This window comes from Microbacterium aurum, from assembly GCF_016907815.1.
In the GTDB taxonomy this organism is placed as follows: Bacteria; Actinomycetota; Actinomycetes; order Actinomycetales; family Microbacteriaceae; genus Microbacterium; species Microbacterium aurum.
In genome coordinates this window covers 1,686,677-1,743,521 of record NZ_JAFBCQ010000001.1, presented here as the reverse complement: position 1 = coordinate 1,743,521, position 56,845 = coordinate 1,686,677, and the positions used below count along the sequence as shown (strand labels likewise).

The following is a 56,845-nucleotide window of genomic DNA, read 5'->3' as shown; positions in this document are numbered from 1 at the left end:
CCGCGGCGGTCGGCCCACAGCTCCGCGGGAATGGTCGCGTAGGGTACGACCGCCGAGATGAGCGCCGCCGCGGTCGGTCCGGCCTTCCAGCGATTGTTGAGCGCGACGAGGATGACCGTCGCCCCGTACGACAGGAAGACGAAGCCGTGGATGCCGCCGCCGATCGTCACCGCCGGCGCCCACCCGGTCGTGGCCCGCACGATGATTCCGGCGATGAGCAGCGTCCATGACACGACTTCGGCGAGGGCGAGTGTGCGGAAGAGGGTTCTGGGGGTCGAGAACATAGCTTCAGCCTATCTGAAGCTTTGCCTGCGGGCTGGGAGAAGATCGCGAGCCGACGCACGTCGGCCGGTGTCGCTCGATCGCCGGGACGAACGTCTGCGGGGCGAAGCGGTCGAGCACGGTCACCTGGGCGCCCGCGACCACCGGGGCGAGGAAGCTGACGCACAGCGAGTTGACGTGGAACAGCGGCAGCACGAGCAGGGCGTGGTCGGGCGGAGTGAGCTGGAAGTGGGATGCCATCTGGGTCGCCATCGCCTCGAGGTTCGCGTGATCGAGCATGACGCCCCTTGGGCCTGCCCGTCCATCCGCTCGTGTACACGAGGAGCGCGAGGCGGGAGGAGTCGACGACGGGGTCGACGACCGGCTGGGCCGGTACGCGCCGCATGTGCGCCGCCCGATCGTGGGGATCCGCACCCCGTCGATCGGACCGCCGACGAGCACCGCGGCTCGTGAGTCCTCGACCTGGAACATCGCCTCGCGGGCGGTGAAGGTGCAGTGTGCACCGTCGTCGAGACCGCGCGGCGCGCGTCGACCACGACCACCCGGGCCGCGCCCGTCCGCGTCGCCGCGGCGACGGCGCCGGTTCAGAAGAGCGCGAACGCCTCAGGGAGTGGTCGCCGTCAGCGCCACCGCCAACTCGGCGTGCTCGGAGATCACCGCGACCTGCTCGATCCACGAGAGGCCGACAACGCTCAGCACGACGCGAACGACGACCGGCGCCGCGCCGTCCGCCGAGAGGTCAGGCGAACGAAGGGTGGCCCGCGCGGTCTCCTCCACCAGGACGGCGAGCAGGGGTGGGGCGATGTCCCGGCGGAAGACACCCAACTCGACACCCTCCCGCGTGAGCTGCCGAACCCGACGCCGCAAGGGGCTCAGCGCGCGCACCGTATCGGCGACATGGGCGTCGTCCAGCGCGATGTTGGCAGAGGCACGCACGATAGACGCTTCCTGCCACAGCCGAACGGCGAGGTGAGCGAGCGCGATGCGCGGATCGGGATCACCGGTGAGGTCGGCGATCCGGTTGAACCGCTGTGCTCCCACCGCGATCACCGCGCGCAACAGCGAGTCGCGATCGGGAAAGTGTCCGTACAGCGCCCGCCGCGACAGCCCGGCAGCACGCGCGATCGTGTCAAGCGATGCGTGCGGATCGGAGGCCAGGACCGCTTGCGCTGCCCGCAGGAGCGCATCGCGATTCGCCACGGCGTCTCGACGAACGTTGAGCCGTGGTGTCGATGCCGGAGCGGAGATCCTCGGCGTGGTCTTCATCAGTGGCGCCCCCTACATGAGCTTCGTCGACTCGAGCGCCTCGGCGAGGCCGCGGTTGAAGGAGATGAGCGGGCGGCGCAGCACCAGCCCCAGCAGCAGCGCGGGGAGGATGAACGACGCGAGCAGGCCCAGTGACACCCAGTAGTCGGCACCGTACGTCCCCGCGATCGCGGCGCGCATCGCATTGATGGCATGCGTGGCGGGAAGGAACGGGCTGACGCTCTGGAACCACTGCGGCAGCAGTTGCAGCGGGTACGCTCCGCCGGAGCCGGAGATCTGGATGACCAGCAGCAGCACGGAGAGGGCCTTACCCGCGTTTCCGAAAGCGACGACGGCGGTGTAGATGATCAGCGTGAACACCAGCGACGCCACCCACCCGGCGAGGATGAACAGGAACGGGTGCACGGGATCGATCTGCACGAACAGGCTCAGGCCGACGGTCACCAGCGTGCTCTGCGCAAGGCCGAGGAGGGCGAAGATCCCGTAGCGGCCGAGATACTTCTGCGTGGGGCTGAGTTCGGCGGACGTGTCGAGCGTGCGCCGGTTCACGTCGACGCGGATCGCGACCGTCATCAGCAGGGCACCGACCCACAGCGAGAGCACCGTGTAGAGGGGCGCCATGCCCGCTCCGAAGCTGACCACCGGATACACCGGCGTCCGGTCGACCCGCACGGGTTCGGCGAGGGCCGCCGCGAGCACGCTCGGGTCGGCGCCGATGAGGGCGCTGAGCTCGTCGAAGTCGCCCGTGTCGGCGGCCTTCACGAGCGCCCCCTGCACGCGATCGAACGTGTCGGCGGCCTCGCCGAGCGAGGTGGCGATCTGCGACGTCACGCCCTGCGCGCGCGTGAGCGCGGTGCTCACGCCGCCGGATGCCCCGGCGAGCCCGGCGAGATCCGACTTGACGGTGGCCATGTCGTCGCCGATGGTCTCGAGGGTCGCCGCCAGCTGGTCCAGTTGCGGCTTGAGCTGCGAGTCGTAGGTGTCCTGTGCCGCGGCCAGTGCCGCCTGGGCGTCGTCGATGGCGTCGAGGATCTGCTGACGCGACGCCTGGGCGGCGGCGCCTCCGGAGGCGATGTCGTCGGCGGCCTGGGTGAGCAGGTCATGCACGTTCTGCTGGCGGGCGATGGCGTCGTCGAGGATGTCGATGACGGCTGCGAGGTCCTGCTGCGCCGACGCGGGGAGGCTGGGGCCGATCTCCGTCTCGAGGGTGTCGCGCAGGGCGGTGTATCGGTCGATCTGCTGCTGGACCGCGGTGGCGAGCGTCTCGATGACCTGCACCTGCGCGCCCGTGAGGCCGTCGACCTGGGTGAACAGCTCGTCGATGGCGTCGGCGACCGCGTCGTAGGCGTCGTTCGTCGAGCCGATCGCGTCCGAGAGCGCCTTCGAGGCCGCGCTGAGTTCTGACTTCAGGCTGTCGATCGCCGCGCTGCCGTCGCCCACGGCGCCGGCAGCGTCGTTCAGCGCGCTGCCGGATGCCGTGATCAGATTGGAGGCACTGTCGGCCAGCGGGATGCTCGAGCCGATCAGCGCGGTGAACATGTCGGCAGTGTGCGCGCCGGCACGGAGCTGCGTCGCCAGGGCTCCCACCCGGGCCTCCATGCGGGCGAGGGTGGCCTGCGTCTCGCCGTCGGCGAGGTAGTCGCTCAGCGACGACAAGAGACTGAGCGCGATGTCGCTGAGCGTCCGGGTGAACGTCTCGCTGATCTGCGCGGACAGGCCTTCGGCGCCCTGCCCGGTGATCTTCGGCGCCAGCGCGTTCTTCTTCTCGTTGGTGTAGTAGGCGATGTGCGTGCGCTGCGCCCCATCGGCGTAGAAGGTCAGCATGTCGGCGCTGAACGAGGGCGGTAGGACGATCGCGGCGTAGTAGGCACCCGAGCGCGTGCCGTCGATCGCGTCCTCCTCGGTGGTGATGACCCAGTCGAGCTCGTCGTTCGCGCGCAGCGCCGACAGGACCTGCTCCCCCACGTCGATCCGGATCGGCACGAGGTCGCTCTGGTACCCGTCGTCGGTGCTCGCGACCGCCACCTTCAGGTTCTTGACGTTCGAGAAGGGGTCCCAGCTGGCGATGACGTTGAACCAGGTGAACAGCGAGGGGATCACGACCAGTCCGAACAGGACGATGATGGCCATGACGTGGGATGTCGCGTGCCGCAGGTCGCGGCGGACGAGGCGGAGGATGTCTCTCATTCTCTGTCGCTCCCCGCTGCGCCGGCCTGATCGCCCGGGTCGGTCTGATCACCCAAGCCGGTCTGATCGTCGGTGTCCGCGCCGGACGCCGAGGGGGTGGAAGGCTCGGCCTCGTCGGCCGGTCCGGCGTCCAGCAGCGACGTGATCGCATCCACACCGTCGTCCTCGACCGGCTCGGCGCCATCCAGCTGCTGAGCGTCGGCGGTCGGCGTGTCTGGCGTCGGCGTGGACGGCGCGTCCGCGCCCACCGCGCTCGTGCGGTTGCCCGCCCCGCGTGGTCCGTCCTCCAGCGCCTGGCGGAGCTCGGCGTCCCCCATGCCCACGAGCTCCTGCGCGGACTCGAAGCTCTGCTTGACATACTCGAGGATGACGAGCACGGCGATGAGCAGCAGGCACCACACCACCCAGATGCCGAGCATCGTCGCCTTGCCGCCCGGGACCAGCCACGCGATCACGCCGAGCACAGCGAGCCCGGCGACTCCGGTGAGAACGGTCGCCTTCAGCAGCGACCCGTAGCGGCGACGAAACGAACCGGCGCGCCGTCGCAGGTCGTGACCGTACTCCTGTCGGTCCGACAGCGCGTGCAGGATGTGCGTCAGGCGGTAGCCGCCCCCGGTGATCTGCACGTCCTCCGCGATCAGCAGATCGGTGGCGGCGATCTCGCGGTTGAACACCCGGTTCAGGTTCGCCAAGCGGCGCCGCAGCACGAGCCCGAGCAGGAACGCGAGCGCGACGAAGACGGCCAGGGTGCCGATGAAGCGCCAGTAGTGGGCGCCGTAGAACCCGGCGATGGTCTCGCGCATCGCGTCGATGCCGTACGTGAAAGGCAGCACGGGGTATATCGCGCGGAAGAATCCGGGCATCATCTCGATCGGGTACAGCCCCGACGCCCCCGGGATCTGCATGATCACGAGCAGGATGCACAGCCCGCGGCCGACATGCCCGAACGACACGCAGAGCGCGTAGATGATGCTGACGTAGGCGAGCGCGATCAGCACGCCAGTGCCGACGTAGGCGACGGCGCTGACCGTCTGGATGCCGATGACGAGGTTGCCGATGCAGACGATCAGCGCCTGCGCGACGGCGAGCATCGCGAACAGCAGGAACCGGCCCACGTACGCCTGGCGCACCGTGATCCCCGCCACCCCTTCGGCGTCCACCTCGGTCTTGAAGATCACCATGAGCACGAACGCGCCGATCCAGAGCGAGAGATTGGTGAACAGCGCCGCCATCGCCGAGCCGTAGGACGCCACCGGGAACAGCACGTTCTCATCGACCTGCACGGGCTCGGCGATGAACTGCGCGATCTGCTCCGGGGCCAGCCCCGTCAGTGTACTCAGCCCCGACCAGGCAGAGGCCGCGCTCAGGGCGACCAGGTCGGTGCGCGCCACCCCGAGTCCGTCCTGGATGCTCGCGAGGTCGCCGTCGAGACTCGTCAGCGCGTTCGAGGTCGAGGCCAGCTGTGTATCGAGACCCGCGAGCAGCAGGTCGGCCTGGGTGAGCTGCCCTCGCTGCGCCTGCACTGCGGCCGAGAACGATCCGGCCGCCGCCGAGAGGGCAGACATCGCACGATTGAGCCCGGGTACGGAGGTGGAAAGGACGTCGCGCAGATTGGTCGCCGCCGCCTGCGCCTGTGTCAGCGCGGAGTCGACGGCGTCGACGGATGCTTGGATCGCGGCGATCGTGTCCGCCACACCACTGTTGAGCGCTTTCAGATCTGCCAGCAGCTTCTGATCGGTCTGGTTGCGCTGCTCGAGCGCGGAGATCACCTCGGTGAGCCGCTGCGCGGTCTCCGCGTCGACACCCGCGCCGTCCACGATCTCCTGGAGCTTCGCGATCGCGGCCGCATTCGCCTCGACCACGGCGGAGACCTCGTCGATCGCGGTATCCACGCCGGTGCCGGCTTGTTGCAGCGCCCGGTTCAGGTCGGTCATCGAGACGCGGACGGACGCCGAGGCATTCGCCAGCGCCGTCACCCCGTCCACGTACGCGGACGTCGCGGCATCCGTGAAGACGAGGATCTCCTGCTGCGCCTCGTCGATGATCGTCTGGGCCTGCGCGATCGCGGTCTGCACGTCCTGCAGGGTCTGGTCGGCGTCGTCGAGCGTCGCCCGTGCCGACGACAGCGTGTCGCGCGAATCCGCCAGCCCGCTGTTCAGATCGGCGATGTCCTGGCGCGCGGCCCCGATCGTCTCCGCCGCCTCGTCCAGCGCGCTCAATGCGTCACCGCGCGCCGTGAGCAACCCCTGCTCCGCGGAGTTTCCGGCGTTCTTGAGCGCCTGGGTCGCCGCTTCCGCGACCTGTTCCGTGAAGGCCTGGGTGATCTGCCGATCTAGGGTCGAGGCTCCCACATCGGTGATCTTCGGAGCGATCGCGCTGGACTTCTCGTTGACGTAGTAGATGAGGGCGGGCTGTGTGAATTCGCCGGACGTGATGCTGAGCAGGTCGCTGCTGAAGTCGGCGGGGATGACGATCGCGGCGTACACGGCACCCGAGGCGACTGCATCGTGGGCCGCGGCCTCACTCATGAACTGCCAGCCGAGTTGGTCGTTGTTCTCCAGCTGCTCGACCACCTGTGCGCCGACGTCGACGGAGCCGGTGAGATCGGAGGTCGCTCCCTCGTCGAGGTTGACCACCGCGACGCCGATGTTCGAGGTGTTCGAATACGGATCCCAGAACGCGTTGATGTTGAACCATGCGTACAAGGCCGGGGTGACGAGCACACCGACGACGATCACCCACGTCTTGCGGGCGCGCGCCAGGCGACCGATGTCTCGCGTGAAGACGCGCCAACTCATATGCACGCTGCAGACCTTAGCATCTTTTTGCACACCATTGTGCAACTTATCCGCCCATCCCCTCCCACGCGTCGAGCGAGCGCAGCGAGTCGAAACGACTCAACCCTTGGTGCGCTCCGCGCTCAACGACCGGAAGCGGAGGACGACACCTCCAGCAGCCGGCGCGCCAGGGTCTCCTCGACGACGAGCTCGGTGATGAGGCTGGCCGCGAGCGCACCGCGCAGCGCACCGAGCTTCGACGGACTCGACACGGCGCAGAGGCGGCGCGGGATGCGCCGGATCACGTCGAATCCAGGGCCACTGGATCGCTCGTTGATCTGGATGCCGTCGGTGGACCCGTCGATCCGGTAGAACACCGTCGCGCAGTCGCCCGCCACCCCATCACGCACCAGTGTCCGCAGATCCTCACCGCTCAGGTAGTCACCTGCGTACACATGCGAGGGAACGTCCGCCTGCGGCGATCCGAGCCCGAACACGAACACCTGCACATGCGCTTGCGCGTCCAGCACCCGGCGGATCGAACGCTCGCGCCACAGGAGCTGCTTCGTGTGCGGGTCATCGAACAGCGCCGGCACGGGAAACTGCTGCACGTCGGCGCCGAACGCCTGACTGAAGCGCTCCAGGATCGCGCCGGAGTAGGAGATGCCGGAGGTCGATTCGTTCGCCGCGCCGTTCATCTGCACGACCTCGGAGTTGTACACGCGTTTCGTCGGCAGGTGCCGGGCGATCGCCGACACCGTCACACCCCAGGCCACACCGATGCTCGCGTTCAGGTCCAGCGACGACGACAGCAGGTGCGCCGCCGCTCGCGCGGTTCGCCCCAGCCTCTCCGCGTCCGTGGAACGAGCGGGCGAGCTGACGACATGCACCGAGATGCCATATCGCTCAGCGAGTCGCCGCGCGACCACGCTGCCCGCTTCCTGCGGCGAGTGCACGGTGATCTCCACGAGTCCGGTGTCCCGTGCATGAGCGAGCAGCCGTGACACCGAGGAGCGCGAGACCGCCATCTCGTCGGCGATCTGATCCATGCTCCGCTCCTGCACGTAGTAGAGCTGGGCGGCGTGAAGTGCGTGGCTCGCACGCGCCTCGGAGTCTGTCGTCATGGACGTTCCTCTCGCACGATCGTGCAGGAACTCGACCCCACTGCACATTCGTTCTGATTAATTGCGCATACATTCACGCCTTCTCCACTGTAGAGGAGGCCCCGCCGCAACGGCGGCCGTGAAAAAGGATTGAGATGACTGAGTCGACGACGACCACCCGGCCGAACATCACTGCACTCCGCGAGCGTCCCCGTGCGGAAGTGCTCATCATCGGCGGCGGCATCAACGGCATCGCGACCTTCCGCGACCTCGCCCTGCAGGGCGTCGATGTCGCGCTCGTCGAGCGCGGCGACTACGTGTCGGGCGCCTCGTCGGCATCCAGTCACATGGTGCACGGCGGCGTGCGCTACCTCGAGAACGGCGAGTTCCGGCTCGTGCGCGAATCGGTCACGGAGCGCAACCGTCTCGTGCGCAACGCGCCGCACTTCGTGCGCCCGCTGCCGACCACCATCCCGATCCACAAGACGTTCTCCGGCATCCTCACCGCGCCCTTCCGTCTGCTCGTCTCGCACGGGCGCGGCAAGCCGCGCGAGCGCGGGGCGCTGCTCATCAAGACCGGCCTCATCATCTACGACACGTTCTCGCGCGACGGCGGCGCGGTGCCCCGGCACCGCTTCCACGGCCGCAAGAAGTCGCACGAGCTCTTCCCCGACCTCGACGGCCGGTTCGCCTACACCGCGACCTACTACGACGCGTCGATGCACGACCCCGAGCGCCTCGCCCTCGACGTGCTGCGCGACGGCCTGCGCGAAGAGTCGGCGCGTGCCGCGAACTACGCGCCGGTCGTGGGCTCCGACGGCTCGTCCGTCATCATCCGCGACGAGCTGACGGGTGAGCAGTTCCCGTTCACGGCGAAGGTCGTCGTCAACACGAGCGGCCCCTGGACCGACATCACCAACGCCGCGCTCGGCGAGCCGACCCGATTCATGGGCGGCACGAAGGGCTCGCACATCGTCCTCGAGAACGCCGAGCTGCTCGACGCGACGCGGGGCAACGAGATCTTCTTCGAGGCATCCGACGGGCGCATCGTGCTGATCTACCCGCTCAAGGGCCGCGTCATGGTCGGAACCACCGACATCGACGCCGACCCGTCGAAGCCGACCGTGTGCACCGACGACGAGATCGACTACTTCTTCGACCTCATCGCGCAGGTGTTCCCGCACATCTCGGTCTCGCGCGAGCAGATCGTCTACACGTTCTCCGGCATCCGCCCGCTGCCCCGTCACGACGACGTCGCCCCCGGGTTCGTCTCGCGCGACTACCGCATCGAGCGCGCGTCGCTCGACGACGTGCCCGTGCTGAGCCTCGTGGGCGGCAAGTGGACGACGTTCCGGGCGCTGTCCGAGCACATCTCCACCGACGTGATGCAGCTCCTGGGCCGTCCCCGCACGGTCTCGACGACGGATCTCGCGATCGGCGGCGGCGCCGGCTACCCGCGCACCGACGCCGACCGGCGCCGGTGGGTCGAGGCGCACCGGGGTGCGCACGCGGCCGAGTTCGCCGATCGCATGCTCGAGCGTTACGGCACCTACGCGGCCGAGCTGCTGTCGAGCCTGCCCGTCACGCAGCACCCCCTCGCGCACGCGCCCGGCTACTCGCAGGAGGAGATCGCCCTGCTCGCCGCGCGCGAAGAGGTCGTCTCGCTCATCGACCTGCTGCTGCGGCGCACCTCGATCGCCTTCGTCGGCGGGGTCACGGGCGACACGCTCGTCGAGGTCGCGAACGCCGCGGCACCCGCTCTCGGGTGGGATGCCGACGAGACGGATGCCCAGGTCGCCGCCGCCACCGAGACGCTGCGCGACGCGCACCGCATCGACGTCAGCACGGCGTCGCTCGCCCCGCAGCACGCCTGACCCGCCACCGACCACCCAAACCCCGGCGTGCCTGACGCCGGCAACCCACCCTCAGGCGACCATCCCGCGCGCGGCGGCGTCGCCCGCGCACCTGCAGAAAGGTCAATGTCGACATGCAAGACATCAATCTCGGACTGTACTTCCTGTCCGAACTCGTGGGGACGGCCATGCTCGTCCTCCTCGGCTGCGGCGTCGTCGCCAACGTCATCCTCGGCAAGACGAAGGGCTTCGGCGGCGGCACCCTCATGATCAACTGGGGCTGGGGCCTCGCGGTGTTCGCGGGTGTGCTCGTCTCGGCCTACTCGGGCGCGCAGCTGAACCCGGCGGTGTCGCTCGGCCTCCTCATCGCCGGCAAGATCACCGGCGCGCAGTTCCTCGTCGCCGTCGCCGGACAGATGGTCGGCGCGTTCATCGGCGCCGTCGTCTGCTGGGTCGCGTACAAGCAGCACTTCGACGACGAGCCCGACCCCGGCAACAAGCTGGGTGTGTTCTCGACCGGCCCCGCGATCCGTTCCTACGGCTGGAACCTCGTCACCGAGATCATCGCGACCTTCGTGCTCGTCTTCGTGATCTTCGCCTTCGCCGACTACGGCGACGTGCAGGTCGGCGTCCCCGGCGGGCTCGGCCCGCTCACGGCGCTTCCGGTCGCCCTGCTCGTGGTCGGCATCGGCGCCTCGCTCGGTGGCCCCACCGGGTATGCGATCAACCCGGCGCGTGACCTCGGCCCGCGCATCGCGCACGCCGTGCTCCCCATCAAGGGCAAGGGCTCGAGCGACTGGTCGTACTCCTGGGTGCCGGTCGTCGGTCCGCTCATCGGTGGCGCGCTCGCCGCGCTCGCGGCGCCCGTCCTGCTGCACCTCGTCCAGACCGTCAGCTGACCCGGGCGCAGGCCCCGCCACCAGGCATCCTCACCACCGGTATCCACCCGAAAGACCCGAAAGACAAGGAAGTCATCATGGCCGACTACATCATCGCCCTCGACCAGGGCACCACCTCCAGCCGAGCGATCATCTTCGACAAGAAGGGGTCGATCATCTCGGTCGGGCAGAAAGAGCACGAGCAGATCATGCCGCGCGCCGGCTGGGTCGAGCACGACCCCATCGAGATCCGCGACAACATGCGCGAAGTCATCGGTATCGCGCTCGGTCGTGCGAACCTCACCCGCCACGACATCGCCGCGATCGGCATCACCAACCAGCGCGAGACCGCGGTGGTGTGGGACAAGAACACCGGCATCCCGGTGTACAACGCGATCGTCTGGCAGGACACCCGCACGCAGTCGATCGTCGACCGGCTCGCGGGTGACGAGGGCGTCGAGAAGTACAAGGACATCGTCGGGCTGCCGCTCGCGACGTACTTCTCGGGCACGAAGATCGTCTGGATCCTCGAGAACGTCGAGGGGGCCCGCGAGAAGGCCGAGGCCGGGGACCTCATCTTCGGCACGACGGACTCGTGGGTGCTCTGGAACCTGACCGGCGGCCCCGACGGCGGCGTGCACGCGACCGACGTCACCAACGCGTCGCGGACGCTCTTCATGGACCTGGAGACGCTCGAGTGGCGCGACGACATCCTCGCCGACTTCGGGGTGCCGCGCTCGATGATGCCCGAGATCCGCTCCTCCAGCGAGGTCTACGGCGAGGCGCGCGACACGTCCCTGCTGCGCGAGACCCCCGTCGCCGGCATCCTCGGCGACCAGCAGGCGGCCACGTTCGGCCAGGCCGCCTTCGACGCCGGCGAGAGCAAGAACACGTACGGCACGGGCAACTTCCTGATCTTCCAGACGGGGACGGAGATCGTGAAGTCCGAGAACGGCCTGCTGACCACCGTCGGCTACAAGCTCGGCGACGAGCCGGCGCACTACGCGCTCGAGGGGTCGATCGCGGTGACCGGCTCGCTCATCCAGTGGCTGCGCGACCAGCTCGGGATCATCTCATCCGCGCCCGAGGTCGAGGAGCTGGCCGCGAAGGTCGAGGACAACGGCGGCGTGTACTTCGTGCCGGCGTTCTCCGGACTGTTCGCGCCGTACTGGCGCCCCGACGCGCGCGGCGCGATCGTCGGGCTCACCCGCTATGCGAACCGCAACCACATCGCACGCGCGGCCCTGGAGGCCACCGCCTTCCAGACGCGCGAGGTACTGGATGCCGTCAACGCCGATTCCGGCGTCGACCTGACGGAGCTGAAGGTCGACGGCGGCATGATCGCCAACGACACGCTGATGCAGTTCCAGGCGGACGTCCTGGGCGTTCCCGTCGTCCGCCCGGTCGTCGCCGAGACGACGGCGCTCGGCGCCGCGTATGCGGCGGGCTTGGCCGTGGGCTTCTGGAACAGCCTGGACGAGCTCCGCGCGAACTGGCAGGAAGACCGACGGTGGACGCCGAACGACGACGTCGCCGAGCGCGATCGTCAGCTGCGCCTGTGGAAGAAGGCCGTCCGGAAGTCCATGGACTGGGTCGACGACGACGTGCGCTGAGTCAGTTTCGAGGCGCCGTGGCGGGGCATCCCCGATCGGATGCCGCGTTACGGCGCCTCACCCGGCTTCGACGTCGCTCCGCCGCTGACGCTGACTCCGGAGAAGACGGATCTCTTGCTCGAGTCGGTCCCACCCGGCGAACGCCGCCTCCATGCGCGCGTCGCTCCAGGCGACGGAGGGGTCGGGCTCGAGATACGAGAGCATGAGCGCGACGAGCGCGTAGGCCTCGACTTGCCAATCGGCATCGAGTTGCGATCCGAAGGCGCGACAACGGAAGGTGGATGCCTCCTGTGCAGCGCCCGGCCGGGCGATCATGCCCGCCAGCAGCGCACTGCTCTCGGTCGTCTGGAAGGTCCTCAGCCCGCGGACCGAACGCTGGAGCGTGGGAGCGGTCGTCGCGGCGATCGTGCTCGGCGTCGCGGCGATCGCCGTTCTCGTCACCGGCGCGCAGGTGCTCGTGCAGGCCCTCGAAGCGGTGGCCGCCGGGCACCCGGGGTGGAGCGGGCACTGATGCGCGCCGTCGTGGTGGTCGAATCGTACTTCGGCAACGCGAGCCAGGTGGCCGAGACGATCGCGACCACGCTTCGCGAACGGGGAGCGAGCGTCGAGGTCCACGACGCGGCCTCCGCTCCCCCACGGCTCGAAGCCGACCTCATCCTCATCTGCGCTCCCACCCACAACCTCTCCCTGCCCTCCGCATCGTCGCGAGCCCAGGCGGTCCAGCGCGGGGCGCCGCAGCCCGCGGAACCCGGCGTGCAGGAGTGGCTCGACGAGGTCACCGCGCTCACGGGGCGCGTCGTGGCGATCGGGACGACCGCCGGGAGCCGCTTCACCGGCTCTGCTGCGAAGGCCATCGTGAAGCGGGTGGCACGGAAGGGCATACGCGCTGAGCGCGGCCCGGAGTTCGTCGTGAACGCCACGGCGGGGCCGCTGCGCACCGGTGAGATCGAACGAGCCCGAGACTGGGCGCTCAGCGTTGTCGCCGGCAGCTCCGGACAGAAGTGACACCCTGCCTCGGGGTGGCTGAACCAGCCCGGGCACCACGTTCACTTGGCAGTAGGTGCGGCATTGAGGCTCGGGAGACAACATCTTCTGCCATGCCAACGACGTGATCTCGATCAGCGGGGTGGACAAGGGCAGCTCACGCGTCCCGGTCAGACCCGGGCAGCGAGAAGGTGAACGAGGTCGGCCCGCCGTCGCGCACCACGCCGACGTCGACGTCGTACGCCGCAGAAAGCACGGTGGGCGACAGCGTCTGCGGCGCCGGCCCCGAGGCGAGCACCCTGCCCTCGCGGAGAACAATCACGTGGCCGGCGTAGGCCGCCGCCAGATTGAGGTCGTGGAGCGCCGCGACGATCGTCAGTCCTTGCCCGGCGAGCTCAGCGAGCAGGGCGAGACTCTGCAGCTGCGCGCGGACATCGAGGTGGTTGGTCGGCTCATCCAGCAGCAGCAGCGACGGCCCCTGCGCGAGCGCGCGCGCGAGCATCACGAGCTGACGCTCTCCCCCGGAGAGCTCGGACAGCCTCCGGTGCGCGAGGTGGGCGGCCCGCACCCGGTCGAGGCACGCGGCCGCGATCTCGCGATCGGCCGGGCCAGGAGCGGCGAACCGGGGCATCCTCGCGAAGCGCCCCAGCGCGACGACATCATCGACCCGGAGGGCGAGGTCCGTCTCGGGGCTCTGATCGACGAACGCCACGTGCCGGGCGAGGCCGCGCCTGTCCAGGTGGTGGAGGTCGTGGTCATCGAGGCGGACGCGTCCTCTCGCGGGTTTCTCGAGCCGCGCGATCAGGTGCAGGAGCGTCGACTTGCCGGCACCGTTAGGCCCGACGAGCGCCGTGACCGACCCGGAGGGCGCGGTGCAGTCGACGTCATCGATGATCAGCCGGCCCCCGCGCACGAACGCGAGCCGGTCCACCCGAAGGATGCCGCTCATGACGATGCCCGCGGCGACCGGAGCAGGAGGAGGGCGAACGCGGGCGCGCCCACCAGCGCCGTCACGATGCCCACCGGAAGCTCACGCGGCTCAAACGCCGTCCGGCCCACGGCATCCGCCAGCACCAGCAGCAGCGCACCGCCCAGCGCGGAGACGGGGAGCAGCATCCGGTGCCGGTGGCCGACCACCATTCGCGCCGCGTGCGGCACGAGCAGACCGATGAACCCGATGCAGCCGCTCATGGACACGAGGGCGCCGGTCAGGAGGGCGCTGCCGACGAGCAGCGCGACGCGGGCCCTGCCGACGTCGACGCCGAGCGACATCGCGGTGCGGTCGCCGAACGCGAAGGCATCCAGCACCGTCGCCGACATCGCCAGCGGCAGTCCCACCATCACGAAAGCGGCCCCGACGACGGCGACGCCGAGCCACGTGGAGCCCGCGAGCGACCCCATCAGCCAGCCGAGGATCTCGCGGTAGCTGTCGCCGGTGGCGCTCCAGAAGATCACGGTGCTGGTGCCAGCGGACAGCGCCGCCGACGCCGCGACTCCCGCCAGCACGGTGCGGCTCGGCGTGGGTGGCGCCGACGCGCTCGCGAGCAGGAGGGTGAAGGCCAGCGCGAGGATGGCGCCGACGAACGCCGCGAGGGGCAGCACGATGCTCGCCCCCGCGACGATCACGAGGACCGCGCCGAGCGAGGCGCCAGAGGAGAGGCCGAGCAGGTACGGGTCGGCGAGCGGATTGCGGGTCGTGGCCTGCAGCACCGCCCCGCACAGCGCCAGCCCCGCACCGACGAAGGCTGCCGAAGCGCAAGGGGGCGAGGATCGCGATAGGGCACCGGATCATGCCACACTGACATACCGATCCCAACGTGCAGGCGGTGACCCGATGAACGCAGTAGATCGCGCCCATGTGCGCGACTTCCACCAGGAAGATCTGGAGGGGATCATCCGACTGTGGGAGGACGCGCACTCGACTGGTGACACCCCCGCCTACTCGATGGCAGAGGTCATCGCCTCCTGCTCCCAGGACTACGCGGTGGTCGCGATCCGCGACGACCAGGTGGTCGGGGCGGCCGTCGGCCGGGCTGCGCACGCGCAGGGATGGGTGGTGTTCTTCCGACTGTCCGACGAACCGGAGCGCGTCGGCGTGGAACTGCTGGACGAGCTGGAACGCAAGATGTCGCCGCTGGGATTGGCGAAGCTTTCGATCCTGGTCTCGAGCGATGGTCCGCGCCTGGACCTGCTGGTGCGAAACGGGTTCGAACCCCGGCGTTCCCTCCGCTATCTCGAGCGGATCCTGCCGGTCCAGGGACGTGAGCTGGACCTCCTGAAGGAGCTCGGCGGACGCGTCATGCCGCGCAACCTGTGGGACACGGTGGCGGGAATGCATGACGAGAAGCGCCTTCTCGAAGAACGGCTCGTCACACCTCTCGCGCAGCCCGGTCTCGCGGAGCGATTCGGGGTTGTTCCACCTCGCGCTGTCATGCTCTTCGGCCCGCCCGGCACCGGCAAGACGACGTTCGCGAAGGCGGTGGCGTCACGACTGGACTGGCCCTTCGTCGAGGTGTCTCCGGCGCGACTGGCCGACTCAGCAGCCGGGCTCGCGGGGGCGCTCCGTCAGACATTCGACAGCATCGGCCAATTGGAGCACGCCGTCGTCTTCATCGATGAGGTGGAGGAGATCGCGGCGACGCGCCGGGGGGATCCGCCGTCGGCGACCCAGGGAGTCACCAACGAACTGCTGAAGCTCGTCGCCGAGTTCCGTGACCGCGAGGGGCGGCTGCTGGTCTGCGCGACAAACTTCGTGCGATCACTGGATGCCGCGTTCTTGCGCCATGGCCGATTTGATTACGTGGTTCCCATCGGCCTTCCCGATCCTGCGGCTCGTTCAGCCATCTGGCAGAGGTACATCCCCCCGCACGTCGTCGGCGACGTCGATCTCGAGACCCTCGTCAGGTCCAGCGAGGGACTGACTCCCGCTGACATCGAGTACGCCGCCCGGCGGGCCTCGCAAGACGCGTTGGCACGTGCACTCGAGCGCGGTGATACGGCGGAGGATGACTCAAGGCTTCCGGGAACGAAGCAATACTTGCGCGCTCTGAATGCCACCAGAGCAACGGTGTCGGAGGACGATGCTCGAGAGTTCCTGGAGGACATTGCAACGATCGCGCGGCTTTAGCCGCATTCACCTCGAATAGGCGAGAGTCAACGTGAGCGGATGCTCTCTCGGGCCAGCGTCGAGACCACGTACGACGTGCTGCGACGCAGCAACCTAGATCGGCAAAGGGTGATGCAGCTGAGCGGCAGTCATGTCGTCGGCTTCAGCGACGCTGCCGACAAATGCTGCCAACCCGGAGCCCCCCGCATCGCGTTGCACCCGTGAGGAAAGTGAGCGGCTTGTCGTCGTCGGTGCGTGCTGTATAGCTTCCGCCGTCCGGGGCGGGGTAGCGGGCTTGCCAGCGGCCGGATGGGAGCTTTCACAGGCTTCCCCACCCTTCTCGCCGCGCCGGCGCCGTCGCCTTCATCTCAGCCGCCATCATGCCCTCCCAGGGTCAGAAGCGGACTGCAAAGGACATGCGTGCCACGCCGTGCCAGTACCGGAAGAGGCGCGGGGCGAACACCTCTTGATCAGGGATTTGTCGCTAATCGCACGTCTCGCGGTGGCACGATGTGGCACGGGCCTCGCCGGCGACCTCAACCGGATTCCGGCTGCTGAGCGACCCCGCTCTCCCGAGCAAGGTGCACTCGTGCCCCCCTCGTGCCACGCCGAACGGCCATTCCTGTTCATTGCTGTCCTCCTCTGTCCATTGAGAGAAGGCACGAGAGAGGCCCGAATCCGCAGAATTCCGCGGATCCGGGCCTCTCACCGGCCGTTTCGGGCCGGAGTCAGAATCGGGATGTGCGTCGGCTAACAACGTGGCGCAGGAATGTCGTAGTTGGCGCAGGAGAACACTGAAGTCTCGCGGCGAGTTTCTTCCGGCTCTGCGTCGTAGAAGTTGGCGCAGTCCTGGAGCCCTGTAAACACGCAGAATCGGCGGGAGTCTCGCCCCGACGGCAGTTCACCCCTCAGGCCATCGATCCCGTCGGCTTGTTGTCGCTACGAGCATCCACCAACACGATCCATTCCGTCTCGGCCACGTCGAGATCCTTCAGAATCTTCTCCACCTTCGTCTTCTCAGCTTCCGTGTAGAAGACGATGAGCTTCACAGCGAACTTGGTCTCGTTCGCCTTCTTGTAAACCTCGACCTGATTCTCTAGGTTCCGCCTCAAGCTGGTGTTGCTCGCCAGCTTGACCTCTATTAATGCCGAGTCCGTCGCTCCGGCACTTAGCTTGAAGTCGACTGGGCCCTGGCCGTTGTTCACCTCGCGGTTTACGTCGAACTCGCTCGCCTGCAGGGCAAGGAAGATGAGGCGCTGGACCTCCGCCTCACTCGCATGACCCTTTGCACTGTTGAGGCTCTTCCAGCCTTCCTTGTTCTCAACCCAACGTTTGAAGACCGCGCAGCGGAACTTGGCTTCATCGAAGCTAGTCATGCTCGGCCGGCCCGCCAGCTCCGGTTCGGCGAGGAAGCCACGCAACACATCCGAGAAGTGCTCGACGAATACTGCGCGAAGTCGAGCAAGTTCCTCAGTACTAACCGCTACTGCACCCTCGGCTGAGTCCTCCTTCAGCTTGATGTAGATGTCAATGAGCTCCGGAAGGGATTGCAGGGTGTGAGCGCGCGCGGCATCGACGTCGGACTTCTTGACGGAGTCTCCGAGCGCGCCGTAAAAGTAGCGATTCATCTTGTCCCGCAAGACGTCGTCGTCGACCGCCGCCGCGATCTCGGGATAGCGAGCGACCATGTCGCTGTAGTTGATCCAAGTGTCCTCGTGGACGAGCATGTCCGTTGGCGTGAGCAGGACGTAGTCGTCTTCGAACATCGGGAGACGATGGATCTCATCGACCCATGTCTGCGTGACGGGGCTGAAGCGGATCCGCTTCACCATGACGTCGGCGCAGCGGTCGTCGCTGATGTGATCGCGCGCGAACGTCTCGGTGTATTCGACTAGGAAGTCTTTGATGAGGTTCGTCGTGAAGTCGCTGATCTTGTCGAGACCTACCCGTCTCTGAATCAGAGACACCTTCTCCAAGTGGCTGCTGGCCGTGCTAGTGCTCTCCCCCTCGTTCGCGACAACCCGTCCGACGGAGAGGCGAAGCGCACGAGCGAAGTCGGTACCGAGGCCCTGACCGCGGTTGCCAAGCTCGCAGTAGCCGAACCAGTTCTGGCGGACCTCCTGGAACCGGAAGAGATCTCGGATCGTCGCGTCGCTGAGTTCTTCACCGGACAGCGACTTGAGGTAGCGAAGGTAGGTCAGGATGCCTTCGTGAAGCTCCTGATACGCGGGCTTTGCGCTGTTGAATAGGAGGAAGGGATCGACGAACAAGGGCACGTCAGCCAAAAGGTTGAGGTCGAACGCCCCGTAAGCATCCAGCTCTTCTCGATGCACGCCGAAGTATGCGCTGAAGAAGATGGAGGGTTCGTCCTCTGAACTCATAGTCCAGATGTTGGCAGAGATGCATGGGTGCCCGGAAGCCGGCTTCGCGCGCGACCGCATGTCGGGGGCGCATGTACTCTGACCGCGTGCTGAATCCGTTCAACTGGCGAAAACGTCGTCGCGACCGCAAGTCCACGCTGGAGTCCTCGGCGGCGGCGACAAGCGCGACGCTGTCTGAAGGAACGGCGGCCAACCCAGATCATGCTTGGAAGGCCCTCAGCCTGGTCAACGAGTGGATCCGTCACGCTGACGCGAAGGCTGGCGTCTCGCTGGCGTTTACCGGCGTCCTCGCGACGATGCTGTTCAACCTTGTCAGGGACTTCAAGTCGAGGACTCCCGCTTTCGACTTCGTCGTGATCCTCGCCTGTGCGCTCATCGTCATCACCGGTGCACTGTGCGCATGGACCCTCACCCCGCGGTGGAAGGACACGGATCGCTCGAAGGACGCGATCAACCGACTGTTCTATGGAAGCATCAGCAAGAACTTCAAGGGCGACCGCCCCCGCTACGTAGATGTCCTACACACGCTCACGGCCAACCCCAATGAACTGACTCGAGACCTCGCAGATCAGGTTCATGCAAATGCAAAGATTGCCTCCTCGAAGATGCGATGGTCGAAGTGGGCCATCCGATCCGCAGTCACGGCCGGCGCGACTGTCGCACTTCTCGCGATTCTCATCGGGGTAGCGAACTCGGCGGCCACCTGATGGATGGCAACTACAAGCCGTACAGCCACGTGACCAGTTCCGACCGAATCAAGTCGATTCTCGACCAGCCGGCGGGATCCTTCGAGGAAACCGACTCGCTGCCGGACCGAGACAAGCTCACCTTCACCAACGGTTTCTACAGCACGTGCTCGGCAATCTTCATCGACGTACGAGACTCGTCGGGACTGACAGCGAAGTACAAGCGCCCGACTCTCGCGAAAATCTACCGCGCCTTCATCTCCGAGATGGTCGCGGTGCTCAACTCCATCCCCAACGTCAGAGAGGTGAGCATCGTAGGAGACTGCGTCTGGGCCGTCTACAACACCCCGTTCGTGTCCGACATCACGCAAGTGTTCGACGTCGCATGTCGCGCCAACACTCTGCTGAGGCTCCTGAATCATCACTACGCCAAGAAGAACATCGGCGCGCTTCAGATCGGCATCGGGGTTGACGACGGGCGCGCGCTGATGATCAAAGCCGGTTTCAGCGGAAGCGGCATCAACGACGTCGTCTACATGGGTGACGTGGTGAACAGCGCGGCTCACCTCGCACACGAGGCGGGACGCGGGCGCAACCCACCGATTTACGTGGGCGGTGTGGTTTACGTGAACCTACCGGCCGATGACCAGAAGTTGCTATCTTCCAAGCACCTATCCGGCCACGGCACCGTATATGTCGGCGAGGTCGTCTCCGCCGACATGAACGACTACGTCGACTCACTTACGTAGCTTTTTGCACTTGGCGCACCCACGCCCCCTGTTTGCACGGGCGTCCCCCGTCGCGGGCCAGACGTGGCCACACGGGCATAGCCAGTGAAGCCGCTTCCCAGTTCCGGCCACGACGCTGTCCGCTCCGATGCTGCCGTTCAGGGTGGGGTGAAGCTCAGCGGCGAGGTCTGGGCGGGTGGTGGCCATGTCGTTGTACCCGGGCCACACCTTCTTGTTGGAGCAGTAGGGACAGCCAGTGCCCTGCCGGACACGATTGTCGCCGGAGACCTCCCAGTCGTGGCCGAGTTTGCACAGCCACCACAGCTTGTGACTCGTCCCTGCAACCAGCGTGTCTGGCGTGTGCGCGCCATTCTTCGTTGGGTGCAGCTGCGCCGCGAGGTCTGGCCGGGTAACACGCATCGAATTGCTCTCGCAAACCGCTCGGTTTGAGCAATAGCGGCAGCCGACTCCCTTGACGCGACTGACGATGGCACCGTCGTACGCGTGGCCCTCCCCGCAGTCGAACCAGGCCTTTTCCATCGAGCCCGCGAAGACGTCGTAGGGCGTGCGATCCCCGTTGAGAGTGTCGTGCCACATCGCCGCGATCTCGGGGTGGGTCGCAGCAAGGCAAGTAGTCGGATGAACAACCTGGTGGGTGCACACGTGGCAGTTCGAGCCGCCGGCACGATACACGGGCGCGGTCCAATAATCGTGCCCGAGTGGGCAGATCCATGCGAGGACTAACTCAGAGCCTGCGACGACGTTGTCCGCGGTTACGCCGTCATTCGCCTCGTCGTTCAGATCGACAGCGAGGTGCGGGTGCGTCGTGCGGAGGCAGTTCGACTCGTCAACCAGGATGTTCGCGCAGTAACCGCAACCGGTCCCCGACGTCGTCCGAGCGTTGGGGCTCGTCTTGAACGTGTGCCCCTCATCGCATAGCCAGAAGTATTCATCGCCGGTCCCAGCGAGAACGTCCTCCGGTTGCACATCGCCGTTCTTCGTCGGGTGCCACGAGGCTTTGAGATGCGGATGCGTTGCGGCGAGTGACGTCTCAGGCGCGACCTTTTTCCGAGCGCAGTAGCCGCAGCCGCCGCTCGACTTTGAGTTCCGAAGCACACGTCCGGTGGACGAGAACTGGTGCCCCTTCGGACAGACGTAATCTGCCTCCCGGTCCAGCCGTTCCGCCTGGATGAAGCGGTCCCCGGGCTGCCTGACCGCCACCAACTGCGTGAGCTGAAGGTGTCGAACCCGCGGGTAGAAGCTGGAGGTTAGTTCAACCGTGTCCTCTGGTGCATCGGATGCGGCAAGCGTCTCACCACGGTGGAGGGCGTGGGCGCGGTGGGGACCGGCGAGGCGGTCGGCGCGAAGAAGGAGGGCGACGGCGTCAACGAGAACGTTGATGTTCGAGCCGCGCACAGCAAAGGCGCATACCGACTCCAGCATCCCACGCCGCGTTTTCGCAGACATCGCTGCGTCTTCCAGCAGCCCCGAACGGACAAGGCCTCTCGTCATCGCGATCGCGGCGCGGAACATCTGCGCATCGTTCATAGGCTCGCTCGATGCCGAGGCCCACGCCTCGACGCATGCGACCACCTCGGAGAGCTTCGTCGCGTCGATGTGACCCGTGCGTCGGAGCTGGCGGTACTCCCGGTCGGCTCGGAGTGTCGCGAGGTCGACCGCGAACTGGTCCTCAGGTCGCGTTCGCGGTCCAACCCACCGCATATGACGGTTGCAGATCCGCGCGCCATCGTGCGGCCGCTGCTCTACGAAGTCGCCGCGGGTACACAGGACGCATGCATACCGCTCAGTGAGATTCCACTCGCAGTCTCCGCAGCGCTGGCCACCAGGATGAGGGTGATCCGCATTGTCGTATCGTTCGAAGTGGTCGCCGCGGAGTTGACTGAACTGCTCGATGACTGCTGCGCGAGAAGGGCTCCCCGACATCCGGACGGCTTCGTTGACCGCCACGTTCCAAGCGCGGTCGGTGTATCCGTTCGCCACGCGTAGGCGACGCTCGTAGCTCGCCAGCGTCTCGTAGCGCGCGGGTCGAACGCGGACTGCGAGCGTGCCCACCGCCTCAAGCAGCACGAGCGGACTTCTTTCGTGCGCCGGCCGCGTTCTCCTCAGCGCGAAGAAGTGCGCGTTCGCTTGTCAGGTCGAGCTTCACCGAATCCAGGTGTTCCCGGGTGATGAACTCCGTCTCGGGGTCACCCGCGGCGATGAGGTCGAGTGCCACCGTGGTTAGGAGGCGGGATAGTGCCCCGATGGACCCTCGGGTTCGGTCCCAAAGGTACGGGCAGTGTGTGAGGAGCGACTTCGGCTCCTGAGCAAGCAGCCCGAGTTGCTTCTCGAAGGAGTAGACCACGCGAGCCCAGAGCCTCTCCTCTTCGGCGGTGCGGTTCCCGAAATGTCCGAGCGACACGAGGGAGGAACGGGATGCGAACTGGGCGCCGAGCCCGGCGTCGGAGTGCAGCTTCTTCTCCAGGTTGAAGCCAACGTAGAGCGGGACCGCGGGGATAGCGTTCATGAGGTTCTTCGTCGCCTGCTGTGTTTCAGAGTGACCGCGACTATTGAAGGCCATGTTCTGCATCTCGTCGATAACGATGAGAGAGGTGCGGCGCCGAACGAGTTGCTCAGTGACAACCTTGGTGCGCTCCTCGACGGTCATGTGAGAGGTGAAGGGCAGGTCGAGGAAGGTCAGGAACCGCCCCATGAGGTTCTTCGCGGTGCAGGACGACGGGGTTTCGACGTATACGACCGGACAGTGGCCGAGATTCTTCCACTCCGGGTTCAGCCGTTGGTGACGCTGGAGGCCTTCAACCATCGCATGGAACGCCGCGGTGGTCTTGCCGGCGGTCGGCGGCCCGGAGAGGACCACGCCAGTGCGGCCGACGGCGCGGTTCGCACGCAGAGCGGCCCGGCGAACTTCGAGGAGAAGCTCATTCATGACCGGCGTCTTGATGTCGATGCTGCCAACGATTCTGTCGAGGCGACGGCCATCAAACGCGGCCCTCTCTTGCTTGCTCAGCGACTGGAACTGGGACAGCGTCATGGCTTCGGGCTGAGGAGTTTCGTGTGCTTCCAGGAGCGGCAGAAGCGTGCTTTCACGGTCGAAGTGACCGATGGGCTCGGAGTCGATTGGAGATGTCATGTCGTCTTTCGATGTCGGGAAGTCAGGCGAAAGGGAGCTCGTCGACGTCCATGAAGTCGGCGATGGCCCTGCTGCGGTCGGGGGTGGGCTCCACGTTGATGAAGCCGCGGTTTTGTCGGGGCTTGCTCGTGCGCTTGGATTTGGGCTTAGACGCTTCCTGGCTCCTGCGCTGTGCGGTGACAGCCTCTGCGCGGAACTGAAGTGCGAGTTCGTGAGCTTCGTCGTTCGAGAAGCGCTTCGTCGAAGTAGCCAGGTTCCGTGCTTCGTGGAGCAACCGACGTTCGTTCGGTCGGTGGAGTCCAGCGTCGTCAGTCCACCCGCAGGTAATCCAGTGGCCGTCTTCGGTGGACCGCACCCATACCTGGGATGGGTCGTTGCGGTCGTAGTGCACATAGTGCTCGATGCCCTTGCCGTCCTTGTCCTTCTGCAGACGCATGGGACCGAGGTGCGGGCTGTCGTACGTGCGGTTCCGAAACGAGATGCCGTCAGTCTGGATGGTGCGCGGCTCGCGAGGCATCAGGGCGATGTAGTCCTCCTCGCCGAGCGGCATCATGAAGTGGCCGGTAAGGGCGATGGACGCGGCGTACATCGTGTTCGGCGAGTGGACAGTCTGCGGGTCGAGCGGGTCGATAAGCCCTTCGTGCTCCCGGTTCTGCCAGACCAGCGCGACCCAACGGTCGAACATCTCGATGACGACTCGAAGTTCCAGGACGTTCTCCTTCTCGGGCTCTTTCCCTCTCTCAGCCACGCTCCCTCCGACGAACCCGTCCAAGTGGCGGGTGAACATCGTTTTGATGGTGGCGAAGTGCCGTTCCACATGAGGCTTGCCTGTTGGTGTGCGCGGTGGCGTCTCTGTCAGGTGGATGCCGTAGCGAGTGCAGGTTGCTTTGACGAGAATGCCTCTGAAGTCCTGGCCGTTGTCGATGAGGATGCGACGCGGGAAAATGTACGGCCGGAAAGTGTCGTAGGCGTGGTCTTCGCTTTCGACGTACCGAGCCCACGGCATCTCGGGCAGCTCGAGCTCGGCGTACTGCGCGCTCCACGGCCGGAGGGCGTGCGGGACGAGCGTTCGCGCGATGAGCCACGCATGGTCGTCCGACGTAGGGGCCCCATTGGTGAAGTGGAATCCGATGATGCTCCGCGTTCGCTTGTCCATCAGGGTCGTCAGATGAGGTCGCAGTACCTGTCCGTCCGGCATTCGCACAAACGCGTCGAACCAGGTCGTGTCCATCTGACATTCATCCCCAGGTGCGCTCACCGCACGCTTTTGGAAAGTGTGCTTCGGCACAAGTGCGGCGGTTGTGCGCAACTGCCCTGGCGTTGTCGGGTTCTGGTCTCCGGAGAGTTGCTTGACGTACCGCTCAACGCTCGATACAGAGGGCAGGGTTGGACGGTCATTCGGGTGGGGGAACTCCTCCTGCAGCTCCAGCTTCAGTTCCGCCCGCAACGCAGAGTACGACGTCTTGGTACGGCCAGCGTGACGGTTCAGCACGCGACGGAGGGCCACGATGACGCTCTCTTCTACGCGCGCGAAAGCCTTCTCCTTTCGACCCGTCGTGCGCTTATCGCCGAGCGCCGCGACCCCGCCCTTTCTGAATCGCTCGAAGCGTCGCTGAAGCGTTCGCATAGCCACTGGCATACGAAGCTTTTCAAGCTCCAATACCTTGCACTCGAGTCGTTGCTTCATCGGGAGGTGAGTGGCGTACTGCGGGCGAGATGTGTCCCCCACGGCAGGGGTTCCATCCAGCAGTTCCTGCAGGTGCGGGATGAGGGCCCGGTCGTCAGCGTTGAGGCTGTCCAGGTCTTCGAGGAGGGAAACAGGCGGCTCCATGAGTTCTTCCATTTCCACCTCCTCACCAGGCACCATCAGCCGGTGCAGCTCGAGAAGGGTGAGCAGAACTATTTCGTCGGTGAACTCGTTACGGAGCCGGAACAAGTTGCCAGCGAGTCCGACGACCTTGTACGTGCCGTCCACGAGTTCGAGCGACTGCCCAAAGACGACTTGCTTGGGAGCATGCATGAATAGGTCTCCTCTCGTTACTCAGGCCGCGTAGAGGCGAGTGCGGTCGCTGAAGCTCTTATCGAGTTCGAAGCGGATGGCACGCTGCCACATGAGGTGGAAAACCGCCGGAAGGTGCTCCCCCGGCTTGTCGGTGACCAGCGCCTCGCGAAGCGCGCCGAATGTCTCGTGCTTCGAGACCAGCTTGAGGATTCGAGCTTCAGTTGCGGCGTTGGGGGCGTAGCGAGGGTGCTGGTAGCGCGCCATCATCTCCAGGCTCCACCGGGTCGCGTCAGTGAAGGTGTCGAAGAGCTCGTACCGCCAGCCCACTCGCTCGCACAGCAGGCGGGTCAGCTCGAACTTGAGAGCATCGGCTTCGGTCGTGAGGTCAGCATCGTGAACGTCGACGAGGATGCGCTCTCCCTGCGCTGTCGTGATGAAGTAGTCCGGAGTGTGGTGCCGACCATTGGCGAACGTGAGCAGCATCGGCTGGGCGCACACGTCGATGATGTCGAACAGGTGGTCCAGCAGCATCATCGCGGTGAACTCGCTCATCGACTCGTGCCAGACCATCGTCTGAGTTCCGGAGCACCAGTAGTGACCCTGTGAGGCACGCTGCTTGTCCCACTTCATCGGGAGTCGAGTCGGCGCGCCCGGCGTAACATGTTCCAGCGCGGTCGGGTCGCTTGCTTTTGCGACGTGGACGCGCCGCTCGGCGTCCATCCACTCGACGCGGTCGACCCCGGCTCCGGGCGTCTTCTTGATTCCAGTCTTCTTGGTCATGATCCCCCTAGGCGCGGCGAGCTACACGACTCATCAACTGAGGGCCTAATGTTCACCTTTTGGCTCCGAATGGTGCCAAAAGGTATGATCTGGCAGGTGTCGAACCCTCGTTACGTGCCTCGCGAGTTCGCCCTTCACGCTCGCGACTTCGGACACAAAGCTCTGATCGAGTGGAAGTCCGACCCGAGCTGGGGCCCTACGGACCTGGCCCGCCTCGACGCCGCCCATCTCCAACACGGCGTCGCCTACGGTGTAACGCAGCTCTACATGCCCCGTTCCAATACGAGGACGATGACCTCGCTCGCCGAGGCACTCGAAGTCCCCTACCCGCGACTGCGGAAGGTTTTGTCCGGACACTCGGTAATGCAGCTCGAAGATCTTGGTCGACTCCGGTGCTTGATCGGAGACGCGGTCGACCCTTGGCTCCTTCGCGGACGCCACGCAAGCCTCCTCCAGGAGGGACGGGCAGCGTTGGAACGCGAAGCAGACAGGCATAAAACCGATCGTTTGCGGTTGGAGCGCGCCAAACGATGGGACAAGCCTGCGACGTCGACCACGAAGCCGCCGATGCGCTAGAGGTCCGGATCGCGCCGCGCTCGGCGTGTCGATTCCACTTTCCCGCATATGCGGAGAATAATCCGCACTCGCTTGACCCACAAGCCTCGCGCAGGCCTAGCGTTGCGCCCGTCACGCGATGATCGAGCGTTGAGACGGCGGCACTGAGGTCCTACTCTGACCCCAGCCACGCGAGCGCCCTGATGGCAGAAGCTCCTCGGGATGAACCGGAGGACGATCGGTGGGACGGAACGACCAGCCGCCCGACCGCCTCGGATTCGCGGTCGGGGCCCGATTCGGGCACTTTCACCGCAGAGCCTCTGGCTCGGTCTCGCGACGCCGATCGTCGACGTCGCGATGTGCAGAGCCAGCGCGACGGGCAGCTGCGTCGTACGGAGCGATGCCATCGAGATGCGGTGCACGAGAAGTCTCACGAACTCATCTATTGGCGGTCGGCGACGACGCGTTAGTCGGATCGCCGTGATCTCGCAGGATTTCGGCGGGTGGCGGCGCGCCGACCGCCAACCAACATCGACCAATCCGAAAATGACGTCCGACCCGGCATTTCCAAGTAGTCCGACCTATTGCTTGGCCTTCAGCCAAGATGCTGCCAAGTTCAAATGTGGCAAAAACTCCCGGTCAGAAGGCGAAAGGCTCGCGCTGCCAAGTTGACCAACTGCGGAACGGTTCTATATGAGAGAGATTGAAGTGAAGTTCGGCCCCCTTTACTACTACTACTTACTTTTTCTCTTACGTAAGACAACTACTACTTGGTAACTTGGCAGACCCCCTCCGAGCCCTACTCCCCACTGGGGAGAGCCCTGCCAGGTAGTGCTTGGCAGATCTTGGTGTACTTGGCCGTGTTGATAACGGAACGGCATCAATTGAGCAAAGTTGCTAACGAAACTGGCGGGCGCTGCCGCGCGCGTGGCGGGGCGCACCAGCTCAGGACGCTGCCCAAACCCGCCCCGCTCAGGTGCCGCGACGATCGATGTGAGACTCGAGACAGCCTTCTCGAGTGAATCGTGACGACCTAAGAGCACGGACACGCGGGTACATCGACCGCCCGAGGGGCGCATCCTCGAACGCCTCCCCGCACGCGAGACTCTTCAGGCGCGGCGCGGGGATGACCGACCTCGACAAGCGGCCGGTGATGCGCGACCCGACGCCGCGACGAGCGATGACGTGGGCGAGGTTCGGTGGAACGCCGGCACTTGTCGAAGTAGAAGTCTGCCGCTGGGAAGATCGCGCGTGCGGGATCCGCTTCCTAGCGGGCGAGCGAGCTCCGGCCGTGGGCATGGGCCGTGGCGGTCACCCCAGCTGCCTGGGGCCGGACGGCGAGAGAGCGACACGCCGGTGAACGAGTTTCGCGGGCCGCCGCGTACATGGTCTTCATGATCAACAACACCACGTCCATCTCCACTACTACCGCTGTGGATGCCGCACGGTTCCGCCGCTTCGGCCGCGACTTCGAAACCTCCTGGACGGACCCCGTTCAGCACAACGCACGCATCGTCGAAGACAGCGGTGACCTCATCCTTCAGCTCCAGGACCTCTGGGACATTGAAGCGATCCGCAACCTCGTCGACGTGTCCCGCCTCGCGCCCGGGTGCAGCTTCGGGGAGTTCCTCGATACGTGCGTCCTGCAGCGGTGGGGGGAAGGGTGGAGCTTCAACCTCGGCGGTATCAACGCGGTGGACGCACTCTTCAAGCTCACCTTCGAGATCCTGCTTCCCTCGATCGAGGAGCTCCCCGGCAGCCGACTGTTCAACGACCTGGAGCAGGTCCGTCGCGGCGGGCGTCGCCCGGAGAGCCTGCCGCCGTACACGCTCCGCGTCGACGGGTCCCTCGTCCGCTACTTTCTCATCGACATTTACGACGGCCCGTTTTCAAGCGATGGCGCACGCCTGGGTGCGGCCCTGCTTCGCACCAAACTGTGAGATTTGTCCGCGACGTGAGCACGGCGATCCTCGGGCGAAGTGCGGATCTCGCCGGTCGTCCCGACGCAACTCGCCCAGTCTGTCCGAATCAGTTTCCGGGAGGGGTGCCGCCGCCGGGGCCGCCGGACATTCCGGATCCGGCCTGCTGTTCGACGCTGTCGGCGTGGTCGTTGCTCGGATCACGGTAGATCGTGTGGACGTGGCCCCATCCCGACGTGGTGACCCCGTCGACGTCGGCACCGGCCGAGCCCTGCTGCGCCTGGAACGCGATGTAGACGTTCGGCCCCGAGATCGAGAAGTTGATGCCGTTGCCCGTGCTCATGTCGTACGTCGTCTCGCCGGACCAGGCGATGACCGTTTCGTCGAGCGTCGCTTCGATCTCGGCGAGCGCGGCATCCGTGGTCTCCTCGTCGGCCATGCCCACCCAGTTCGCCATGAGCTCGAGCAGGAGCTCCTTCGGCTCGTCGGTCAGGTCGGCGCCGGTCAGCCCGGATCCCGTGGTGAACTCGCACGTGTCTCTGGGCCGAACAGAATGATCAGGACGCCGCCGCCGCGCGCTGCGGTGGTGCGCCATACCCATGGAGACAGACAACCCAGCAGTGGATCCAGGTACGCGGATAGCCCCACGTTGGTGTCGGGGAATAGCTCGGCGGACCCCCGCGTGAGGTCACGCGCCTTCTCTTGTCCGCCGGCGGAATTTGCGGTCTCTCGGAGCATCGCTCGCGCCACGGCGTGGCGGGCGGCGAGAACGTGTCCCAGGTCTGCTGCGCTAATAGTTGGCTACTTCTAGGCGTTCATCCAGGAGAGAGCCTCGTGAACGCCGCGTTCGACGGCCAGCTCAGCGAGCGCGCGAAGTGACGCGGGGTTCGCGGCGGGCTTGACTCGCTTGACGAGTTCCGCCAGCTCGTATCCCACGCGCCAGTCGACGTCGTCTGTCAGACGCAAGCGCGTGGTGGCGATACCGACCAGTAAGTCTGCGATGGCCTGAGCGCGGTCTGCTTCGAGGTGATGAAATCTCGTGCGGCCGCCGAGTCCCCCTGGGCTCAACGCCGTAAGGGTCAGCGCATCGGTGATTCCGAGTTCGAGGGCCAGGTCTCCCCAGGCGCTCTTCTCCCCCGCTGATTGCACGCCCGGAGCGGCGGCTTGGCGCTTCTCTATCGCGTCCTTCAGCCACGACGACCAGACGGCCTCCCGTCCGGGAGCGTCGAGTTCGCTCACTGTGTGGCTAAGTGCTCGTATGAACGCCTCGAATTGGACCGCTCGTACAGGTGCAGTGAGCATCTCAACCAGAGCGGGTCGATCGACCGCGCTCGCGGTTGAGAAAGTCGCGACGGATGCGACCATCCTCCAGTACTGGTCAGCGATGTTTCGATCGCGGATCGTGGCCGCGTCGGAGGACCGGAGGGTCAGCTGCCAGAATCCGGCGTCGAGGAGATCTGGCGGAGTTCTCGGTTCGTGGAGGAAGCTGAACCACGCATCGGGTGCGAACTCCGATGTGGCCGGGTCGAAGATCGGAAACAGGTGCCTAACCGTGAATGCCGGGTCCGCCGCGAAGAGGAAATGGAGCTTTCCAGCCAGAATGCTCGCTGCAGCATCTCGCGCACGGGTTGGCGAGTTCAGCATTGACGTCAGCGCACCAGCTTCGATCTCCGCCAGCCCCGCCCATAGATCAGGCGCTGCCTGCCACCTCGAGGCGATGCGGTTCAGCCAGTACTGGGCCACGATTCCTGGCCAGGTGTTCAGGCCTCTCATGAGGGAGTCGCTCCAGCCCCCGGGGTCGAACGCTGGTGCGTTGTTCTCCCATAGTTTGGCCGCGATCGTGTCCAGGCGCTTGAGCGCCGATGGATCGAGGGCTTCCTCCGCTGGTTTGGAGACCGACTTCAACACCTCGCTGACCGCACGGATGAGCTCAGGTCTGGGGCTTAGCTCATCGAGCGCGTCGACGAGATCGTGAATGCTCTCCGCGAGTATCGGGCTCTGACTCCATCCGTGCAGAATGGCGCCGAGAAGATCATGGTGCTGTGAGACGGGCGCAAGCGTGAATTCCGGAAGAAGCTCGAGACCGATTTCTGGCTGCGCCGCAGCGGCTTCGCGCACGAGTTTGCAGGTGTCGTCCCATGTTGGCTCATCGAAGTCTCGTTCCGAGTAGTCGAGGATGAGGAGCGATTGGACGCTGGCGCGCGCTCCACCCTCGCGCACGCGCGTGAGGAACTCGTCCACGGTGAGCGGCATCTTTCCGCCCCAGGTGCCTGACGTCATGTAGTGGTCGAGATCCGGGTGAGGACGAACACCCATCTCTGATTCTCCTTCCTGGATCTCCGCGATGGCGGCGTCCAGTTCCGGCCAGGACGTGACATGCCGACGGAGCCATTCGGCGCGATCGAAGATCGCTCTGCGGCGGTAGCGCGGGTCGACCCCCTCCACCGGATCGTCAGGTGATGGGCCCGCGAGGATGGCGGCGAGCAGAGATTGCCGCGACTCGGGGCTCAGGTCCGGCGCTACTTCCTGAAGTAGTCGGAACAGTTCGTGCTTCGTTTCGGGATCGTAGAGGAGACTGCCGAGCGCGGTCACGCACTTCTCGTCGCCACTCAGACGTGGGGACTCGATGACGAGGTGCAGGCCCAGCCGGCGAAAAAGGGCGTGCGGGCTTGCGAGCCACCTGGCCGACAGCGCTGATTCGTCCGCGGCCGCGAGGGCGGCACTGTCGCGAAGCATGTCGATGATGGTGCCCTCTTCGTCACCGAAACGATCCTGTTCATGCGGTTCTATCGCGGAGCGGCGAAAAGACCACGGATCGAAGGTTGCCCCCGGGTCGAACGCTCGCATCAGTTCGTACGCGTCGGTCAGCGCCTGCTCTGCGATCTGGAGCACCCGGTCAGCGCTCTCATCTGGTTCCGCCGAGATTTGCTCCCACAGCGTCTTCAGGACATCCTCGGAAGTTGCCCACTCGATCTCGGCAGATATGCGACGCGGCTGCTTCTCATCTTCGTCCGTCGGAAACCACGGCCGACTCTCCTTCAGCACGAGTCGCGGCACGAGCGCGCGGCGAAGAAGTGGGAGCGCATCAACACCTGATAGCGGATTGCCGTAGCCAAGGAACCAACTCAAGCCGGACTCTGCGGGGTCTGTTCGCAGAGCGGCTACGAGAATCGTCATCCAACGGCGGGCCTCCGCAGGCGCCGCCTCCCGCATCGAGCGCGCAGCGCGCGAGATCTCCCATTGGAGCTCGGTCGAAATGACTGGACCCAGCCGGGCGACAGTCCCGAGCGCATACTCGGCTCGCTCCGGAACAGAGATGTACTCGCTCACGAACCAGTCGGCGAGCACCCGCGATGCTTCGTTCTCGGCTCGGCCCGCTTCGAAGAGTGCCTTGAACGCCGGTTGCTCCTCGGCCCACCGGAGCCAGTCGTAACCCGTCGCGGCAGCCACGAAGCCACGTGCTCCGGACGGAGTATTTAGCACGTCAGCTAGGTAGTCCGCTTCTTGTGGCACCGCAGGAGGAGAAGCGGCTGCGAGCTCCTTCGCGCGCGCGTGATGGTCCAGCACCCCCATGTTCATTAGTGCCGCCCAGGCGTCCAGCGCCACGGGGAGAGCCGCGTGGTCGTCGTCGCTGGGATAGGCGATGGGAGTGATGCGGAGGTTCTCCCATCGGGGGCTTTGTGGTTCGTCGGTGAGTACGAAGCGAGGTTGCGCGCTCGGCGGGAGACCGCGGGCCAGGTAGGTCATGACGACGTCGTTATGGCTGTAGCCGACGAACAGCACGGTCCAGTGCTCGAAGAGATCCTGCACGAATCGGCGGGCCCACCCATCGGTGAGATAAGCCCGCCCGAAGTCATCGTCGGTGACTACGAGCTCCGACGCTGGGCGGGAAGCGGAGCCGTGAAGGTAGACCAGCCCGTCGAACTCTCTCCCCAACGGCAATGCCGGCCCGGAGTATGTAGCTCCGAGCTGGAGGGCTAACTCCGCGGCAGCTGCCTCGATATGCAGGTCGTAATTCGTCGTCACGATAGGTGCGCGGGCTGCCGTCGCGAGACGAGCCAGCGCTCGATGGTTCGCATTAGGGAGCGACTGCGCACTTCCGGTGATCGCACGCACCTGATCTTTGACCCGCGGATGGGTGTGCATCAGTTGACCCAGGAATCGGTCGGGGCTGAGTGCCGCATCGAACTCTTCGCCGAGAGACTGAGCGATCATCCGGGCGAGGCCGTCGTAGAGCGGGAGGTTCGATGGTGCGTTGATGGACACGCCCGCGCCGATGAACAAGGCCAGCCGCTCATTTCGCGCGGCTGCCAACAGGTCGTCTGGGATGTCGACGTCGCTGGTAAGCCTCACAGGACGAATCTCTCACAACTGAATGCTGCGTCGATGACGACGCACCAGTCGCCGGCACAGCGGCCCGCCCCAATGCAACGACATACCCCGCCGTCGAACTCGGCGGCGGGACGGAGGATCTGACCGCACGACAGAAACCGGTCTCAGGGCCTCCGCGTACACGGGTGTGATGATCAACCACACCACGTCCGGGTCCTCCACCACCGCCCTCGACGCCGCACAGTTCCGCCACATCAATCTCGACCTCGACGCGAGGTCGAACGATCTCCTCAACCTCTCACAGCGGGCGAGCGACGGCGTTCGAGCCTTCACCTCGCTTAGCCAACTGGGATCGTAAGCCTTGCGAGGTCCGCCCCGGATTCGTCGCCCACCGAGACGATCAACTCGTTTTCGATAAGCCAAGCGAGGCCCGCAGGGTCGCACAGGCCAGCTAGGCGGGAAATATCCGCGCCTGCGACGATCCGAAGGCCGACGTTGCAGACCGTGTTCTGCTCGAGGATGCGTCGTGCTTCGGCGGATCCGCCGGCGACACGGACGACAGATGCGTCCTCCTCGACAGGGATCACCCGCGCGAGCGACCCCGCCTTGCTCGCGGCGAACACCGCGCCAGCAGAGCGCAACCTCGTCGTGCTGGCGATCTCGCCCTTCTCCGTCAGCTCCGTCACGGTCTCGTCGGTGGCGACACAGAGCGCGCCTGACGCATCGACCTCAATGGCTGTCATCTCCGGATCCCCCGGGAGGGTCGCGATCTCGTCCACACTCTGTGACGGAAGCGACAACCGATGGACGTCGACGCCACCGGCATCCTCCGCGGAAGAGATGAAGTAGACCGCGTCGGAGGTGGCGGCGAGGTCGCTGATGGGAACCTCGACATGCCCGCCCGAGGCGAGCAGGGTGTGGGTGGTGAACTCACCGCGGTCCTCGGCGATGACTGCCGAGATGCCGTCCTTCTGCCATTCGACTCGACGAGAGTGGGGCTCATAACCGTTCCCGCTCTGCCCTGCGGCGTCGGCGGAGCTCGGCGTGACCCTCAGGCGTCGAAGCGAGCGTCAACCAGGCGTCGAGCACGTCGATGTCCCACTCCGTGAGGCCAAGCCAATAGGACCTCACGCGATACGAAAGGGTGATCGCTCGGTCCTTTGGCCGGCGGTTGCGTTCGATGCCCCAACCCGGGGGAATGTCATCGTCCACCCAAACCAGCGCGCGCCCCTCCCATCGTGGGTCCGTGCTCAGCTGCGCAGATTTCCACTCGACTGGCTCCTCGAACCGTGAGCCATCGCCTACGACTGCCACCGCAAGGTCCGGGAACCCCAGAACCGGGGAGAAGTAGGTGTTCGCGTGGTGCTGCCAGGTCGTAGCCCAGACGACGTCGACGCCGCGGCCGAGCAGGTCGTGCACCCATTCCACGCCAACCCGGGAGAACTCTTCGCCTTCATCATCCGCGTATTCGCCGTTGTCGTCCCAGGGCGGCTCGGAGTGATGAAGGGTGGGGAACGCGTCGCGGCGGTACGTGATTTCGGCGGCGATGAGGTCGCGCTTAGGGCTGCCCGGACGAGTTGCCGCGACTCGGAGCACGCCGTCCATGTCGATCGCGACCACCGGACGGAATTTCGGGTCGCTCATGGCGGATCGCTGCCGTCAGCGCTGTCGTTAGCTGGTCTGTACGCGGTGCCGGCGTCGTCGGCGCAGAGGAGTGCGTACGTTCCCTCTCGGGATCTGCACAGGACGCCGGGCTTGCCGCAGAGCTCGCAGGTCCGCGCAGCCTCCGCCTCCGCTTCGCGGATTGCGTCGGCGAACGCTGGGCCGACATCGCCCCGCGGCATGCCCTCGAGATAGAACTGCAAGACCGCGAACTTCGACTTCACTTGCGACACCCGGTACGTCGGATCGAGCGTTGCCGGCCGCTGCTCAAGCCTGACCAGGAGCGGCCACCACCCCTGTGAAACGTAGAACTCAGGACGTGTGCTGTCGCGGAATCTCGCCACGAGTGGGTTGAGCGCCGGCGGGAGGTCGTCACCTCCCCACTCGACGAGGTGCTTGCACAGTTCGGCATTGTCCGCGACGGGTCGGTGCTGCGGGCCGTTCACAGTTGCTCCTCTCCGTTCTTGGGGTCCCACGTCTTCACGATGAAGCTCGTCACCGTATCGATCTGGTGCGTCCACGGCGATCGGACGGTCCCTTCCGCGTCCCAGGCTGCTGCGGTGTATCGGGCCTCCTTGACGAGGGAGTCGATGTGTCCCGCGGCGAGCTCGCCGATGCGCCGACGTGTCTCCCCGTCGGACCGATTACGAGGCCTGTTCAGCCACTGCGCCCACATCAACCGGCTGCAGGAGCCGTTCACGAGCTCTAGTAGAACGAGCTCGAGTCCCGGCACGATCTGGCCGTCGCGCACCTGGAACGAGGGATAGATGTGGATCCTGTCAGCAGTCGTGATCTGCAAGACACGCAGATCCCGCACCGCGTCCGCGATCCACGCCCTGTTCACTCCCAGTTTCCAACTCAGTGACTGACCGGTGTAGCAAGGCCCGACGACGCCGGGCCACGGGTTCGGTTCGGATGCGTCGAAGCTCACTTCCGATCACCCCCCTAGCCACGGATCTCGCGCAACGAAGGCACCTCAGCCGAAAGGTCGGCGACGTTCAGGATCGCGATGCTGCCCTCTTGGCCGTCACATCCGAGCGAAATGATCCGCCGCCCGTCGGGCGTTTGTCCTGCTCCTGGCGCGTGCATATGGCCGTTCAGAAGCACGTCGGGGCGGACCGAGTCCCAGACCTGCGCGAGGCGCTCCCGCGACGCCGCCGATTCGATAAGAGACTCTCTCGGGAACCCCATCGGGTTTGATTGCAGCACGCGGCGAACCGCCGCGACAGGTGTACCCGCCGGTGTCTCATGGGTGATCATCACATCCGCAGGCCCGCCAATTTGCGCCAGGCGAACCTGCTCGTCAGTGATCGTCTCCGCAGCATGCCATTGAGTTGCGGGACGCCAGTACCGATCGACGGACGTCGCCCCACCAAACGAGAGGAAGGGGCGACCGGCCACGGTAAATCGGAACGGGCGAGGCAGGATCCAAGTGCTCCTGCTCACGCGCACCGCCTCCCCCGGGTGGGCGTTCTGCACAGCTGTGATCTCAGGCCAGGGCTCGTGGTTACCGCACGTGGTCAGCACACGCTCGATGCCGAAGGCCCGCATGATCTGATCACTCTTCGCGAGATCAAGCCACCAGTCGCCGGCCTGCAGAACCGTTTTGACGTCGGGCGCAAGACGCCGTATCGCCCGCACTGCCGTGCGGACCCACCCGACGTTGCCGTGCCAATCGCCGCATACGGCAACACGCTCGTCGGTGAGGTCAAATGTCGGCGCAGTTTCGAGAGCCTTCACGCGGTACCTCCATCGGTCACCACGCTAGGCGCGACCAACTATTGATGAGGTCGAATGTACCGAGGTTGTCGGCGAGTCGGCGAAAGCAGCCCGCGCTCGCTCAAGCAAGCATCGCGAGGATCGGAATGTTGCCGCGTCAGCGTCGTAAGAGCGCCTCCAACTGACGACCTCGTGTCGCATCGAGTCGTCCTAGCTGGAGCTCACGAAGTTGACGGCCAAGCCATCGAGCAAGAGCGAACTCCTCCGGATCGGCGCCGTTGAGCCGTGGCAACTTGCCAGTGCGAGCTCGATGCGCGAGGCACGTCTCGAAGGAACGTTCCCACGCTGCCGCTCGGATGTCCCACGCGAAGGCCGGGGATACGTCAAGGCGCGCATGCTGGTAGACGTTGAGTTGCTTCTCGTGCCGCCGCTGGTAGCGAGCCCACTCGCCGAGATGCCGTTCGTCGTCGCTCAGCGTCGCCCGAGCGCGCGTGCTCTCCCTCGGTGTCCTTCCCTCGAGCTCGGTGAACGCCTCGTAGAGCAGCACCGAATGGACCCATGCTCGTGGTCGGGCTGGAGCATCATCTCGACTCGTCAAGATCGTCTCCATCGCCGCTGAGTAGCGGGCGGCGGTGGTGTCGTTGGGATCGGACGCGAGCCACAGTGCTCTCGCGAGGTCGTGGAGGTGGTCGGGGTTCAAGTTTCGGGTAGGTCCTTCCGGGCGCGCGGGTGCGCCCTATGGACCTATGCGCGGTGGACCTCTTATGCCGGGACACGCAGCAAGTCAGCGGCGTTGTCGTTGAGTCGGCGGTGAGGGAGTGAATTGAGCCTCGGCGCGGGCTCCCGACACGCGACTTTGCGCGTCGAGCAGCGGTGACCTTTCGGTGCGCCGCCAACGACGACGCGCGCGACAACGCAGCCTCAGCACGCGCCAAACCCGCTTCCGGCGATCACCGGCAGATCTCGAGTGCCGCCTTAGATCGTTTCCACCGCTCCGAGCCAGACCCAGCACCGGTGGCTTGCCCCACCGATAGTGAATCGGATGCCGACTGCGTCGGGCGTCCAGCGGGCAACAATGGCTTCGACGCGCGCAGGCGTCTCCCCGAATCGAACCCAAGCGCGCACCCGGCGATGAGGGTGCGGATCGATGGTGAGCGGCTGCTCACTCAAGCGCAGTTCTGCAATCGTCAGACTTTGCAGCGGGCCCGTAGCTGCGATGCGCGTTCTCGCTTGCGAACGCCAGCGCCTCCAGTGCACCGAGCCCCAGGATCAAAGCGACCGACAACGTACGGGTCGAAGACGTCGACTCCGCGTTGTCCACGGGAGTGGACCCGAGGCTAGCGGTGACCTTGCGCGCGCTCCCCACGATGGCGAAGCATGCGGCCGCCGATGCAACGACCACGAGCCCGAAGGGAAGAAGCGGGGGCAACGCTAGCGAATTCAACGTGCCGGCCGTCAGTGTGGCGACGACCACCAGTGCGGAGAAGGTTGCGTGTACGGGTGTGATGATGGGGCGGCCAGCGCTCTGCTCAGCGCGACCAGCAAGCGAGTTCAATGCCACGTCGGCTGCACCGCTCGTCGCGCCGACAAGCGTCATGCCGGCGCATAACGCCCCGAGACCGACGCCGGCGGTGCTCGCGACTACGATGCCCGCCAGGCTGAGGCTGAGAAGCAGTGGTCCGGCCAGCCACAGTCCGAATCGGTCGAGCAGCCGCCCGACGACGAACATCGCGGGGAGCGCTCCAGCTCCCACGAAGAGAAGGGCGACTCCCAGCTCGAGGTCGCTGACACCGGCCAGATCGCGAAGGCGCGGAATGGACGCGCCCCACACTCCCCAGAATGCTCCAAAGGCGGCAAACCCCCAGAACGGGGCTCGAACGAAAGATGCGGCGGCGGTCAGTTGTGTAACGCTACACAACTAGACTGTGAGTTGTGCCGGAAAGTGAAGAACGCGTGACCCTGGACGATGTTGCGCGAGCGGCGGGAGTCTCGCGGATGACCGCCTCCTACGCGTTCGGCCAGCCGGACCGCGTCGCGGACAAGACCCGCAAGAGAGTGCTTGACGCCGCAGCGAATCTCGGCTTCCGCGGGCCGGACCCAAGCGGCCGGTTGCTGCGGACAGGCGGTCTGCGGGCGCTCGGACTGGTCTTGGGTGAGAGCCTCGAGTACGTCTTTGAGGATGCCCAGGCAACAAACTTCGTGTCGGGGATAGCGCGCGAGTGCTCGGCCTCCGGGTACGGATTGACCATTGTCCCGACGACCGGGGATCGTACGGACGCTGCACGGATCACGAGCGCTGCCGTGGGCGGTTTCGTCGTGTGGACGACAACCGCAGACGACCTGGTACTCGCCGCCATCCGGGAGACCCGACGTCCCGCCGTCGTTCATGGGGGCCCCGCAATTGATGGCTTCTCTGTCATCGGAATCGACGACCGCGCCGCGGCGAAGGCTCTCGCGCTCTCCGTGTGGGCAGACTCTAAAGCCCCCGCCGTCGTCTCTTTCCCGTTGGACAGGGACCGGCAGGCGGGCATCCATCACGGCATTGACCCGGCCACTGTGCCGTTCCCCGTCACCGCCAACCGGCTCGCCGGGTTCAAGGATGCGGCCGAGTTCCTCGGGTACAGGTGGGAGTCGATCCCCGTCACGGTGAGTTCCAGCAACCACTCCAGTGACGCCATGCAGGCCGTCAAAGCACTCACCGCCACTCGCTACCCCGTCGACGCGGTCGTTGCGATGAGCGACCAGCAAGCCATCGCCGCTCACGCAGCCCTCAACAGCACAGCCCCTCACCGGCACCGCACAATTCGACTGGGAGGGTTCGACGGCTCCGAGCGTGCGTTCGGCCTCGGCATTACGAGCATCGGGCAGTCATTGCGCGCGCAAGGCGCACGCGCCGCGCGAATCGCCCTGGGAATCGACGGCCCCTCCTTCGAGACGAATGAGCCCTGGAATCTCACCAACGCCATGCGCGCCGCTAACGAATAGATACCTTCGGGGACTCGTGTAACTACCGACCAGCCCTACCCGGAGACTCCATCCGCTCCACGCGCCGCTCGGCTGACGCTCCGGATGTGGTGAGCTGGTTTCTCTCGAGAGCCCGACTCGGCCTCCAGCGACGGGCGCGCCTCAGCAGACGCTCTAGGGGCCGCGCCCGTCGCAGAAAACTGCGTGCTACTTGGTCAGGCTGTTGGTAGCCGCTCGGCCAGTGTGGTTGGCACGGGCGGTTTCGTACGGCTCATCCAGCCGCTGCGGAGTCAAACTACTCGTTTCGCGCATGAAGTAGACCGCGGTCCCAGCGATGACTGCGACGCCCGCCCCGAAGACTGCCACTGGCACCCACCCGCCGATGACGACAAGCGATGCCGCGATGAGCGGGGCGAACCCGGCGATGAGATTGCCCAGCTGATTCCCAAGAGCCATTCCGGAGTAGCGCACGGGTGCTGCAAACTGCTCCGCGTAGAACGCTGGCCACACCCCTTCGCGGCACGAGTAGAAAAGCGATAGGAAGACGACCGTTGCGACGGCGATGGCGATGGCGTTGCCAGTCGACACGATCCACAGATAGGGGAAGATTCCGAGCCCGCATCCCACGACCGCGATGAAGGTCACGGGTCGGCGTCCCACTCGGTCCGAAAGCCGACCGGCGAGAGGGACGACGATAGTCATGAGCCCGGTGGCGACGGCGATGATGGTTAGCATCGCGGGGCGGTCGACACCCACGTTCTGAGTTGCATAAGCAAGGACGAACACGGTCACGAGTGACTGCATGACTCCCATGGTGGTGGCGCCCATGACACGGATGACCGACGGAAACTGGTAGCGCACTACATCCTTGATAGGCAGGTTGCGAACCTCATCCTCCTCGGCAATCTCTTGGAACACGGGAGTCTCTTCAAGACGGGTCCGCACGAAGTACGCGACTGCGACGACGACGACCGAGATCCAGAACGGCACTCGCCATCCCCAGCTGTAGAGGGCTTCATCGGGGAGTGCTGCGACAGGAATGAAGACCACGGTCGCCAGAACACTGCCCGATGCTATGCCGACGGACAGGAAGCTGCTGAAGAAGCCTCGACGATTCGTCGGCGAGTGCTCGACTGTCAGAGTGGACGCCCCGGCGGACTCGGCGCCGGCGGAGAAGCCCTGTGCGAGTCGAAGAACGGTGAGCATGATGGGCGCCCAGATCCCGACGGCCTCGTATGTGGGAAGGCAACCAATCAGGAACGAGCTCGCACCCATCAGCAGAAGACACGTGAGCAGCGCACGCTTGCGCCCCAGCCGGTCTCCGAAGTGCCCAATCACCAGCCCACCGAGTGGGCGAGCGATGTATCCGACACCGAACGTCGCGAAAGAAGCGATGAGACCGACCGCGGGATCGACGTCAGTGAAGAAGAGATGGTTGAAGACGAGCGCGGCGGCGGCGCCATAGATGAAGAAGTCGTAGTACTCGAGCGTACTTCCGAGGAGTGAAGCCAGAGCCGCCTTCACAGGTGTGCGCTTCGGTGTCTCGTTGTCGGTCACGGAATCCCTCTCAACTGCGGTGTTGGAATAGCGTTCAGTCTTCGAACGGGTTTCAACATAACACGACGTGAAATCGTCCCTTCAGCCGTCGGGTCGCTCGTCGGGATGCACCCCCAGGTGCGTAGGCGGCCATCGCCTGCTGGCAATTCCCACGTCGCCTGCCGATCCGATTCCTGCTGGACATATAAGCCGCGGCGGCTGCACCGGGGGTGCGGATCGCTCAGCTCCAAGGCCCGTCACTGTAGGCGGCTCGTTGCCGACACCGGCGACTAGGCAGCGCTCGACAGCGAACCGAAGATCATGAGCGCGCCCGGGACTCCGACTGTTCCGTTGCCGATGACGCCAGTGTAGATAGCCCTGCGCGCACTGTGCCTCCATCGAAGCGCCGATCCGAGCAGGACGAGCGCGGACTGCCACGTGAGGGAAGCGACGGTGACTCCGAGGACGAACAAGCCTGCCCCGAGTGGAGAGCTGGTCAAGGTCGACAGTCCGGTGGCGATAGCGGCGAAGTACAGCAAGGTGGCCGGGTTGATAGCGGTGAGGCCGAAGAAGAGGGCGTACCGACCCCAGCCCCGCCCGTGTGACATCACGGGAGTGGAAGCGCCCGAAGTCTTCCGCGCGGTCAGCACCCGAAACAGTCCGAAGATCGCCATCGCGATGAGCACGAGGCCGCCTACGACCGCCGGCCACGGCGCTAACGTCGCGATGATGGGTGACAGAAGCGACCCAGCTGCCAGCGCGGCAACGCGATACAGCATGTCCACCGTGGCGACCGCGAAAGCGGCGGGCAAACCGAGGAGCAAACCACGGGATGATCCTTCCTGCACCAGCAAGACTCCGATGGCGCCGAGAGGTACCGCCAGGGCAAGTCCGGCGAGCATGCCGACTCCGAGGAGAGCCACGTAGTCCATGCGCGCTAGCGTCTCAGGGCACCTGCCGCGGGACTGCACAATTGTCCGTACGCCAATAGGATCATCCGCGTGGATGCCATTGACGAACAGATTCTCACCGTGCTTCGCGACAACGGCAGAGCTTCGTTCAGTGCAATCGGTCGCGACGTTGGCCTGAGTACGAACGCTGTGGCAGCGAGAGTGCGCCGGCTCGAACGCAAGCAGATCATCCTGGGGTATCAAGCGATCCTCGGCACAGACCTGCCCGAACCTGTCTCCGGACTCGAGGTGTTCATCGACGTTCGCCTTCATGCGGACCGCACCTCCAGAGAATTCCTCACCTGGGCAACGAACGACCCAGACATCCTCGACGCGGCCCATGTCACTGGCCCGTACGACTACCTCCTACACGTACGCGCACGAGACACCGGCGCACTTGACCGCCTCCTGGTTCGTCTCAAGAGCGACGGAGGCGCAGCACAGACGCAGACGCGGCTCGCGCTTCGTCCTCAAACCGAATCCCAATAGCCGGCGCGCGCCGCACCGAAGGACCAGGAGCCGTGGGCGGCCCACACAACCCTGAGCACCCCCGCGCCGCGGCCTGGAGATCCCACCAGGATGTCTCACCACCAGCCGTGGGGCACAATCGGTGGGAAAGGTCGGCTCTGGCGCACCGGAGAAGACTCGAACTCCGCAAGCGTCGACAAACGCATTACAGGAACAGGCAATGACTGGGGAACCATCGACATCGCGTAGATCGACCATCGGCCGCGCCTTTGCTGTCCTGGGGTCCTTCGACGCCGAACACCGACGACAATCGCTGTCGTCTATCTCGCGTCGCACCAACCTTCCCATGACCACAGTCCACCGCCTCGTTCACGAGTTGGAAGCCCAGACGGCCCTGGTCCGAGTCTCCGACGGCGATTACGAGATGGGCAGTCGGGTGTGGCGGCTCGGCATTCTTTCCTCCGTGCACGCGGAGCTTCGGGAAGTTGCACTGCCGTACATGGAAGACGTCTACGAGTACTCCGGGGGCGCAGTACAGATCGTGGTGCCCGATGGCCTGCGATGCCTCGTCGTGGAACGCATCGCCGGCTCTCGATCCATGGAGGTACTCTCCAAACCGGGCACGAGGCTCCCGCTGCACGCAACGGGCGTAGGCAAAGTGCTGCTTGCGCTCGGCGAACAGAGCATTCACGACGCCGTGTTCGGCGCGCTCGAGCGCTATACGCCACACACCATCACAAACGCCGAGGAACTCCGTAAGCAGTTGAGAACCATCGCCAAGCGCGGGTACGCACAGACATCGGAGGAACTCGTCGCCGGCGCGAAGTCCATCGCCGTGCCGGTCCGCGGTCGTTCAGGCCTTGCCGTCGCCGCCCTCGGAGTCGTGTCTGCGCAGGATGTCGCAGCACTTGCCCCGCTGGTAAGAGCGCTCCAGGTGACCGCAGACGCCCTTTCTCAGAAGCTGATTTCGTCAGGCTGGCAGTAATCACAAAGCTCCTTTCCGCCTAGCGGAAGGATCCGGGATTTCTGGAATGCCATTCCGTATTCTCAGTGTGTCCGTTCGGATCCTGAAGGAGCACAATGGCGCGCGTCGTCCGCGGGACCCCTCGCACACCCATCGAGATCGTCGACCAGCTCGCCGTTCTGGGGACTGCAACTGTCCATGAAGCCCAGGGTCGCTCCGGGCTCCTTGACCGCCGTTTACGACCCATCTTTCCGGCGAAGATCGCGGGGACAGCGCTGACGTGCGAGGTTGCCCCGGGCGACAACTGGTCGATCCACGTCGCCGTCGAACAGGCGAGCCCCGGCGACCTCCTCGTCGTGACACCCACGAGTCCCTGCGATGACGGGTACCTCGGCGACCTCCTCGCGGAGAGCTTGCTTGCACACGGCGTGCGCGGGCTCGTCATTGACGCGGGTGTCCGCGATGTCGCGACCCTCACAGAGATTGGCTTCCCCGTCTGGTCGAAAGCGATCTTCGCGCAGGGCACCGTCAAGCAGACGCCGGGCAACGTTCAGACCCCCATCCTTATCGCCAACCAGCTCGTCCACCCCGGCGACGTGATCGTCGCCGATGTCGACGGCGTGTGCGTGGTGCGGCGAGAGTCAGCGGCCGCGGTGGCCGAGAAGGGCCGGCAACGCGAGGCGAACGAAGCCTCCAAGCGCGAGCGGTTGCGCGCTGGTGAGCTGGGTCTGGACATCTACGACATGCGTGACGCTCTGGCGGCTAAGGGACTGGTGTACGAGGACTGGTCAGAATGAGCGACGTCGAGCGCATCGTTCCCTGCGCAGTGATGCGCGGCGGAACGTCGAAAGGGCTCTATTTTCTGGCTGCAGACCTCCCCGAAGGTCGCGAGGAACGTGACCGATTCCTCCTCGCCGCGATGGGTTCACCCGACCCGAGAGAGATCGACGGCATGGGAGGCGGGCACCCGCTCACGTCGAAAGTTGCCGTGGTCAGCCCCTCGGAGCGCCCCGGCATCGACGTCGACTACCTGTTCCTGCAGGTGTGGCCAGACCGTGCCGAAGTGAGCGACCAGCAGAACTGCGGCAACATCCTCGCCGGCGTCGGCCCGTTCGCCATCGAATATGGTCTCGTTCCCGCAACGAACGACGTGACGGCGGTGCGGATCTTCATGGTCAACACCGACTCCATCGCGACCGCACTCGTACAGACTCCGGGCGGCAAGGTTCAGTACGCAGGCTCAGCCCGGATCGATGGGGTCCCCGGCACGCACGCACCCATCATGCTCGACTTCGAGGACGTCGCCGGCTCGTCTACCGGCGCACTACTGCCCACGGGCAACGCCGTCGATCTTGTCGACGGAGTGGAGATCACCTGCATCGACAACGGGATGCCTGTGGTCTGCTTGGACGCCGCAGATTTCGGGATCACCGGCTATGAGACCCCCGCCGAACTCGAGGCGAACAGCTTGCTACGCGAGCGAGTCGAGGCGATTCGCCTCGCCGCAGGACGCCGGATGAACCTCGGTGAGGTGGCGGATAAGACCGTGCCGAAGATGAGCCTCCTCGCCCCAGCACGTGACGGGGGCTTGGTCTCCACGCGCATGTTCATCCCGCACCGTGTGCATGAGTCGATTGGCGTGCTCGGCGCCGTGTCGGTCGCGACCGCGTGCATGGTCGAAGGGAGCGTCGCCGCGCGCATAGCCGGCTTGCCAAAGGCCGCGGACGAACTTGAGGTTGCTGTCGAGCACCCGACCGGCGAGTTCACTGTCCAGATGCAGGTCGACCGATCCTCCGAAGCCCTCACGGTTGCCAAATCTGCGCTGCTCCGCACCGCTCGCCTATTGATGACCGGCGAGGTTCACGCCCTCGTCCCAGCGAAGGAGAACTGACCTATGATCATCGATGCCCACGGCCACTACACCACCGCACCGGAGCCGCACACGACCTGGCGCCGTCAGCAGCTCGCTGCCTTTGAAGCGGAGCGACCCAGCCCCGCATACCCCAACATTCCCGACGAGCTCATCGTCGAGTCCATTGAGCAGAACCAGCTCAAGCTCATCCGTGAGCGGGGCAATGACGTGACCATCTTCTCCCCCCGCGCGTCCACCATGGGCCACCACGAAGGTGACGAGCGCGTCAGCGAAGAATGGTCGGTCGCCTGCAACAACCTCATCAAACGAGTCGTCGACCTGTTCCCAGACGCCTTCGTCGGGGTAGCTCAGCTTCCACAATGCCCCGGAAAGGGGCTGGACGCGTCGCTGCATGAAATCGACCGTGTCGTGAACGAGCTCGGCTTCGTCGGAGTCAACGTCAACCCCGACCCCAGCGGCGGGCTCTGGGAGACGTTTCCGCTCACCGACCGGTACTGGTACCCGCTGTACGAGAAGCTCGTCGAGTACGACATCCCCGCGATGGTGCACGTCTCCGCATCGCTCAACCCGAACTTTCACCCGACCGGCGCCCATTACATGAACGCTGACACGACCGCGTTCATGCAGCTTATCCAGGGCGACCTTTTCGCGGCCTTTCCCGACCTGCGCCTAATCATCCCGCACGGCGGCGGCGCAGTGCCCTATCACTGGGGTCGCTATCGGGGCCTTGCCGACATGCTGAAGAAGCCGGACCTGGAAGGCCACCTGATGAACAACGTCTTCTTCGACACGTGTGTCTACCACCAGCCCGGCATCAACCTTCTGACTGAGGTCATCGACACCAAGAACATCCTGTTCGGCTCCGAGATGATTGGCGCGGTCCGCGGCGTCGACCCGACCACCGGCCACTACTTCGACGACACCAAGCGGTACATCGATACGGCCGACATCACAGATGCCGAGCGCACCGCGATCTTCGAGACGAACGCCCGCCGCGTTTTCCCCCGCCTCGACGCGCGGCTGAAGGAGCAGGGCCGATGAGCACGCCCGTCTTTGTGAAGGACACGGACTGGCTCGACTGGGACTCTGAGCCGACGAAACCTTCGTTCCTGGTTCCCCCCGGCGCCGTCGACGCGCACTGCCATGTGTTCGGACCCGGAGGAATCTTCCCGTTCGCGCCAGAGCGCAAATACACCCCTTGCGATGCAAGTCGCGAGCAACTGTTCGCATTGCGCGACTTCCTGGGGTTCGACAAGAACGTCGTCGTGCAGGCCACCTGCCACGGCTCCGACAATGCCGCGCTCCTCGACGTGCTCGAGCATTCGGACGGACGTGCGCGGGGCGTTGTGACGGTACGGCCGGAAGTCGACGTATCAGAACTCGCCCGAATGCATGAACTCGGCGTGCGCGGCGTCAGATTCAACTTCGTCAAGCGTCTCGTAGACCCGAAGCCGGATGAGTATTACCGCACCATCATCGAAAAGATCCGGCCGCTCGGTTGGCACGTCGTGCTGTACTTCGAGCCCGACGATCTGGCGGACCGCTGGGACTTCTTCACCTTTCTCGATGTGCCCATCGTCGTCGACCACATGGGCCGCCCCGACGTTTCGCGTCCAGTCGCGAACCCGCAGTTCGAGCTGTTCCAGTCCTTCATGCGTGAGAACCCTCAGGTGATCACGAAGGTCAGCTGCCCAGACCGCCTCAGCATCACCGGTTCTCCCGAGTACACGGATGTCGTGCCATTCGCCCGCGCCATCGTCGAGGAGTTCCCCGACCGCGTGCTGTGGGGCACCGACTGGCCGCACCCGAACATGAAGAAGGAGATGCCCGACGACGGCATCCTCGTCGACTACGTGCCTTCCATTGCCACCACCCCGGCGCTGCAGCAGAAGCTGCTCGTCACCAACCCCACAACCCTGTATTGGAGCTGATCATGACCAAGCCGGACTTCCATCAGTTCGACGATCTCCCCGGAACCACCATCTTCACGATTCAGAAAGCACGCGAAGGGTTCCAGCTCAACCAGTTCTGCATGAGCCTCACCAAGGAAGAGAACCGCTCGAGATTCCTCGCCGACGAACGCGCGTACGTCGATGAGTGGGAGATGACTGAGGACCAGAAGCAGGCCGTCCTCACGCGAGACTTCCAGAAAATGCTCGACGGTGGAGGGAACGTCTACTTCCTCTCGAAGATCTTCGCTTCGGACGGCCTGTCGTACGTCCAAGCAGTAAGCACCATGACCGACATGAACGTCGAGCAGTACAAGCAGATGATGGTCGACGGTGGTCGCAACATCGAAGGCTGGCGCTCGAAGAAGGAACGAGGAGAAGCCTGATGGCACGCATCACGGCCGGTATCGCGACCAGTCACGTCCCCGCCGTTGGCGCGGCTATCGACATGGAACGCACCGAGGAGCCCTACTGGAAGCCGATGTTCGACGGCTACGAGTTCTCGAAGGCATGGATGAACGAGAACACTCCTGATGTCGCCATCATCGTGTACAACGACCACGCCTCATACTTCGGGATGGACATCATGCCGACGTTCGCCATGGGGATCGCAGACTCGTTCGCCATCTGCGACGAGGGCTACGGCCCGCGCCCGGTCCCGGTGGTTGACGGCGCCCCGGAACTGGCGACGCACGTGGCGGCGTCGCTCATCCTCGATGACTTCGACCTGACCGTGCTCAACGTGCTCGAGGTCGACCACGGCCTGACCGTACCGATGTCGCTTATGTTCGGCACACCCGACAAGTGGCCGACGAAGGTGATCCCGCTGCCGGTGAACGTGGTCATGTATCCGCAACCCTCCGGGGAACGATGCCTGTCCATCGGAAAGGCCATCCGGCGCGCTGTCGAGCAGTTCGACGAGGACCTCAACGTGCAGGTGTGGGGAACCGGCGGCATGAGCCATCAGATCCAGGGCGCCCGGGCAGGCCTCATCAATCTGCCGTGGGACAAGCAGTTCATGGACGACCTCATCAACCAGCCCGAGGTGCTGCAGTACAAGCCACACCTCGAGTACATGCGGGAGGCCGGGTCCGAGGGTGTCGAGCTCATCATGTGGCTCATCATGCGCGGCGCCCTCGGTGAGCAAGTCGAAGAGGTCTATCGCTTCAACCACGTGCCGGCGTCGAACACGTCGGTTGGGCACCTCATCCTCGCTCCGAAGGAGAACTGAATGTCACTGAACGTCGCTGTTGTCGGGCTCGGAGCCTTTGGGACGAAGCATCTCGAGGCGCTCGCGAACATACCCGACGCGAATGTTCTGTACGTTGCGCACTCAAAGCAGGAGAAGGCTGACCAAGTCGCCGCCGAGGTTGGTGCTCGGCGCGGCTTCGCCGACTATGACGAGCTGCTCGCGCAGGATGACTTGGACGCCGTCATTCTCGCCACGCCGACTCATCTGCATCACGAGCAGACCATCGCCGCGCTGCGCGCTGGAAAGCACGTCGAGGTGGAGATTCCGATGGGTGACTCGTTGGCCCAGATCGAGGAGATCGTGACCATGCAGCGGCAGACCGGCTTGGTTGCCATGGCCGGCCACACACGCCGGTTCAATCCCTCGCACCAGTATCTGCATCGAAAGGTGCAGGCGGGTGAGTTCGCGATCCAGCAGATGGACGTGCAGACCTACTTCTTTCGTCGCACGAACACCAACGCACTCGGTCAGCCGCGCTCTTGGACCGACCACCTTCTGTGGCACCACGCCGCGCACACGGTCGACCTTTTCGCCTACCAGACCGGGCAGAAGATCGTGCAGGCCAACGCGATCCAGGGGCCGAAGCATCCGGAACTAGGAATCGCGACGGACATGTCCATCCAGCTCAAAGCCGAGGGCGGCGCGATTTGCACGCTCTCGCTCTCGTTCAACAACGACGGCCCCTTCGGCAGCTTCTTCCGCTACATCGGCGACACTGGCACCTACATCGCGCGCTATGACGACCTCGTTACGGGCAAGGACGAGATCATCGACGTGTCGAAGGTGGATGTCTCTATGAACGGCATCGAGCTTCAAGACCGTGAGTTCGTCTCCGCGATTCAGGAAAGGCGCGAGCCCAACTCGAGCGTCGCGCAGGTCCTTCCCTGCTACGTCGTGCTCGACCAACTGCAGCGCCAACTCGACTTCTGACCCTGCCTCTACGACTGCAGATTGGTTCTCCCGCATGCAAAGGTTCGCCCTGCTGGGCGCAGGATTCATCGGGTCCGTTCACGCCCGAAACCTGCATCTGAACAAGAACATCGACTTCCGTGTCGTCTACGACGTCGACGGGGGTCGAGCTCAGTCCATCGCCGACGAGTACGGCCTGACTGTCGCCCCCACGATTGATGCGGTCTTCGACTCGGGCGAGATCGATGCGGTCCTCATCGCCTCATCGACCGACATGCACGCCGAACACCTGAGGCGCGCCGCGGACGCCGGCGTTGCCGCTTTGGTGGAAAAGCCCATCGACTTGGACTTGGTGCAGGCCACCGAGGTCACCCGCTACGTTCAGGCTTCCGGTATCCCCGCGATGGTCGACTTCAATCGGCGATTCGACCGGAACCACAACGAGCTGAAGCGGATCATCGACGGAGGCGAGATTGGGAAAGTCGAGCTGATACAGATGAGCGGCCGCGGGCCTTCGCTGCCCCCTTTGGAGTATCTGCGCGTCTCCGGAGGGCTGATGCGAGATCAGACAGTCCACATGTTCGACCTGGCCCGATGGATAGTCGGCACGGATCCCACTCACGTGTTCGTGACGGGATCCGCCCTGTCCGATGCTCAGGTTGCAGAGATCGGCGATATCGACACCTCCGTTGCCACGCTGCGCTTCGAGGATGGGACAATCGCGCAGATCGACAGTGTTCGACGCACCGGCTACGGCTACGACGAACGCATCGAGGTGATGGGATCGGACGGACTCGTTGAATCAGGCCGCCAACAGGTCGGTGCGGTCAGTCGGTATCACGGCCGGCACAAGACCACCGACGGTCTTCATGAGGGGTGGGCTCAGCGGGTAGAAGCAACGTACGCCACCGCGCTGGACGCGTTCGTCAACGCACTCGAGACCGGGTCCCCACTTCCCAACACTCTCGACGACGGGCTGAAGGCGCAAGCAATCGCCGAAGCCGCCACCCGCTCGCTCCGCACGGGCCAGCTAGAGCCCATCATCTACGTCCAGTAGCGACCAGTCCGGCGAACCCATATCCGTGGTCAAGGCCTCCTGAGTTGCGAAACTCAGGAGGCGTTGCTGTACGGCACCTTCACGCTGTGCAAGAGGCGCGAGTAAGTGAGTGCGACACCATCCCCGGTCGTGCTTGTGTAGCCGACATCGTCAAGCATCTCTGAGACGTTCATCATCTCCAGCTGGCGGCGCTTGACGTTCCTCACTGTGTCGCTGAGCATCGCCTTCGCCGTCGACGGGTCCAGGGAACCGAAGATGCGAAGAACTTCCTCATACATCCAGTCCTGGAAGCCCAGCATCTGGCCAGCCCACAGGGCGTCGATTATCGCGGCCGCGATGCCGGTGGTCAGAATGCTGCGCACCAGTCTTCGAGCTGAGGCGTCACCTACCCGGTCCGACACACGCTCGAGTCTTAGGCCGTACTGTCCGACAGCGTCGACAAGGTCCGTTGCCCGTGGTCCCGAAGCGGTGAGCTTCGCGAGTGTCTCCGACCCCGGTAGCGGGTCGCAGACACCAACATCAACGTAGGCGCCCTCAGGGAGCACTTCTGCGCAAGCTTGGGCGATCTCGGGCGTGACATCGCTGAAGTCGGCGTACAGGGCCCCGTTCGCCAGTGCCGGTCCTACCTCGCTGACAGTGCGTCGCGAGTGCGATAACGGGACGATTCCCAGCACGATGTGAGCGTCACCAACGTCGACCAGCTCGGCTCCCCCATCGCGAAGGGTCTGCACGACAGCGGTTCCGAGCGGCGTGGACGAAATCACGGCGATTCTGCTCATCACGACCTCCTTCTCGTCAACGGTCGAACAGCTGCATCTGGGCTTCGGTGTGGTGGCCGCCAACGGCTGGAGCAATGTCTGTGAGGCGTTGCATCTGAGCGTCCGACAACACGATGTCGAGCGCGCCGAGGTCCTCCTCCAGATGGTCGATACGGGTCGTGCCGGGTATCGGTGACCAGGAAGGATCCCGCGCGAGGAGCCAGGCGAGTGCAACCTGCGCCTCGGTGGCGCTCACCTCGTCAGCAACCACCGTGACTTCGCGAAGAGTCTCGAGGTTGCGTTCAAGGGCTCCGGGAAGGAATCTCGGATTGGTGCGTCGCCAATCGTCTGCATCCAACGGGTCGAGGGACCGGATCTTGCCAGTGAGTAGTCCTCGGTTGAGCGGTGAGTACGGCACAAAGCCGATGCCGAGCTCACTGAGCACATCGAGCGTGCCGTCGTCGGCGTCCCGGGACCAGAGCGAGTACTCCGATTGCACCGCGGCAACGGGATGTACCGCGTGCGCCCGGCGGATAGTCCCTTTGCCGGCTTCTGAAAGGCCCACGTGACGGATTTTGCCTTCGTCGACGAGTGCGGACAGTGTGCCCATCACATCTTCGATGGGCACGTCAGGGTCGACGCGATGCTGGTAGTACAGGTCGATGCGGTCTGTCTGCAGACGGCGCAACGATCCCTCCACGGCGATCCGAATGCTCAGCTCAGAGCTGTCTACCGGGGCCTTCTTACCCGTGTGGGAGCGCAGGCCGAACTTCGTCGCGAGTACGACGTCGTCGCGACGACCGTGCAGCGCCGACCCCAGCAGCGTCTCGTTGCTGAGGGGGCCGTAGAGCTCGGCCGTATCGAGGTGCGTGACGCCGAGATCGAGCGCACGATGCAGCGTGCGAACTGCTGACGCGTTGTCGATGCTGTGACCTGTGTAAAGGTGCGACATCCCCATGCAACCAAGACCGAGGCGCGACACCCGCAGGTCGCCGAGGGCGGTGTACTTCATGGTCGAGCGCCTCCGTCGGAGCGCGGGTCCGCACGCGAAGCGTCCAACGTTGTCCGCAGCGTGCTCCCGCGGTCGTTGTAGGTCCGCAGACCCGGCACAGCAGCATCCGACCGTCGCCTGTAGACGACCGTCGCGTAGCTGGCCCAGCCGGCAGGAATCACGAAGGGACCTCGGTCGCCCGGCGGAGGGCGACGACGGGAATCGTCCTGCTCGTCCGCTCCTGATACGAACGGAAGTTGGCGTGTTCGACGTTGTGGAGGGGAGATTCGAACTTCGCCCACGCCTGTGAGCGCTCCGGCTCGTCGAGGTCGATGACTGAGACCGACTCGACCCCATCAGGAGTCTCGATTGTCGTTCGTGGCCGCGCGGTGAGGTTGAGGTACCACGCGGGGTGCCGCTCCGTCCCACCTGCGGAGGCTGCAATGAACCAAGTGTCTTCGTCATCACGAAGCGCCACGAGAGGCGTCACATACTCGCGCCCGGACACATTGCCGCAGTGATGCAGGAGAATCAGGCGTTTGCCGAAGTTCTCCAACGGCACATCCCCACCGTGTGATCGGAACGACGCAATGATGCGTTCGTTACGTTCAGCGCTGTTCGCAGGCATCGGTCGTCGCAATCAGGCGACAAGGTCGTAGACGACGACCTTCTCAATCGCACCGTCCGCGAACAGGGCGACGAGTTCCTGATGTGCGGGGTGCGGAAGATAGTTGTCCCGCGCCGCCTCATCGGTGAACGACATTGACAGTGCGTAGTCGAACCCGTCCTCGAGTCCCTCGGGGCTGACGCTCGGCCCCTCTACCAACCACTCGATTCCCACGATGCGCTGGGCGAGACCACGTGCGATCCCGCGCGCGCGGTCTCGGTGCGCGGCCGGTGTTTCCGGGGCCCAGCGGATCAGGACGTTGTGCAGGACACTCATTGAATTGCGACTCTCTCTCCGGTGTTGATGCTCTGTACTGCGGCGACGACGACGCGCTGCAGGTGCAGCCCGTACCGAGCGTCGAGTTCATGCGGCTGCCCACTGCGGACGGCTTCTGCGAACTCCGCACGCAGGGATCCGAACGCCTCGGCATCGGCGAGCAGGCGAGTGCCTCCGAGAAGCGCCTCGCCATAGATGCCGCCCATCGCGGGGATCACGTCCAGCTCCCTGATGACCTCTTCGTTGAACAGCCCTACCTCGATCCGGAGTGGGTCTGCCGCGACATGCGAGCACAGCGAGACCTGTGAGACTGCGCCCCCGGCGTGTTCCAAGGTCACCGCTGTCCACTCCTTGCTGCCGTGTACGGCGGTCACCGCTTCGACAGTGCTGATAGTGGTCTGCAGCAGGTCGATGGCATGCGGACCGATATCGAGGATGGAGCCCTTGGCGAGGCGCCATGGCGTGGCGAAGGGGCCGCCCAGGTAGGCGTTGGTGAGGAAGAGAGCGCGGCCCCCACGGAACGTGTGCCGCTGCGCCTCGGCCACGAACTCTCTGACTTTCGCCGCGTACCGGTAGGTCAAGGTGACAACCGATGCGACGCCTGCGTCCTCGATGATTTGGACCAACTCAGCAGCGTCCTCGAGCGTCTCAGCAATGGGCTTCTCGAGAAGGACGCCGCGGCCTGCTCGCGCGGCCGTTGCGGCGAACTCCGCCTGAACGGCCGGGGGTACTGCGAACGCGACGGCTTCGCAGGCGTCGAGGAGGGCCTCGTACGACGGGAACGCCGGGACACCCCATCGAGCAGCCAACTCCGTGGCCGCTTCTGGGCGCCGTGTCCATACGCCGACCAACTCTGTCTCTGGCCCGGCTGCGAGCATGGGCGCGTGTACCTGTTCAGCCCAGGGGCCAGCTCCGACCAGGCCCACGCGAACGGGTGCGGGAACGTTCATTCGATCTCCTCCGACGGGGCATCCCCAGTGATTGCTGCAAGCAGGCTAGCCCGGTCGTACTCGCCAGCGAGACGGGGCTCACCCGCTCGCCCTTCCTTCATCAGCACGATGCGGTCAGAGAGTCGGAGCAGTTCGGTCAGGTCGTCAGAGATCAGGATGACGGACACACCCGATTTCGTCAGCGCATCGACCTGGTCATACAGCTCGACCGTCGCCCCCACGTCTACGCCGGCCGTCGGCTGGTCGAGGATCAGGACGGCCGCGTCCGCCGCTGTCGCCCGGGCGAACAGCGCCTTCTGCTGGTTGCCGCCGCTGAGAGCGCTGATCTCGACCCGCGGGTCACGGGGTCGGACAGCGAAGCGGTCCATGAGGTCTGCCACCCTCTGGCGGCGCAGGCGAGTCCGTACGAACCCGAATCGGCTCAATCCGCGGGAGAGCGCTGCGACTGCGACATTCTCCGCGATTGGACGGGTGCTGAGGATGCCTTCCGTCTTGCGGTTCGCGGGCAGCATCAGGATGCCCGCGGATAGCGCCTTCTTGGGGCTGTTGGGGAGGCCCCGGAACGTCTTGGTCTCGATTCGCCCTCGCCTGCGGGATTCGCTCTCGCCGACGATTGCCCGGGCCAGGTCGGTGCGGCCCGATCCTTGCAGGCCGGCGAAGCCGAGCACCTCGCCCCGGTGCAGTGTGAAGTCCACGGGGTCGAACACACCGTCCACGGTCAATCCGTCTACGACGAGCGCGACCTCGCGGTCGATGTCCGTGGACTCGAGGTTCTGTCGCGCGCTGATCTCGATTTCGCGGAACTTGTCCCCGACCATGAGGCGCGCGAGCTCGTGAACCGTTAGGTCTGCCAGTGGCTGCGAGGCCACCAGATGACCGTCGCGCAAAACCGTGACCCGGGTCGCGACCGAGAAGATCTCCTCGAGAAAGTGGGAGATGTACACGATGGCGACACCCCGGTCAGCCAGGCCTCGAATGATGCTGAACAGTCGGTCTCGCTCTTCGGACGACAGGCGAGCTGTGGGCTCGTCCATCACGAGGACTCGCGCCTTGCGGGACACAGCCTTCACGATTTCAGTCAGCTGCTGATCGCCGACACCGAGCAAGCCGACCGGAGTATCGATGGGGAGGTCGATGCCCAGAGACTTCGCGTCTTCCGCGGATCTGCGGGTGAGCTTCCGGTGGCTGATGGAGCCCGGCACCCCGAGCGAGGGCTCACGTCCGAGAGCGATGTTCTCGCCGACGGTCAGGTCGGGGGCGAGCGCGAACTCCTGGTAGATGACCGCGATGCCCTCGTCGAGCGCCTTGCGGGGCGAGGTCATCGAGACAAGGTCGCCGGCAACAGCGATTTCGCCGCCGTAGTCGGGGTATAGGCCGGCGAGGATCTTCATCAAGGTGGACTTACCGGCGCCGTTCTCCCCGACAAGGGCATGCACCTCGCCCGGCTGGACTGCGAAGTCCACGCCATGCAGAACTCGCCCACCTGGGAAGTCCTTCGTGATCTGGTCCATGACCAGGGCTGCTTCCCCGCGCCCCCGGCTCCCGGTGTTGTCAGACCGGGAGCCGGGCGCGGTGGATGCGCCGGCGGATGCAACTGTCGCGTCCACGGAAGTCCTTCCTCAAGTGGTGAATGGATCAGTAGGGCTCGATGTCGCCCAGGTCGTCCTTCGTGATGATTTCGTTCTTGCTGTAGTCGCGCGGCTGGGGGACCTTGTCCTTGTCTCCGCGGAGCCAGTTGACGGCGTCTTCCACCGACTTGTAGCCCTGCTCGTACGGGTCCTGCCAGATGGCTACGTCGATCAAGCCGCTTTCGATGCCGGGCGCGACCGCCTTCGGGATGTCGCCGACGATCCATTTCACATCGTCACGGCCGTTCTCGTGAGCCCACTGGGCCGGAGCGATTCCCTCGGGACCCTGGTCGACAATCATGTCGATCTCGCCCGGTCCGAATCGGTTGAGGAAGTCCTGGCCGACGGTGAGCGCCTGCGCGTTGTCCCAGTTGGCGGTCTGCTCGGCGAGGATCTCCACATCCGGGCACTTCTCCTTGATGCCATCGTTCAGACCGGTCTGTCGGTCCAACTGCGGCGACGAACCGAGGATGCCCAGGATGACGGCGATCTTGCCCTTCCCGCCGAGTTCCTCGCAGACTGCGTCGGCCATGGTCTTGCCGAACGTCACGTTGTCGGATCCGACGTAGGTGATGACCTTGTCGTCCTCGATGACGGTGTTGTTGGCGATGACCGGGATGCCTGCCTCATGAGCTGCCTGGAGTGCCGGAACGATCCCGACCCCGTCGGACGTGGTCACGACGAGAGCATCCTTGCCCTGGGCGACGAACTGCTGGATGATCGCGATCTGCTGCGCGAGGTCTCCCTGTCCGTTCTGGACGTCCACCGTGACGCCCAGGTCCTCGGCCGCCTGCTTCTCCCCCGCGACCATCGGGGTCATGTAGGGAACGGTCGTGTCGAACACGAGAACACCGATGTCGTAAGACTCATCGCCGCCCGCTGAGCCTTCGGGCGAAGCTCCTCCGGACGCGCAACCCGCGACGGACAGGGCAACTGCTGTGGTGAAGATTCCGATAGCGGCCAGCCGCTTTGCAAACTTCGTTGTCATGCCACACCTCCACTTGACTTTCTCTGATAGCTGTCAACCCCGACCGCGAGCAGTACGACTGCTCCCGTGACTGCGGGCTGCCAATACGGCGATACGCCGTAAAGATTGAGGGCGTTAGCGAGGACACCCAGAAGGAGCGTGCCGATGACGGCGGAGTGCACTCCGCCGGTGCCGCCCCGAAGAGGTGTGCCGCCGACAACCACGGCCGCGATGGCGGTGAGTGGCCACGTGGTGCCCGCCGTCGGCTGGCCGATGCTGGTCTGGCCGAGGAGAACCAACCCGGCCAGTCCGGCGAGCGTGCCGCCCACGATGAAGGTGAACAGGAGCACACCCTGCACCGGCACACCAGCCAGACGGCTTGCCTCGCGACTAGAACCGACGGCGTAGACGTAGTGGCCGATCTTCGTCCATTTGAGGACTACGAAGATCAGCAGCGCGACTCCGGCGAAGACGATGGCGGGAATCGGGATCCCAGCGATCTTCCCGAGACCAAACTGTGTGAACTCGGGCGGGATACCGGAGATCGGGGCAGCGTTCGTGGACGCGTAGATGATCCCGAGAATGATGGTGCTGCTACCGAGCGTCGCCACGAACGGGGTGATACGGGCACGGGAGACGAGCAGACCGTTGAAGGTACCGGCGACGAGGCCCACGGCGATTCCGCCGAGGACTCCCAACGGGATGGAGCCGGTTCCGGTCAT

General features: G+C 65.2%; 54 protein-coding genes and 1 pseudogene (2 of these 55 cut by a window edge). 21 read left to right on the top strand and 34 right to left on the bottom strand.

The window, feature by feature from the left end:
* The 6 genes from JOD60_RS08730 to JOD60_RS08705 all read right to left on the bottom strand — a co-directional run.
* Positions 1–284: the 5' portion of a DUF3817 domain-containing protein gene (locus JOD60_RS08730; RefSeq protein WP_076690275.1), read on the bottom strand. It extends 187 nt beyond the left edge of the window; the window shows 284 of its 471 coding nt (coding positions 1–284); it begins with the start codon at positions 282–284; its stop codon lies beyond the left edge, outside the window.
* Positions 285–288: 4 nt separating this feature from the next.
* Positions 289–561, bottom strand: coding sequence for an AMP-binding protein (locus JOD60_RS08725; protein WP_076690274.1), 273 nt, complete (start codon positions 559–561; stop codon positions 289–291).
* A 324-nt stretch (positions 562–885) separates the two neighbouring features.
* Positions 886–1,548 carry a TetR/AcrR family transcriptional regulator gene (locus tag JOD60_RS08720; RefSeq protein ID WP_076690273.1) on the bottom strand — a complete coding sequence of 221 codons (663 nt, stop codon included), beginning with the start codon at positions 1,546–1,548 and terminating at the stop codon, positions 886–888.
* A gap of 12 nt (positions 1,549–1,560) precedes the next feature.
* Complete coding sequence (locus JOD60_RS08715) at positions 1,561–3,735, bottom strand: YhgE/Pip domain-containing protein (RefSeq protein ID WP_076690272.1); 2,175 nt, start codon at positions 3,733–3,735, stop codon at positions 1,561–1,563.
* On the bottom strand, positions 3,732–6,533 hold the full coding sequence (locus JOD60_RS08710; RefSeq protein WP_076690271.1) for a YhgE/Pip domain-containing protein: 2,802 nt from the start codon (positions 6,531–6,533) through the stop codon (positions 3,732–3,734). The genes JOD60_RS08715 and JOD60_RS08710 overlap by 4 nt, the downstream gene beginning before the upstream one ends.
* Before the next feature lie 122 nt (positions 6,534–6,655).
* A complete protein-coding gene (locus JOD60_RS08705; protein ID WP_076690270.1) occupies positions 6,656–7,636 on the bottom strand; it encodes a sugar-binding transcriptional regulator in 981 nt (326 codons plus the stop codon).
* A gap of 134 nt (positions 7,637–7,770) precedes the next feature.
* Between JOD60_RS08705 and JOD60_RS08700 the strand changes: the two genes are divergently transcribed.
* The 3 genes from JOD60_RS08700 to glpK all read left to right on the top strand — a co-directional run bounded on the left by JOD60_RS08700 (position 7,771) and on the right by glpK (position 11,959).
* On the top strand, positions 7,771–9,489 hold the full coding sequence (locus JOD60_RS08700; protein ID WP_076690269.1) for a glycerol-3-phosphate dehydrogenase/oxidase: 1,719 nt from the start codon (positions 7,771–7,773) through the stop codon (positions 9,487–9,489).
* 113 nt (positions 9,490–9,602) lie between these two features.
* Complete coding sequence (locus tag JOD60_RS08695; protein ID WP_076690268.1) at positions 9,603–10,367, top strand: MIP/aquaporin family protein; 765 nt, start codon at positions 9,603–9,605, stop codon at positions 10,365–10,367.
* 77 nt (positions 10,368–10,444) lie between these two features.
* Positions 10,445–11,959 (top strand): glycerol kinase GlpK, encoded by a 1,515-nt coding sequence (gene glpK, locus JOD60_RS08690; protein ID WP_076690267.1) that lies wholly within the window; start codon positions 10,445–10,447, stop codon positions 11,957–11,959.
* A gap of 57 nt (positions 11,960–12,016) precedes the next feature.
* Here the strand turns inward: glpK and JOD60_RS08685 are convergent, their stop codons facing one another.
* Positions 12,017–12,274 carry a hypothetical protein gene (locus JOD60_RS08685; RefSeq protein WP_076690266.1) on the bottom strand — a complete coding sequence of 86 codons (258 nt, stop codon included), beginning with the start codon at positions 12,272–12,274 and terminating at the stop codon, positions 12,017–12,019.
* Between JOD60_RS08685 and JOD60_RS08680 the strand changes: the two genes are divergently transcribed.
* On the top strand, positions 12,273–12,470 hold the full coding sequence (locus tag JOD60_RS08680; protein ID WP_076690265.1) for a hypothetical protein: 198 nt from the start codon (positions 12,273–12,275) through the stop codon (positions 12,468–12,470). The genes JOD60_RS08685 and JOD60_RS08680 overlap by 2 nt on opposite strands.
* Positions 12,470–12,964, top strand: a complete 495-nt coding sequence (locus JOD60_RS08675; protein WP_076692127.1) for a flavodoxin family protein — start codon at positions 12,470–12,472, stop codon at positions 12,962–12,964. Before JOD60_RS08680 ends, JOD60_RS08675 begins: the two co-directional genes overlap by 1 nt.
* Positions 12,965–13,100: 136 nt before the next feature.
* Here JOD60_RS08675 and JOD60_RS08670 read toward each other — a convergent pair whose 3' ends face one another.
* Together JOD60_RS08670 and JOD60_RS08665 are read right to left on the bottom strand one after the other, a co-directional pair.
* On the bottom strand, positions 13,101–13,892 hold the full coding sequence (locus JOD60_RS08670) for an ABC transporter ATP-binding protein (protein WP_076690264.1): 792 nt from the start codon (positions 13,890–13,892) through the stop codon (positions 13,101–13,103).
* Entirely contained in the window at positions 13,889–14,653 is a 765-nt protein-coding gene (locus JOD60_RS08665; RefSeq protein WP_076690263.1) for an iron chelate uptake ABC transporter family permease subunit, read from the bottom strand. Before JOD60_RS08665 ends, JOD60_RS08670 begins: the two co-directional genes overlap by 4 nt.
* Before the next feature lie 124 nt (positions 14,654–14,777).
* Between JOD60_RS08665 and JOD60_RS08660 the strand changes: the two genes are divergently transcribed.
* Positions 14,778–16,070 carry an ATP-binding protein gene (locus JOD60_RS08660; protein ID WP_076690262.1) on the top strand — a complete coding sequence of 431 codons (1,293 nt, stop codon included), beginning with the start codon at positions 14,778–14,780 and terminating at the stop codon, positions 16,068–16,070.
* Between the two features lie 142 nt (positions 16,071–16,212).
* On the opposite strand, the pseudogene JOD60_RS17385 reads toward JOD60_RS08660, so the two are convergent.
* Together JOD60_RS17385 and JOD60_RS08655 are read right to left on the bottom strand one after the other, a co-directional pair.
* Positions 16,213–16,356, bottom strand: a pseudogene (locus JOD60_RS17385) (hypothetical protein); the annotation flags it as partial.
* Positions 16,357–16,957: 601 nt separating this feature from the next.
* Complete coding sequence (locus JOD60_RS08655) at positions 16,958–18,430, bottom strand: DUF8370 family protein (RefSeq protein WP_076692126.1); 1,473 nt, start codon at positions 18,428–18,430, stop codon at positions 16,958–16,960.
* Between the two features lie 86 nt (positions 18,431–18,516).
* Between JOD60_RS08655 and JOD60_RS08650 the strand changes: the two genes are divergently transcribed.
* A complete protein-coding gene (locus tag JOD60_RS08650) occupies positions 18,517–19,137 on the top strand; it encodes a Pycsar system effector family protein (protein WP_157127914.1) in 621 nt (206 codons plus the stop codon).
* Positions 19,137–19,865 carry an adenylate/guanylate cyclase domain-containing protein gene (locus tag JOD60_RS08645; RefSeq protein ID WP_076690260.1) on the top strand — a complete coding sequence of 243 codons (729 nt, stop codon included), beginning with the start codon at positions 19,137–19,139 and terminating at the stop codon, positions 19,863–19,865. The genes JOD60_RS08650 and JOD60_RS08645 overlap by 1 nt, the downstream gene beginning before the upstream one ends.
* On the opposite strand, the gene JOD60_RS08640 is transcribed toward JOD60_RS08645, so the two are convergent.
* Genes JOD60_RS08640 through JOD60_RS08625 form a run of 4 tightly spaced genes read right to left on the bottom strand, consistent with a single transcriptional unit; the run spans position 19,854 to position 25,777 of the window.
* Entirely contained in the window at positions 19,854–21,932 is a 2,079-nt protein-coding gene (locus tag JOD60_RS08640) for a zinc-ribbon domain-containing protein (RefSeq protein WP_084201952.1), read from the bottom strand. The two genes, JOD60_RS08645 and JOD60_RS08640, sit on opposite strands and share 12 nt — an antisense overlap.
* Entirely contained in the window at positions 21,922–22,995 is a 1,074-nt protein-coding gene (locus JOD60_RS08635; RefSeq protein ID WP_076690258.1) for a TniB family NTP-binding protein, read from the bottom strand. Before JOD60_RS08635 ends, JOD60_RS08640 begins: the two co-directional genes overlap by 11 nt.
* 22 nt (positions 22,996–23,017) lie before the next feature.
* The gene (locus JOD60_RS08630) at positions 23,018–25,015 is read right to left on the bottom strand and encodes a TnsB C-terminal domain-containing protein (RefSeq protein WP_084201950.1); all 1,998 of its coding nucleotides are present in this window, start codon (positions 25,013–25,015) and stop codon (positions 23,018–23,020) included.
* 21 nt (positions 25,016–25,036) lie between these two features.
* Complete coding sequence (locus JOD60_RS08625) at positions 25,037–25,777, bottom strand: TnsA-like heteromeric transposase endonuclease subunit (RefSeq protein WP_076690255.1); 741 nt, start codon at positions 25,775–25,777, stop codon at positions 25,037–25,039.
* A gap of 1,949 nt (positions 25,778–27,726) precedes the next feature.
* Here JOD60_RS08625 and JOD60_RS08620 point away from each other — a divergent pair.
* Entirely contained in the window at positions 27,727–28,272 is a 546-nt protein-coding gene (locus tag JOD60_RS08620) for a hypothetical protein (RefSeq protein ID WP_157127913.1), read from the top strand.
* Between the two features lie 88 nt (positions 28,273–28,360).
* Here JOD60_RS08620 and JOD60_RS08615 read toward each other — a convergent pair whose 3' ends face one another.
* Both JOD60_RS08615 and JOD60_RS08610 read right to left on the bottom strand, forming a co-directional pair.
* Positions 28,361–28,852 carry a DUF3500 domain-containing protein gene (locus JOD60_RS08615; protein ID WP_084201949.1) on the bottom strand — a complete coding sequence of 164 codons (492 nt, stop codon included), beginning with the start codon at positions 28,850–28,852 and terminating at the stop codon, positions 28,361–28,363.
* Positions 28,853–29,058: 206 nt separating this feature from the next.
* Entirely contained in the window at positions 29,059–32,604 is a 3,546-nt protein-coding gene (locus JOD60_RS08610) for an SIR2 family protein (RefSeq protein ID WP_076690253.1), read from the bottom strand.
* A 169-nt stretch (positions 32,605–32,773) separates the two neighbouring features.
* On the opposite strand from JOD60_RS08610, the gene JOD60_RS08605 reads away from it, so the two are divergent.
* Positions 32,774–32,941, top strand: a complete 168-nt coding sequence (locus JOD60_RS08605) for a hypothetical protein (RefSeq protein WP_157127912.1) — start codon at positions 32,774–32,776, stop codon at positions 32,939–32,941.
* Here the strand turns inward: JOD60_RS08605 and JOD60_RS08600 are convergent.
* From JOD60_RS08600 to JOD60_RS08570, 7 genes are all read right to left on the bottom strand, one after another.
* The gene (locus JOD60_RS08600) at positions 32,922–33,362 is read right to left on the bottom strand and encodes a hypothetical protein (RefSeq protein ID WP_157127911.1); all 441 of its coding nucleotides are present in this window, start codon (positions 33,360–33,362) and stop codon (positions 32,922–32,924) included. The two genes, JOD60_RS08605 and JOD60_RS08600, sit on opposite strands and share 20 nt — an antisense overlap.
* Before the next feature lie 220 nt (positions 33,363–33,582).
* Entirely contained in the window at positions 33,583–34,227 is a 645-nt protein-coding gene (locus JOD60_RS08595) for an HAD domain-containing protein (protein ID WP_157127910.1), read from the bottom strand.
* Positions 34,224–34,691 (bottom strand): hypothetical protein, encoded by a 468-nt coding sequence (locus tag JOD60_RS08590; protein WP_076690250.1) that lies wholly within the window; start codon positions 34,689–34,691, stop codon positions 34,224–34,226. Before JOD60_RS08590 ends, JOD60_RS08595 begins: the two co-directional genes overlap by 4 nt.
* Positions 34,688–35,089 (bottom strand): hypothetical protein, encoded by a 402-nt coding sequence (locus tag JOD60_RS08585; protein WP_076690249.1) that lies wholly within the window; start codon positions 35,087–35,089, stop codon positions 34,688–34,690. Before JOD60_RS08585 ends, JOD60_RS08590 begins: the two co-directional genes overlap by 4 nt.
* Before the next feature lie 101 nt (positions 35,090–35,190).
* Positions 35,191–35,985: a metallophosphoesterase family protein gene (locus JOD60_RS08580; protein WP_076690248.1), complete on the bottom strand. Its 795-nt coding sequence runs from the start codon at positions 35,983–35,985 to the stop codon at positions 35,191–35,193.
* Positions 35,986–36,121: 136 nt separating this feature from the next.
* A complete protein-coding gene (locus JOD60_RS08575) occupies positions 36,122–36,511 on the bottom strand; it encodes a helicase associated domain-containing protein (protein WP_157127909.1) in 390 nt (129 codons plus the stop codon).
* 615 nt (positions 36,512–37,126) lie between these two features.
* Positions 37,127–37,795, bottom strand: coding sequence for an MFS transporter (locus JOD60_RS08570; protein ID WP_157127908.1), 669 nt, complete (start codon positions 37,793–37,795; stop codon positions 37,127–37,129).
* Positions 37,796–37,896: 101 nt separating this feature from the next.
* Between JOD60_RS08570 and JOD60_RS08565 the strand changes: the two genes are divergently transcribed.
* Positions 37,897–38,949, top strand: a complete 1,053-nt coding sequence (locus tag JOD60_RS08565) for a LacI family DNA-binding transcriptional regulator (protein WP_307823850.1) — start codon at positions 37,897–37,899, stop codon at positions 38,947–38,949.
* A gap of 186 nt (positions 38,950–39,135) precedes the next feature.
* On the opposite strand, the gene JOD60_RS08560 is transcribed toward JOD60_RS08565, so the two are convergent.
* Both JOD60_RS08560 and JOD60_RS08555 read right to left on the bottom strand, forming a co-directional pair.
* Positions 39,136–40,485: an MFS transporter gene (locus JOD60_RS08560; protein ID WP_198159150.1), complete on the bottom strand. Its 1,350-nt coding sequence runs from the start codon at positions 40,483–40,485 to the stop codon at positions 39,136–39,138.
* 269 nt (positions 40,486–40,754) lie between these two features.
* Positions 40,755–41,396, bottom strand: a complete 642-nt coding sequence (locus JOD60_RS08555) for a LysE family transporter (protein ID WP_076690245.1) — start codon at positions 41,394–41,396, stop codon at positions 40,755–40,757.
* Positions 41,397–41,465: 69 nt separating this feature from the next.
* On the opposite strand from JOD60_RS08555, the gene JOD60_RS08550 reads away from it, so the two are divergent.
* The 10 genes from JOD60_RS08550 to JOD60_RS08510 all read left to right on the top strand — a co-directional run bounded on the left by JOD60_RS08550 (position 41,466) and on the right by JOD60_RS08510 (position 49,886).
* Entirely contained in the window at positions 41,466–41,903 is a 438-nt protein-coding gene (locus tag JOD60_RS08550) for an Lrp/AsnC family transcriptional regulator (protein WP_076690244.1), read from the top strand.
* Between the two features lie 199 nt (positions 41,904–42,102).
* Positions 42,103–42,867: an IclR family transcriptional regulator gene (locus JOD60_RS08545; protein WP_076690243.1), complete on the top strand. Its 765-nt coding sequence runs from the start codon at positions 42,103–42,105 to the stop codon at positions 42,865–42,867.
* 95 nt (positions 42,868–42,962) lie between these two features.
* Positions 42,963–43,643, top strand: a complete 681-nt coding sequence (locus JOD60_RS08540; RefSeq protein ID WP_076690242.1) for a 4-carboxy-4-hydroxy-2-oxoadipate aldolase/oxaloacetate decarboxylase — start codon at positions 42,963–42,965, stop codon at positions 43,641–43,643.
* The gene (locus JOD60_RS08535; protein ID WP_076690241.1) at positions 43,640–44,737 is read left to right on the top strand and encodes a 4-oxalomesaconate tautomerase; all 1,098 of its coding nucleotides are present in this window, start codon (positions 43,640–43,642) and stop codon (positions 44,735–44,737) included. The genes JOD60_RS08540 and JOD60_RS08535 overlap by 4 nt, the downstream gene beginning before the upstream one ends.
* A 3-nt stretch (positions 44,738–44,740) precedes the next feature.
* On the top strand, positions 44,741–45,760 hold the full coding sequence (locus JOD60_RS08530; RefSeq protein ID WP_076690240.1) for an amidohydrolase family protein: 1,020 nt from the start codon (positions 44,741–44,743) through the stop codon (positions 45,758–45,760).
* Entirely contained in the window at positions 45,757–46,650 is an 894-nt protein-coding gene (locus JOD60_RS08525) for an amidohydrolase family protein (protein WP_076690239.1), read from the top strand. Before JOD60_RS08530 ends, JOD60_RS08525 begins: the two co-directional genes overlap by 4 nt.
* 2 nt (positions 46,651–46,652) lie before the next feature.
* Positions 46,653–47,054 carry a protocatechuate 4,5-dioxygenase subunit alpha gene (ligA, locus tag JOD60_RS16720; RefSeq protein WP_076690238.1) on the top strand — a complete coding sequence of 134 codons (402 nt, stop codon included), beginning with the start codon at positions 46,653–46,655 and terminating at the stop codon, positions 47,052–47,054.
* On the top strand, positions 47,054–47,899 hold the full coding sequence (locus JOD60_RS08520; RefSeq protein WP_076690237.1) for a class III extradiol dioxygenase subunit beta: 846 nt from the start codon (positions 47,054–47,056) through the stop codon (positions 47,897–47,899). The genes ligA and JOD60_RS08520 overlap by 1 nt, the downstream gene beginning before the upstream one ends.
* Complete coding sequence (locus JOD60_RS08515; RefSeq protein WP_076690236.1) at positions 47,900–48,850, top strand: Gfo/Idh/MocA family oxidoreductase; 951 nt, start codon at positions 47,900–47,902, stop codon at positions 48,848–48,850.
* 34 nt (positions 48,851–48,884) lie between these two features.
* Positions 48,885–49,886, top strand: a complete 1,002-nt coding sequence (locus tag JOD60_RS08510; RefSeq protein ID WP_076690235.1) for a Gfo/Idh/MocA family oxidoreductase — start codon at positions 48,885–48,887, stop codon at positions 49,884–49,886.
* A 53-nt stretch (positions 49,887–49,939) separates the two neighbouring features.
* Here JOD60_RS08510 and JOD60_RS08505 read toward each other — a convergent pair whose 3' ends face one another.
* The 8 genes from JOD60_RS08505 to JOD60_RS08470 form a co-directional block, all read right to left on the bottom strand.
* Entirely contained in the window at positions 49,940–50,665 is a 726-nt protein-coding gene (locus JOD60_RS08505) for a hypothetical protein (RefSeq protein ID WP_076690234.1), read from the bottom strand.
* A 16-nt stretch (positions 50,666–50,681) separates the two neighbouring features.
* A complete protein-coding gene (locus JOD60_RS08500; protein WP_076690233.1) occupies positions 50,682–51,656 on the bottom strand; it encodes an aldo/keto reductase in 975 nt (324 codons plus the stop codon).
* Between the two features lie 157 nt (positions 51,657–51,813).
* The gene (locus tag JOD60_RS08495; protein ID WP_076690232.1) at positions 51,814–52,263 is read right to left on the bottom strand and encodes a nitroreductase/quinone reductase family protein; all 450 of its coding nucleotides are present in this window, start codon (positions 52,261–52,263) and stop codon (positions 51,814–51,816) included.
* Positions 52,264–52,275: 12 nt separating this feature from the next.
* Positions 52,276–52,578, bottom strand: coding sequence for a Dabb family protein (locus JOD60_RS08490; RefSeq protein ID WP_076690231.1), 303 nt, complete (start codon positions 52,576–52,578; stop codon positions 52,276–52,278).
* Positions 52,575–53,528: a Gfo/Idh/MocA family protein gene (locus JOD60_RS08485; RefSeq protein ID WP_076690230.1), complete on the bottom strand. Its 954-nt coding sequence runs from the start codon at positions 53,526–53,528 to the stop codon at positions 52,575–52,577. The genes JOD60_RS08490 and JOD60_RS08485 overlap by 4 nt, the downstream gene beginning before the upstream one ends.
* Positions 53,525–55,039 carry a sugar ABC transporter ATP-binding protein gene (locus tag JOD60_RS08480; RefSeq protein ID WP_076690229.1) on the bottom strand — a complete coding sequence of 505 codons (1,515 nt, stop codon included), beginning with the start codon at positions 55,037–55,039 and terminating at the stop codon, positions 53,525–53,527. The genes JOD60_RS08485 and JOD60_RS08480 overlap by 4 nt, the downstream gene beginning before the upstream one ends.
* A gap of 124 nt (positions 55,040–55,163) precedes the next feature.
* Complete coding sequence (locus JOD60_RS08475; RefSeq protein ID WP_076690228.1) at positions 55,164–56,144, bottom strand: sugar ABC transporter substrate-binding protein; 981 nt, start codon at positions 56,142–56,144, stop codon at positions 55,164–55,166.
* On the bottom strand, positions 56,141–56,845 hold the 3' portion of the coding sequence (locus tag JOD60_RS08470) for an ABC transporter permease (RefSeq protein WP_198159147.1). The gene runs 186 nt beyond the window's last position; the window shows 705 of its 891 coding nt (coding positions 187–891); its start codon lies beyond the right edge, outside the window; the stop codon is at positions 56,141–56,143. Before JOD60_RS08470 ends, JOD60_RS08475 begins: the two co-directional genes overlap by 4 nt.

Coding starts and splice junctions, on each gene's coding strand:
- JOD60_RS08530 (WP_076690240.1), top strand. CDS start 44,741: ATGATCATCGATGCCCACGGCCACTACACCACCGCACCGGAGCCGCAC.
- JOD60_RS08485 (WP_076690230.1), bottom strand. CDS start 53,528: ATGAACGTTCCCGCACCCGTTCGCGTGGGCCTGGTCGGAGCTGGCCCC.
- JOD60_RS08500 (WP_076690233.1), bottom strand. CDS start 51,656: ATGAAGTACACCGCCCTCGGCGACCTGCGGGTGTCGCGCCTCGGTCTT.
- JOD60_RS08540 (WP_076690242.1), top strand. CDS start 42,963: ATGGCGCGCGTCGTCCGCGGGACCCCTCGCACACCCATCGAGATCGTC.
- JOD60_RS08630 (WP_084201950.1), bottom strand. CDS start 25,015: ATGCATGCTCCCAAGCAAGTCGTCTTTGGGCAGTCGCTCGAACTCGTG.
- JOD60_RS08620 (WP_157127913.1), top strand. CDS start 27,727: ATGATCAACAACACCACGTCCATCTCCACTACTACCGCTGTGGATGCC.
- JOD60_RS08605 (WP_157127912.1), top strand. CDS start 32,774: ATGATCAACCACACCACGTCCGGGTCCTCCACCACCGCCCTCGACGCC.
- JOD60_RS08700 (WP_076690269.1), top strand. CDS start 7,771: ATGACTGAGTCGACGACGACCACCCGGCCGAACATCACTGCACTCCGC.
- JOD60_RS08510 (WP_076690235.1), top strand. CDS start 48,885: ATGCAAAGGTTCGCCCTGCTGGGCGCAGGATTCATCGGGTCCGTTCAC.
- JOD60_RS08645 (WP_076690260.1), top strand. CDS start 19,137: ATGGATGGCAACTACAAGCCGTACAGCCACGTGACCAGTTCCGACCGA.
- JOD60_RS08670 (WP_076690264.1), bottom strand. CDS start 13,892: ATGAGCGGCATCCTTCGGGTGGACCGGCTCGCGTTCGTGCGCGGGGGC.
- JOD60_RS08710 (WP_076690271.1), bottom strand. CDS start 6,533: ATGAGTTGGCGCGTCTTCACGCGAGACATCGGTCGCCTGGCGCGCGCC.
- JOD60_RS08660 (WP_076690262.1), top strand. CDS start 14,778: ATGAACGCAGTAGATCGCGCCCATGTGCGCGACTTCCACCAGGAAGAT.
- JOD60_RS08725 (WP_076690274.1), bottom strand. CDS start 561: ATGCTCGATCACGCGAACCTCGAGGCGATGGCGACCCAGATGGCATCC.
- ligA (WP_076690238.1), top strand. CDS start 46,653: ATGACCAAGCCGGACTTCCATCAGTTCGACGATCTCCCCGGAACCACC.
- JOD60_RS08680 (WP_076690265.1), top strand. CDS start 12,273: ATGCCCGCCAGCAGCGCACTGCTCTCGGTCGTCTGGAAGGTCCTCAGC.
- JOD60_RS08490 (WP_076690231.1), bottom strand. CDS start 52,578: ATGAGTGTCCTGCACAACGTCCTGATCCGCTGGGCCCCGGAAACACCG.
- JOD60_RS08595 (WP_157127910.1), bottom strand. CDS start 34,227: ATGAGCGACCCGAAATTCCGTCCGGTGGTCGCGATCGACATGGACGGC.
- JOD60_RS08655 (WP_076692126.1), bottom strand. CDS start 18,430: ATGAGTTCAGAGGACGAACCCTCCATCTTCTTCAGCGCATACTTCGGC.
- JOD60_RS08675 (WP_076692127.1), top strand. CDS start 12,470: ATGCGCGCCGTCGTGGTGGTCGAATCGTACTTCGGCAACGCGAGCCAG.
- JOD60_RS08635 (WP_076690258.1), bottom strand. CDS start 22,995: ATGACATCTCCAATCGACTCCGAGCCCATCGGTCACTTCGACCGTGAA.
- JOD60_RS08480 (WP_076690229.1), bottom strand. CDS start 55,039: ATGGACCAGATCACGAAGGACTTCCCAGGTGGGCGAGTTCTGCATGGC.
- JOD60_RS08495 (WP_076690232.1), bottom strand. CDS start 52,263: ATGCCTGCGAACAGCGCTGAACGTAACGAACGCATCATTGCGTCGTTC.
- JOD60_RS08705 (WP_076690270.1), bottom strand. CDS start 7,636: ATGACGACAGACTCCGAGGCGCGTGCGAGCCACGCACTTCACGCCGCC.
- JOD60_RS08720 (WP_076690273.1), bottom strand. CDS start 1,548: ATGAAGACCACGCCGAGGATCTCCGCTCCGGCATCGACACCACGGCTC.
- JOD60_RS08520 (WP_076690237.1), top strand. CDS start 47,054: ATGGCACGCATCACGGCCGGTATCGCGACCAGTCACGTCCCCGCCGTT.
- glpK (WP_076690267.1), top strand. CDS start 10,445: ATGGCCGACTACATCATCGCCCTCGACCAGGGCACCACCTCCAGCCGA.
- JOD60_RS08715 (WP_076690272.1), bottom strand. CDS start 3,735: ATGAGAGACATCCTCCGCCTCGTCCGCCGCGACCTGCGGCACGCGACA.
- JOD60_RS08685 (WP_076690266.1), bottom strand. CDS start 12,274: ATGATCGCCCGGCCGGGCGCTGCACAGGAGGCATCCACCTTCCGTTGT.
- JOD60_RS08545 (WP_076690243.1), top strand. CDS start 42,103: ATGACTGGGGAACCATCGACATCGCGTAGATCGACCATCGGCCGCGCC.
- JOD60_RS08505 (WP_076690234.1), bottom strand. CDS start 50,665: ATGAGCAGAATCGCCGTGATTTCGTCCACGCCGCTCGGAACCGCTGTC.
- JOD60_RS08555 (WP_076690245.1), bottom strand. CDS start 41,396: ATGGACTACGTGGCTCTCCTCGGAGTCGGCATGCTCGCCGGACTTGCC.
- JOD60_RS08695 (WP_076690268.1), top strand. CDS start 9,603: ATGCAAGACATCAATCTCGGACTGTACTTCCTGTCCGAACTCGTGGGG.
- JOD60_RS08475 (WP_076690228.1), bottom strand. CDS start 56,144: ATGACAACGAAGTTTGCAAAGCGGCTGGCCGCTATCGGAATCTTCACC.
- JOD60_RS08525 (WP_076690239.1), top strand. CDS start 45,757: ATGAGCACGCCCGTCTTTGTGAAGGACACGGACTGGCTCGACTGGGAC.
- JOD60_RS08515 (WP_076690236.1), top strand. CDS start 47,900: ATGTCACTGAACGTCGCTGTTGTCGGGCTCGGAGCCTTTGGGACGAAG.
- JOD60_RS08535 (WP_076690241.1), top strand. CDS start 43,640: ATGAGCGACGTCGAGCGCATCGTTCCCTGCGCAGTGATGCGCGGCGGA.
- JOD60_RS08615 (WP_084201949.1), bottom strand. CDS start 28,852: ATGGGTATGGCGCACCACCGCAGCGCGCGGCGGCGGCGTCCTGATCAT.
- JOD60_RS08625 (WP_076690255.1), bottom strand. CDS start 25,777: ATGACCAAGAAGACTGGAATCAAGAAGACGCCCGGAGCCGGGGTCGAC.